Source organism: Dyella solisilvae (assembly GCF_003351225.1).
Lineage (GTDB): Bacteria > Pseudomonadota > Gammaproteobacteria > Xanthomonadales > Rhodanobacteraceae > Dyella > Dyella solisilvae.
Genome location: NZ_QQSY01000002.1, coordinates 976997 through 1034667 on the forward strand (window position 1 = coordinate 976997; position 57671 = coordinate 1034667).

The window sequence follows — 57671 nt, forward strand, 5'->3', positions numbered from 1 at the left end:
GGCTTTTTTCTTTTTGCTCGTCATCCCAGCGAAGGCTGGGATCTAGCGCCTTTGAAGCGTCCTACAAGAACGAAAGACACTGGATCCCTGCTTTCGCAGGGATGACGGCTTAAAGGCGACGCCCACTATCGCGAGGTCGCAGCCGACGCAGGCGCAGCGACCGGCGCCTTTGGCGCTTGGGGCACTCCGGCCCCTCTCACCTGATGCTGAAAGAAATACTCGATCAGGTGATAGGCGTGCGCGCGCTGCCCCGGCAGGTTGAGGCCATGCTTCGCGCCGGGGTAAGCCATGAACTGGAACTGCGTGCCCCGCTTCTGCAGATCGGACATCAGCTCGGTGGAGTGCACGAACAGCACGTTGTCATCCGCCATGCCGTGCACCAGATACAGCCGCGAGGTGAGTCCATCCAGCCAGGCCAGTGGCGAGCTGCGTGTGTAGCCGGCGTCGTTGTCCTGCGGACGGCCGAGGTACCGCTCGGTGTAGAAGGTGTCGTAGAGGCGCCAGTTGGTCACCGGCGCCACCGCCACGCCGCCCGCGAGTTGGTCGGAGGCCTTGGCCAGCATCATGGTGGTCAGGTATCCGCCGTAGCTCCAGCCGAACACGCCGATGTGCCGGCCATCCACCCACGGCTGTGATTTCAGCCATTGGATGCCCACCAGCTGGTCCTCCACCTCGACCGCGCCGAGCAGCTGGAAGATCGGCGTCTCGAAGGCCCGGCCGCGCCGCGCCATGCCGCGGTTGTCCAGGGTGAACACCACGAAGCCCTGGTTGGCCATGTACTGGTTGAAGTAGTCGCCCCAGGCGTTGGTCACCAACTGCGCGCTAGGACCGCCGTAGTACATGTTGAACACCGGGTACTTCTTCGTCGGGTCGAAGCCCGCCGGCTTGTACAGGCGGTAGTACAGGGTCTGCCCATCGGCGGCCTTGAGCGTGCCGAATTCCGGCGTGATCAGGCTGTCACGGTAGTGCCAGAACGGATGCTTCTCGTCGAGCTTGTTCGGCTCGATCCAGGTCAGCAGGCCGCCGTCCGGCTTGTGCACGCTCACCTGCGGCGGCGTATCCACGCTGGAGAAGTTGTCCACATAGAAGCTCGCGTCATGCGCGAACTCGGCCAGATGCGTGCCGGCGCCCTGGCTGATGCGCAGCGGCGCCTTCGCGTTGCTGCCATCGAGCTTCAACGCGTAGAGCTGGCGCTCGGGCACGGCGTCCTTGTTGGAGCTGACGAAGACCGTCCCGCTGTGCTCGTTCACCGCCAGCAAGCCATCGATCGGCCACTCGCCCTCGCTCACCGCATGCCTGAGCTTGCCGTCGAGCCCGTAGAGATACAGGTGGTGGTAGCCACTGCGCTCGCTGCCCCACAGGAAGGACTTGCCGTCCTTGAGGAAGGTGAGGTCGTTGTTGAGATTGATCCAGGTGTCGCTGTGCTCGGTCAGCAACGTGCGCTGCGCCAGCGTTTTGGCGTCGACCAGGCGCAGGTCCAGCTGCTGCTGGCTGCGCGGCATGCGCTGGTAGGCCAGGTGCTTGCCATCAGGCAGCCAGTTCACCCGGGTCAGGTAGATGTCGCTGTCCTTGCCGAGGTCGATCCAGCGCGGCTGGCCGCCGGTGGGCGACACCAGGCCGAGCTTCACCGCGACGTTTGGCGTACCGGCGGCGGGGTAGCGCTGGTCGATCACGTCGGTGTGGTCGGCGTACAGTTCGGTACGCTTGGTCACCTGCACGTGGCTCTCGTCATAGCGCTCGAAGGCGATGGCCGAATCGTCAGGCGCCCACCAGTAACCGCTGCTGCGATCCATCTCTTCCTGCGCGACGAACTCGGCCTCGCCGTTGTGCACGTTGCCGCCGCCGTCGTGGGTGAGCTGCCTGGCCTCGCCCGTGGTGAGGTCGATCACCCACAGGTTCTGCTCGCGCACGTAGGAGACGTAGCGTCCCTTGGGCGAGATCCGGGGATCGATCACGTTGTCGCCAGCGTCCAGCGGCTTCGGCGCCGCGTCGGGCGTGGCCAGCACATACACATAGAGCTTGCCGTTGATCGGAATCAGCAGCTGCTTGCCGTCCGGTGACCACTGGTAGCTCACGATGCCGCGCAGGCTTGCGGTGCGCTCGCGCTCGCGGCGCGCCTTCTCCGCATCCGACAGTTGCTCGCCGTTGGGCTCGAGCTTTTTCGAATCCACCAGCAGGCGTGTCTTGTTGTCCTTGAGCTGGTATTCCCACAGGTCCAGCTGGAACTGGTCGTCCGGCCTGGCGCGCAGGAAAGTGACACGCGTGCCGTCCGGCGAGATCCGCAAGCCACGCGGCTCGGCCCCGGCGAGGCTGCCGCCATCGAAGATACGTTCGATCGTGAGTTTTTCGGCCATGGTCGGCAAGGCCACCATCATCAGGGCGGCAAACAGGAGGGCGCGCATGGGTACTTCCTTGGGCGACGCATCGTGCGCAAGAACAAGCGGCGATTAGAACGCGTCGCGCCGGCGGAAACCAGCGGTTTTTTGCAGGAAAAGCGGGGAAATGGACTTTGTGAAGGTTGGCCGCTAGCGCATCGGCCAGGATGGATCGACGTGTGTGGCCAGCACCGTCATCCCCGCCAAGGCGGGGATGACGATCGAAAATTCGAACGGGCGTTACACCTTCGCCCCCTGCCCAAAGAGCACCTTGCGAGCCTCCTCGTCGGTGGTCAGGTCGAATCTGCCCTTGATCTCGTCGCCCAGCGCATAGGCCCGCTGCGTGGCCGGGCGCTCGCCAATCGCTTCAAACCAGGCCTTCAGATGCGGGAAATCCGCCAGATCCATGCCCTGGTTCTCATGCGGCACGATCCAGGGGTAGGCCGCCATGTCGGCGATCGTGTAGTCCTTGCCGGCGATGAAGGCGCGGCCATCGAGGCGCTTGTCGAGCACGCCATACAGACGGCGCGTCTCGTTGACGTAGCGGTCGATCGCATAGGGGATCTTTTCCGGCGCATAGCGGTTGAAGTGGTGGTTCTGGCCCAGCATCGGGCCCAGCCCGCCCACCTGCCAGTACAGCCACTGCAGCACCTCGTAGCGGCCGCGCAGGTCATGCGGCAGGAAAAGCCCGGTCTTCTCGGCCAGGTACTGCAGGATGGCGCCGGACTCGAACACGCTGACCGCCGCGCCGCCGTCTGCCGGCGCCTGGTCGACGATGGCGGGCATGCGGTTGTTCGGCGAAATGGCCAGGAAGTCGGGCGCGAACTGCTCGCCGCGCCCGATGTTCACCGGCTTGATGGCATAGGGGAGGCCGGCTTCCTCCAGCAACAGGGTGATCTTGTGGCCGTTGGGCGTGGGCCAGTAATAAAGGTCGATCATGGCAAATCCTCGGGGCGGTCGATGCGTTGATGGTCGGGTCGAGCGGCGGGGATTCAAGCCGGCGACCGGATGGGTCAACCGGCCGCTTCCGGCCTGCGTTCCCACTTTTGCGAACCCACCGGAGACAACGCATGACCCGCCTTCCCCGTATCGCCATGCTGGTGCTGGGCCTGGCCCTCGCCGGCAGCGCCCTGGCCCAGTCGCAGGGCAACACCCCGCCGCCACCCGAGGGCAACGCGGCCGGCCAGCCACCCCAGCGTGGCGGACGCATGCCCGATCCGCAGCAGCAGCTCGAACGGATGAGCAAGCAGCTGCAGCTGACCTCCGACCAGCAGGCCAAGCTCGCTCCGATCCTTCAGCAGCGCGCCCAGCAGATGCAGGCGCTGCGCGGCGACAACAGCCTGAGCCCGGCCGACCGCCGCGCCAAGATGATGGCGCTGATGCAGCAGAGCCAAAGCCAGATCGACGCCATCCTCACGCCGGCCCAGCGCGACCAGATGAAGGCGATGCGCGAGAAGGCGCAGGAACGCATGGAAGAACGCCGCAGCCAGCGCGCGCCGTCGTCAACCGGCGGCGGTTGAGCGTCCCGACCGGGTCACTCGTCACCGTCGTCCCCGCGTCGGCCGGGACGACGGTGAGATCCGCCATACCGACGGTTCGCCGCATCCCGTATCCTGCCCTGTCCCCGCAATGGCAGTGATGGAGCAGGCATGGCGCGCGTGGTCGTGGTTGGCAGCATCAACATGGACCTGGTGACGCTGGCGCCGCGTTTCGCCGAACCCGGCGAAACCATCCTTGGCGAGCGCTTCCTCACCGTGCACGGTGGAAAGGGCGCCAACCAGGCCGTCGCGGCGGCCAGGCTCGGCGCCGAGGTGGCCCTGGTCGGCGCGCTCGGCGCGGTCGCCTTCGGGGATCAGTTGCACGCTGGACTCGCGCGCGAAGGCATCGCGCTGGATCATGTCGCGCGCATCGCCGACTGTGGCAGCGGTACGGCCTCGATCACCGTGGCCGGCGGAGACAACCACATCATCGTGGTCCCTGGCGCCAACGCCCATGTGACGCCAGCTCAGATCGAGCGGGCGCAGTCGACGCTGGCAAGCGCCGACGCCATCCTGGTGCAGATGGAAATTCCGCTGGAGTCGGTGGAAGCGACGCTGCGCCTGGGCCACCGCCTGGGCAAGCCGGTGATCCTCAATCCCGCGCCGGCCCACCGACTCCCAACCGAATGCCTGCAACTGGCGCGCTACCTCACGCCGAACCAGCACGAGCTGGCCATTCTGCTCGGCGCCGATGCTGACGAAGACTTCCGCGCATTGATGCAACGCGCGCCGGCGCCCGTGGTGCTCACCCGCGGTGAAGACGGCGCGTGGTACCGCGATGGCGGTGAGCCGGTGCACCAGCCTGGATTCCAGGTCGCCGTCGTCGACACCACCGGCGCGGGCGACACCTTCAATGCAGCGCTCGCGGTGTTCCTCCATGAAGGGCTGCCGGTCGCGGTGCGCAAGGCCTGCGCGGCGGCGGCCTTGTCGGTGACGCGGTTGGGCGCCCAGGGCGGCATGCCGACCCGCGCCGAACTGGACGCCTTCCTCGCGAGCCGGGCAACCCGGTAGGACCGACGGGCGCGCTCAGTCCACCGGGCCCGGCGCGATCACTTCGCGCTGGCCATTGATGCCCATCGACGACACCAGTCCCGCCGCCTCCATCGCCTCGACCAGTCGCGCGGCGCGGTTGTAGCCGATGCGGAACTGACGCTGCACGAACGAGATCGAGGCGCGTCGCGACCGCAGCACGAAGGCGGCGGCTTCGTCGTACAACGGGTCGAGTTCGGCATCGGCGCCGTCCTCGTTGAACAGCTCGCCCGAGCCTTCGCTCGGCGGCCCGGCCAGGATCTCGTCCTTGTAATCCGGCTCGCCATACAACTTGAGATGCGCCACCACCCGATGCACTTCCTCGTCGGCGACGAAGGCGCCGTGGATGCGCTGCGGATAGCCCGTGCCCGGCGGCAGGAACAGCATGTCGCCCTGACCAAGAAGACTCTCGGCGCCCATCTGGTCGAGGATGGTGCGCGAGTCGATCTTGCTCGAAACCTGGAACGCCACGCGTGTGGGAATGTTCGCCTTGATCAGGCCGGTGATCACGTCCACCGACGGTCGCTGCGTGGCGAGGATCAGGTGGATGCCAGCCGCGCGCGCCTTTTGTGCGAGGCGCGCGATCAGTTCTTCGATCTTCTTGCCGGCCACCATCATCAGGTCGGCCAGCTCGTCGATCACCACCACGATCATCGGCAGCGTATCGAGCCTCTCCGGCACTTCCGGATGCGCCGGGAACGGATTGAGCAATGGACGTCCAGACGCCCGCGCCTCGCGCACCTTCTGGTTGTAACCGGCGAGGTTGCGCACGCGCAGATCCGACATCAGACGGTAGCGATTCTCCATCTCGCCCACGCACCAGGCCAGCGCGTTGGCGGCGAGCTTCATGTCGGTGACCACCGGCGCCAGCAGATGCGGGATGCCCTCGTACACCGAGAGCTCCAGCATCTTCGGGTCGATCATGATCATGCGCACGTCGTCGGGCGTGGCCTTGTACAGCATCGACAGGATCATCGCGTTGACCGCAACCGACTTGCCGGACCCGGTGGTGCCGGCCACCAGCATGTGCGGCGCCTTGGCCAGATCCGCCACCACCGGCTCGCCGGTAATGCCCTTGCCCATCGCCAGCGTGAGCAGCGACTCCGAACCGCGGTATTCCGCGGAATCGAGGATCTCCGACAGCGCGATCATCTGCCGCTGCTCATTCGGCAACTCCAGGCCCATGCAGGTCTTGCCGGGGATGGTCTCCACCACGCGGATCGAGCTGCGGCCAAGGCCGCGCGCCAGGTCCTTCATCAGCGCGACGATCTGGTTGCCGCGCACGCCGACCGCTGGCTCGACCTCGAAGCGCGTGATCACCGGCCCGGCCGAAGCGCCGACCACGGTGACCGGCACCTTGAACTCGCGCAGTCGTTGCTCGATCAGCTCGCTGGTTTCCGCCAGCTGGATCTCGTCGATCGCGGTGAACTCGAAGCGCGGAGCGCTGAGCAGCGACAACGGCGGCAATGCCACGGCCTGGCGCGACGGCGGCGTCGTGACCGGCGCGCGCGACGGCAAGTGGCTGACCGACGCCGCACTCAGTTCGTCGTCGTTGGCGGCGAACCGGCGTGCAGACGCGACTGGCGCGGCCTGCAGCAGCGGCGCGACCGAGGCCAGTTCTATCTCGGGCTCGCAGTCTGCCTCAACCACCTCCACCGGCGGCGCGGGCTCGGCCACTGGTATCGGCATCGGCGCGACCGGAGCCAGATTGCCCTGCATCGCTTCGAGTGGAGCAACCAGCGACGGCAGTGGAGCCGGCGCCACCGACGCCGGGGAGGGCATAGCCGGCGACGGCGCGCTCAGGGGCATAGACGCGGCGACCACCGTCGTGCTCACTGGCGCTGGCGCCGACGCCGCCATCGGCTGGCGCGCGTGCCTGGGCAGCAACCACGGCTCGCGTATGACCTTCTCGTTCCGCGCGGCTCGCCTTATGCCAGACAACGAGGCGGATGCAGCCGGTGGCTGGGGATGTGGCTCCGCTTGCTTTGCCGGCGTCGCCGCCTTGACCGGCGGCGCCGCGGTTACTGGAGTGCGCCGCTCGGCAGCAGGGGCGCCGCGCCGCGTGCGCGCACTTCGCTCGGTGCGGCGCACCGCGCCGCTCTGGCGTGAGCCCGGCAGGCGCTTGCCGCGCCACGCCGCCACCCATGCCAGCAGATGGTGCAGCACGAGTGCGAGACCATCGACAGCCAGCGACGCGCGGCGGAACAGCACGGGCCACGACAGACCCAGATACCACGGCAAGGCGACAGCGAGCACCGCCAGCATCAGCAGGCTGGTCAGCGAGGCGCCGAACAGGCCACCGAACGCATGCGCCAGTGCGCGACACACCGCGCCGCCCGCGTTCGGATCATCGGTGTAGTGGTCGACCACCAGGCCTTCCAGCGTGGCGCTGGCCAGCAACACCAGCACGGCGCCCAGCCAGAACCGAATCGTCCCTTGCCCCGCCTTGGCCGCCGTGCGGCGCGCCAACAGGCGCCGCGTCAGCTGCCGGAGCAGGGGAGCAAGCCAGAGAGTGGAGAGCCCGAAGCCGCCAAAAAGAATAGTGAGCATGCCTGAGAGATCGGTGCTGCCGCGTGCAAACTCAGCATGTTAGCGCCAAGCCGTCACACTCGTCAGCAGAGCATGGCGTAACGCCATGAAATTCAAGAAGACGGCTGGTTACTTGCCGATGCAGAACGAGCTGAAAATCGCCCCGAGCAGGTCATCGCTGGTGTAGGTCCCCGTGATCTCGCCCAGCGCCTGCTGGGCCTGGCGCAGTGCTTCGGCGGCCAGTTCGCCGGCCCGTGTGGCGCGCAGCACGTGATCCGCGTGATCGAGGTGCACGGCGACCTGCTCCAGCGCCAGCACGTGACGGCGACGGGCGCTGAAGGCGCCTTCGCCGCTGCCGGCGCCAGCCAGTTGCTTGAGGTGCTCGCGCAAGGCATCGAGTCCTTCGCCCGTCCTCGCGGACGCCCATACCCAGATCGCGTTGGCGCGTTCCTCGTAGCGCGCACCGGCCTGGTCGAGGTCGATCTTGTTGACCAGCACCAGGCGCTCGACGCTCGCAGGCAGATCGGCGAGCAGGGCGAGATCGTGTTCCGCATGCAGCGCGTCGGTAACCAGCAGCGCCACGTCGGCACGGACCAGTTCACCGTGGGCGCGACGCACACCTTCCTGTTCCACCGGGTCATCGGTCTCGCGCAGGCCAGCGGTATCGGCCAGTTCCAGCGAGATGCCATCCAGACTCACGTGCTCCCGCAGCACATCGCGCGTGGTGCCGGCGATGTCGGTGACGATGGCGCGGTCGCTGCCCGACAGCGCATTCAGCAGGCTGGATTTGCCGGCGTTTGGACGTCCAATGATCGCCACGCGCACGCCGTCGTTAAGACGCATGCCACGCTGTGCTTCGCGCAAGAGATCGGACAATTGCACGCCCAACGCGTCGAGCTGGTGCTGGATGAGCGGATCGGCGAGGAAGTCGATCTCCTCCTCGGGAAAATCGATGGCCGCCTCGATATGCACGCGCAGCGCGATCAACGCCTGCAGCAGCCCGTGCACCTTGCGCGAAAACACGCCCTCCATCGAACGCAAGGCCGCGCGCGCGCCAGCCTGCGAACGGGCGGCGATCAGGTCGGCCACCGCCTCCGCCTGCGCCAGATCGAGCTTGCCGTTGAGAAACGCGCGCTCGGTGAATTCGCCGGGACGCGCCAGCCGCGCCCCCATCGCGCAGACGCGGCGCAGCAGAGTGTCCAGCAGCACCGGGCTGCCATGCCCCTGCAGCTCCAGCACGTGCTCGCCGGTGTAGGACGCAGGCGCCGGGAAGTACAGCAGCAATCCACGATCAATCAGCTCGCCATCGCGCTCGCGGAAGGCGCTGAAGTGCGCACGACGCGGCTCGGGATCGCGACCCAGCAATTCGCAAGCGATGCCGGGCACGGCCGGACCCGATACGCGCAGCACGCCCACACCGGCGGCCCCGGGTGCGCTGGCGATGGCGGCGATGGTGTCGTTGCTGGTCATGGGCAAATTATGCCGGGTAGCCGAGGTTCTAAGGAGACAGGCGAGCTTGTCGCGAACACCGACCCTCATCACCGTGAAGGTGGCAATGCCACCGTAAAGATAGCAATGCCGCGGCCCTCTCCCGTGAGGGGAGAGGGATCAAAGCGTGGAGTGCGCGGCAGGTGATTTTAAGTCCTCAGTACGACGACGCCCCGCGGTGTAGCCGCTGTCCGTGAGGTAACACGCAACGAATTCGGCTTGCCGCAGTCATCAGCGCTTGTATGCCGCGCAGTGCTGCGCCCCCTCTCCGCTTCGGCGCGTTGCGGGGTAGCCGCTGTCCTTGAGGTAGCACGCAAACGTATCCGGCTGGCGCCAGTTCTCAGTGCTTGAATTCCACAAATCGCTACGAGGCCTTTAAGGCCATTTCTTTGGGTTACTTTTCTTTGGGCCAGCAAAGAAAAGTGACTCGAGCGCCGGCAGGCGATCGAAACGCCCGCCGCGTAGGCGGCACCCTGGCCCAATCGGCGACCACGGAGCGAAGAGCCAAAGTCACTGGATCCCAGCCTTCGCTGGGATGACGGGTAGGAAAGCGTGAGGGAACGATGCCGCAATCAGCGGCACCCTTAGTGCGCTCTACGCGCTTCATCCCGCCTTCGCAGGGATGTCGAGCAATGGCATGCGGTGTTGGAGAGAAGAAAAAAGGCCGCGTCAGCGGCCTTTTTTCCCGAAAAATGATGCAGCCACTCAGGCCGCCGTGGCCTTCTCATCCGCGCGATCCACGCTGCGCGTGATCAGCCACTGCTGGGCCAGGCTGATCAGGCCGTTGATGACCCAGTACAGCACCAGGCCCGCCGGGAAGAACAGGAACATGAAGCCGAACACCACCGGCATCACCTTCATCATCTTCTGCTGCGCCGGGTCCATGCCCGCGGCCGACGGCGACAGCCACTGGGTGGCCATCATCACCAGGATGTAGAGCACCGGCAGCACGAAGAGCGGATCGGGCGCGGACAGATCGTGGATCCAGCCGAAGAACGGCGCATGGCGCAGCTCGACGCTCTCCATCAGCACGCGGTACAGGCCGAAGAACACCGGCATGGTGACCAGCACCGGCAGGCAGCCCGACATCGGGTTGACCTTCTCCTTCTTGTACAGCTCCATCATGGCCTGCTGCATCTTCATCTTGTCGTCGCCGTAACGCTCCTTCAGAGCGTTCACGCGCGGCTGCAGCTTGCGCATCTTGGCGCCGGAGCGGAACTGCGCGGCAGTCAGCTTCCACAGCGCGCCCTTCAGCAGGATCACCAGCAGGATGATGGCCACGCCCCAGTTGCCGCTGATCGCGTGCAGCTGCGACAACAGCCAGTGCAGCGGCTGCGCCACCACGGTCAGCCAGCCGTAGTTGGAGGTCAGGTCCAGGCCAGGGGCGATGGTATCCAGCGTGCCCTGCGCCTTCGGGCCGATGTACAGGCGCGCGGCGGTCACCAGGCTCTGGCCCGGCGCCACGGTCAGCGACGGACCCATCGCGCGGATCAGGTACACGGGCTGAGCGGTGTCCGGATTGATCACGCCGGTACTGAAGGTGCTGGGTTCCTGCGCCTCCGGGATCCACGCCACGAAGAAGTAGTGCTGCAGCATGGAAGCCCAGCCGCCAGTGATGGTGTGGTTCAGCGGCTTCTTGGCGAAATCTGCGAACGGCAGAGTGGAGAGCTTGTCTTCCGGGCTGAACCAGGCGGCGCCATTGAAGCTGCGCGAGGACGGGTCGCTGAAGTTCTGCCACCAGGTCCTCTGCTGTACCGGCGCGACGCGCTGCAGCTGGCGATAGGCATTGCCCTGCCAGGCCGCGCTGCCGCCGTTCTCGATCTTCTGCTGGACGCCGACCACGTAGCTGCCGCGCTTGAGCGCGAAGGTCTTGGTGACCTTCAGGCCGGCTGCATCCTGCCAGGTGAGGTCGACCTTCAGCTCATCCTGGCCCTGGGCCAGCGCATAGGTGGTCTGCGCAGCCTGGAACACCGCGCGATGGTCCGGGGCTTCGCCCTGATTGCTGACCAGCCCGCTCTGCGCCACGAAGAACTGTGCACTGTCGTCATCGAGCAGGCGCACCGGCGGCGGTTCCGGTTGCTGCCGGGTGCGCGGCACGGACGAGAAGTCCAGCAATTCCGAACGCACCACGGAGCCGCCGCGGGTATCCACGGTCAGCCGCAGCACGTCAGTGGTGATGGTGACCAGTTGCGCGGACACTTCGCTGACCGCGCCGGGCTGCACGGCAGGCGCAGGGGCGGCGGCAGTGGCGCCCGGCACGCTGCCGTCGGCGGCAGCCGGGGTCGCTGCACCGGACGACGCGGCGACTACCGGCGGATGCCGGCCGTAATCCTTGTCCCAGGCGCTGAACAGCAGGTAGGCCACGGCCACCAGGGCGAAGAGGAGGAACGTACGCGTTTGATTCATCGCGGAGCAGATCCGGTGGATGCCGCGACGCCGGGCCGCGGAAGAGGGTGGATAAAGGTCAACGCACGATTGTGCCGGCCGCATCGCCGGGCTTCAATGTGGCGTCTGACCTCACGGAGCGCAGCTTCTTCCACAGCACGTCCAGTTCGGCGAGTAGCTCCGGGCCCGGCAAGCCGACCGCCTGCTCGCGCGCCATCACCATGAGGTCGACGGGCGGAAGCTCAAGGCGATGGCGCCGAAAGGATTCGCGCACCAGGCGCTTGATGCGGTTGCGATCCACCGCGCGCTTCGACACGCGCTTGGAAATGGCCAGCCCCATGCGGGGGTGATCCAGCCCGTTCGGACGATAGCGCACAGAAAAACAGCGGCCGCCGAAGCGGCCGCTGGCATGACGCAGAGCAGCGAAGTCACCGGCGCGACGAAGCCGCGCCTCGCGCGGCAGGCCGGCGGCACGCATGATGGGCGCGCCGCTTACGGGATGAGGCGCTTGCGGCCCTTCGCGCGACGGGCGTTCAGGATCTTGCGGCCATCGGCGGTCGCCATGCGGGCGCGGAAGCCGTGGGTACGGGCGCGCTTGAGCTTGCTGGGTTGGAAGGTACGCTTCGACATGGCTCTGTCCGAAGTTAAAGTGATAAAAAGGTTGGAAATTATGCCGGGCCTTTTCGGTCCCTGTCAAATGGGGGCTGATCTGGCTTGACAAAGGGCTGTTTACTTCCTGTGGATATCCATGTGGATATCCATGCCGACTGGAGGGGTTCGTGCTGTTAGACTTGCCGGTCCACCCCGCGCGAAAGCGCTCCTTCCAGTGGTTGAAGATTTCCCATGAGTGACCTGTGGCGGCGCTGTCTCGAGCGTCTCGAGGGCGAATTAAACGCCGAAGACCTGCACACCTGGCTGATGCCGTTGCAGGCACGCGACGACACCCATGGCCTGCAGTTGTTTGCGCCCAATCCGTACACCCTGGACACGGTGCGCGAGCGCTACCTGGCGCGCATCGAAACGGTGATCAGCCAGCTGACCGGCCATGACCTGACGGTGCGGCTGGAGGTGGGCTCCAGCTCCCCGCGCGCCACGCCGAGCGGCAAGCCGGCCGCGCCCGCCCCGGTAGCGGCGCCCAAGGCTGCGCCTGCGCCCGCCGAAGCGCCGGCGCCGGTGTATACCCACAACCTGGACCCGCACTACACCTTCGAGACCTTCGTCGAGGGCAAGTCGAACCAGTTGGGCAAGGCGGCCGCCATGCAAGTGGCGATGAACCCGGGCCGTGCCTACAACCCGCTGCTGCTGTATGGCGGCACCGGCCTGGGCAAAACCCACCTGATGCACGCCACCGGCAACCTGATGCGCGAGCGCAATCCGGACTTCAAGGTGCTGTACCTGCGTTCGGAGCAGTTCGTCGGCTCGATGATCGAGGCGCTGCGCACCAAGAGCATGGACGAGTTCAAGCGCCGCTTCCGCTCGGTGGACGCGCTGCTGATCGACGACATCCAGTTCTTCGCCGGCAAGGACACCACGCAGGAAGAGTTTTTCCACACCTTCAATGCGCTGTTCGAGTCCAAGCAGCAGATCATCCTGACCTGCGACCGCTACCCGAAGGAAGTGGACAAGCTCGAGCCGCGCCTGAAGTCGCGACTGGGCTGGGGCCTGTCGGTGGCGATCGAGCCGCCGGACTTCGAGACGCGCGCGGCGATCCTGTTGTCCAAGGCGCACGACAAGGGCGTGGCGGTGGGGGAGAACGTGGCGATGCTGCTGGCCAAGCGCATCCGCTCCAACGTGCGCGACCTGGAGGGCGCGCTGAATACGCTGGCGGCGCGCGCCAACTTCTACGGCAAGCCGATCACCATCGATTTCGCCGAGGAGACGCTGCGCGACCTGCTGGCCACGCACGCCCAGGCAGTGACCGTGCCGAACATCCAGAAGACGGTGGCCGACTACTACCAGGTGCGCCTGCAGGACCTGTTGTCCAAGCGCCGCGTGCGTTCGCTGGCGCGCCCGCGCCAGATCGCCATGGCGTTGTCCAAGGAGCTCACCGAGCACAGCCTGCCGGAAATCGGCGAGGCGTTCGGTGGTCGCGACCACACGACGGTGCTGCATGCCTGCCGCACCATCAAGAAGCTTTGCGAGACCGACACGCGGATGCGCCAGGATTGGGAACAGCTGATCCGCATCCTCACCGGTTAAACCAGTGTCGGCTGTGTACTAAGTGCTTGAAAAGTACTGTGGCAAGCTGTGGATAATAGGTGGACGAAATGGCCGGCAAAGTTATCCACATCTGGCCCACAGTCATCGAGCTCCTGGGGACACAAGCTGAAAATGGCCCAATCAATTGATTTTGAAGGTTATTTTCGGTTTTAAAAGTTATCCACGCCGCCTACCACCACCACAGAACTTCTTTTAAAAACAGAAAAGCAGGATTGGGGAAGCGCATATATGCAATTCAGCATTCAACGAGAAGCTCTGCTTAAGCCGCTTCAGCAGGTCGTCGGCGTGGTTGAACGACGCCAGACGCTGCCGGTGCTCGCCAACCTGCTGGTGAAGGTCGCCGACGGCAAAGTGTCCATGACCGGCACCGACTTGGAAGTCGAAATGGTCGCCACCACCGGCGCCGACAAGCTGGCGGACGGTGAAATCACCATTCCCGCCCGCAAGCTGTTCGACATCGTGCGTGCGCTGCCTGATGGCGCCCAGATCGAGCTGAAGCTCAACGGCGACCGCGTGGCGCTCAATGCCGGACGCAGCCGCTTCACGCTCGCCACGCTGCCGGCCACCGAGTTCCCGACCATCGATGAAATAGAGCTGGTTGAGCGGGTCACGCTGCCGGAAGAAGTGCTGCGCGACCTGATGGACCGCACCGCGTTCGCCATGGCCAACCAAGACGTGCGCTACTACTTGAACGGCATGCTGCTGGACCTGCAGGAGCACACGCTGCGTTGCGTGGCTACCGACGGCCATCGCCTGGCGCTCAAGGAAACCAAGCTGGACAGCAAGGTGGCCGCGCGCCGGCAGATCATCATTCCGCGCAAGGGCGTCAACGAGCTGGTTGGGTTGTTCGAGACCGGCGAAGGGCAGGTTGAGCTAGAATTCGGGCGCAATCACCTGCGAGTTCGCCGTGGCGACGTGGTGTTCACCTCCAAGTTGATCGACGGCCGCTTCCCGGATTACGAGGCGGTGATCCCGCTCGGCGCCGACAAGTCCGCCACGCTGGATCGCGAAGTGCTTCGTGGCGCCCTGCAGCGCGCTGCGATCCTGTCCAACGAGAAGTACCGCGGCGTGAAGCTGGAACTCTCGCCGGGCAAGCTGCGCATCGTGGCGCACAACCCGGAACAGGAAGAGGCCGTGGAAGAGCTGGAAGCCGAGACGGTGGTGTCGGATCTGGCCGTGGGCTTCAACGTGGGCTACCTGCTCGACGCGCTGGGCGCCCTGCGCGGCGAACGTGCCCGCCTCAACCTGCGGGATGCACAGTCCAGCTGTCTGGTGCAGGAAGACGACAGTGACCAGGCCCGCCACGTGATCATGCCGCTGCGCCTCTGATGTCTGACACGCGATTGCCGAAACCGGGCAAGCCGCCAAGAAACGCCGGGGTCGTCGCAAGACACCCCGGCGTTCTTGCGTTGGGAAGCCGCTGAGATGTGGCTGGAGAGTCTGCGCATTCGTGGCCTGCGGTGTCTGGCCGAGGTCGATGTGGCCCTGGAGCCGGGCGTGACGGTGTTTGCCGGGGCCAACGGCGCCGGCAAGACCAGCTTGCTGGAAGCCGCCTTCCTTTTGTCCCACGCCCGTTCCTTTCGCAGCGGGGCCAAGGAGGCCTTGCTCCAGCGAGGGGCTGACGGACTGTCGGTATTCGCCGAGCTACGACACGCGGATGGGCAAGCCCACCGCATTGGGCTGGGGCGTCAGGGAAGCCGTTGGGAAGCCAGGATCGACGGGGCGCCTGCTTCCTTGAGCGAACTTGTAGGGGAATGCGCCGTGGTGTGTTTCGAACCCGGCTCGCATGCCCTGATAGCCGGCGGGGCTGAAGAGCGGCGTCGTTATCTGGATTGGGGCGTGTTCCACGTGGAACATGGCTTCATGCTGGCATGGCGTCGGTATCAACGAGCGCTGAAACAGCGAAATAGCCTGTTGCGGGCGGCAACGCCAGCCCCTGACGCCCAGTTCCTGCCTTGGGAGGCTGAACTGGCCTCCGCTGCGGCCCTGATTGACCAACAGCGCGAACTTTATCTGGGAGCCTTGCGCCCCTATTTAGCTGGAAGCATGGCGGCGCTATTGCCGGAGCTGGGTTTGGTGGAGCTGCGTTACCGACGAGGCTGGGCTGATGGCGCTGAACTGGCTGAGGTGCTCGCCTTGCAACGGGGGAGGGACCTCGCCCGTGGGCACACCACCCAGGGTTCGCATCGGGCGGATTGGTCGATTGCCTTCGAGCACGCGCCGCTTCGTGAGCATCTGTCCCGCGGGCAAGAGAAGCTCACCGCGCTGGCCTGCGTGCTGGCCCAGGCGTCCCTTTACGCCGAGAGGCGGGGGGAGTGGCCGGTGGTCTGTCTGGACGACCTGGCTTCCGAGCTCGACAAGGCCCACCAGGCCGCAGTGGTCGCCCAACTGAGAGCGGTGGGGGCCCAGGTGCTGGTGACCGGGACGGAGGTGCCTGACGCCTTGCAGGGCGACTCCACGCAGGTGTTCCACGTGGAACAAGGTCGTCTCAACCCCCTGCTATAATCAACGAATTGTGTATTCCGCCCGGCCTTTCACGGCGCCAAACCGGGTGGAAATGGGCGCCCAGGAAACGGTCGACGAATGAACGCATCCTACGATTCGAGCAACATCAAGGTACTGAAGGGCCTGGAAGCGGTGCGCAAGCGCCCGGGCATGTACATCGGCGACACCGATGACGGCACCGGCCTTCACCACATGGTGTTCGAAGTCGTCGACAACTCCATCGACGAAGCCCTGGCCGGCTACTGTGACCATGTCACGGTCACCATCCTCGAGGATGGCTCGGTCAGCGTGTCAGACAACGGCCGTGGCATCCCGGTCGACATACATCCGGAAGAGGGCCGCTCCACCGCCGAGGTGGTGATGACCGTGCTCCATGCCGGCGGCAAGTTCGACGCCAATTCCTACAAGGTGTCAGGCGGCCTGCACGGCGTGGGCGTGTCGGTGGTGAATGCGCTCAGCTCGCACCTGTGGCTGACCATCTACCGCGAAGGCAAGGAATACCAGCAGGAATACTCGCTTGGCGAGCCGAAGTACCCGGTGAAGGAAGTCGGTCCGGCCAACAAGCGCGGCACTACCGTGCGCTTCCTGCCGAGCACGGACACCTTCTCCAACATCGAATTCCATTACGACATCCTGGCCAAGCGCCTGCGTGAGCTGGCGTTCCTCAACTCCGGCGTCACCATCGACCTGAAGGACGAACGCGGGGAAGGGCGCAGCGACCGCTTTGCCTACGAGGGCGGCATCAAGTCGTTCGTGCAGCACCTGGCGCAGCTCAAGACCGCGTTGCACCCCAACGTGATCAGCCTGAGCGCGATGCAGGACGGCATCTCGGTCGAGCTGGCGATGCAGTGGACGGACGCCTACCAGGAGACGATGTATTGCTTCACCAACAACATCCCGCAGCGTGACGGCGGCACCCATCTCACCGGCTTCCGCGCGGCGCTGACGCGCTCGCTGCAGGGTTACATCGAGAAGGAAGGCCTGGCCAAGAACGCCAAGGTGGCGCTGTCGGGCGACGACATGCGCGAAGGCTTGATCGCGGTGTTGTCGGTGAAGGTGCCCGATCCGAAGTTCTCCTCGCAGACCAAGGACAAGCTGGTTTCCTCCGAGGTGAAGACCGCGGTGGAGCAGGCCGTCAACGAGAAGCTGGGCGAGTTCCTGCTGGAGCACCCGAACGAAGCCAAGGCCATCGCCTCCAAGGTGGTGGACGCCGCGCGTGCCCGCGAGGCGGCCCGCAAGGCCCGCGAGATGACCCGCCGCAAGGGCGCGCTGGACATCGCCGGCCTGCCGGGCAAGCTGGCTGACTGCCAGGAGAAGGATCCGGCGCTGTGCGAACTGTTCCTGGTCGAGGGTGACTCCGCAGGCGGCTCGGCCAAGCAGGGCCGCAACCGCAAGACGCAGGCCGTGCTCCCGCTGAAGGGCAAGATCCTCAACGTGGAGAAGGCGCGCTTCGACAAGATGCTGTCCTCCGCCGAAGTCGGCACGCTGATCACGGCGCTGGGCACCGGCATCGGCAAGGAGGAATACAACCCGGACAAGCTGCGCTACCACCGCATCGTCATCATGACCGACGCGGACGTGGACGGCTCGCACATCCGCACCCTGCTGCTGACCTTCTTCTACCGCCAGATGCCCGAGCTGATCGAGCGCGGCCACGTCTACATCGGCCTGCCGCCGCTGTACAAGATCAAGCAGGGCAAGAACGAGATGTACCTGAAGGACGATGCGGCGCTGAACGCCTACCTCGTCTCGACCGCCGTGGACGGCGCCGGCCTCAGCTACAGCGGCGATGCGCCTGCCATCACCGGCGAGGCGCTGGAGAAGCTGCTGCGCGACTACCAGTCCGCCCTGGACCAGATCGAACGTCTGGGCCATCGCTTCGACGCCAGCGTGCTCACCGCGATGCTCGAGCACGCACCGCTGGAAGCCCCGTTGTGGAGCGACACCGCCGCCATGCAGACCTGGCTCGCCGGCGTGGAAAAGCGCCTGGCCGCCTCGGGCCTTGGCAAGCCCCGCTACCGCCTGGCGCTGCGCCCGGCGGTCGACGAGCAGCCCGCCGCGATCGAAGTGGTGAAGGACCAGCACGGCCTCAGCCATACCTGGCTGCTGCCGCAGCCGTTCTTCGCCGGCAGCGAGTTCCGTCCGATCCTGCAGGCCAGCCAACAGCTGGCCGGCCTGGTCCAGGCCGAAGCCGTGGTTCGCCGCGGCAACGGTTCGCGCGGCGTGCAGAGCTTCGCCGAGGCGCGCCACTGGCTGCTGGAAGAGGGCAAGAAGGGCCGCATGATCCAGCGCTTCAAGGGCCTGGGCGAAATGAATCCGGAGCAGCTGTGGGAGACCACGGTGAACCCGGAAACCCGCCGCATGCTCCAGGTGGGCATCGAGGACGCTTTCGCCGCGGACCAGATGTTCTCCATGCTGATGGGTGAGGCGGTCGAACCGCGCCGCGACTTCATCGAGGCAAACGCGCTGAAGGTGGCGAACCTGGACATCTGAACCAGTGCGCAGGGGTTGGCGGTCGTCCTGCGACGGCCGTCACACCCACCCCACTTTCGCTCGATCGTGCTAGCGTATTAGCACGTTAGTGCGCGACGACCACAACGGGAAACCTGCGTTTTCCAGGGCAAAAAGTCACGGGTGGCATGGCGCTGGCGCTTGTAAATCATGTCCAGTCGTCTGCGTATGGTTCAACTTATTGATTCTTAACAATCTTTGTTGTGGCACTGCGACTTGTTATCTGGCTCCTAGTCAGGTTACGCTCAGCGATCCCCCGCGTCATCGGCGCGTGAAACCCCTAAACCTGAGGACTGCCATGAAGCGTGTTCCCCTGATCAAGATGCTCGCTGGTACGGCGCTGGCCCTGGCCGTGGTGAGCACCCCGGTCATCGCGGGCGACAGCACTTCCAAAGATAAGAAGGAAGCGCTGTATCCGAATGCCACCCGCAAGGAACCGAAGCTGGACCTGACCAGCGACAAGGATCAGAAGGCCCTCAACGAAGGTCTTGATGCCGCCAATGCGCAGGAGAAGGACAAGGCGATCCAGCTCCTCCAGCCGATCGTGGACGGCAGCAAGAGCAAGTACGCCCAGGCGCTGGCTCTGCAGGCGCTGGCCAACCTGCACTACAACGACGGCGACGTGAAGGGCGCCATCGACCTGCTCAAGCGTTCGCTCGACATCGGCGTCATGCCGAACGACACCTACTTCCAGCTCCAATACATGCTGGCCCAGTTCTACCTGGCCGATGAGCAGTACCAGCTGGCGATCGACACGGTCGAGAAGTGGCGCGCCGAGGGCAAGAAGGAAACCGCTGCCTCGTACGCACTGGAAGGCAACGCCTACTACCGCCTCGAGAAGTACCCGGAAGCGATTGCCGCCATCAAGAAGGCGCAGTCGATGACCGACAAGCCGGAAGACAGCTGGAACCAGATCCTGATGGCCAGCTACTCGGAGTCGGGCCAGGGCGACCAGGCTGCCCAGGTGGCCCAGCAGCAGCTCGCCGCCAACCCGAACGATCCGAACGCGCTGAACAACGCGGTCGCCGTGCTGATGCAGGCCCAGAAGTATCCGGAAGCGATCGCGCTGATGGAGAAGGCTCGCGCCGCCGGCCAGCTCAAGACCGAGAAGGACTACGTCAACCTGACCAAGCTCTATCTGGTCAGCGGCCAGAACAGCGGTGACCAGAAGGGTCCGGCGACCAAGGCGGTTGCCGTGCTGCAGGAAGGCATCGACAAGGGCGTCGTGACGCCGACCGCTGAAAACTTCCAGCTGCTCGGCACCGCCAACTACATGTCCGACAATGTGGCGGGCGCGCTGGCGGCCTATAAGAAGGCGATCCCGCTGGCGAAGGACGGCGAAGCGAACATCCGCGCCGGTCAGCTGCTGATCCAGGACGGCAAGTTCAGCGAGGCCAAGGGCCTCATCCAACAGGGCATCGACAAGGGCGTGCAGCACAAGGGCACTGCTTACATGTTGCTGGCCGAAGCGAATCGTGGCCTGAAGGACAAGCCGGGCACGATTGCAGCCATGGAGAAGGCCGCGCAGGACCCCGAAACCTCCGCCAAGGCAAACGCTTGGCTGAAGGCTCAGGGAGCGAGCAAGTAAGGCGTTGCGTGTAACAACCGAGAGGCGGATAGACGTCCATATCGCCGCCTCACGGGTGCTATACAAATGCCATGTGCTGTTGTACCGTTGAAACCTTTCCGTGTTCGCGTCCAGTGGCAAATGTCATCCCGTTTATTGGATCGATATTGCCACCAGGTGCTGTGACCACGACTCACCGATTGATTAGCTCCAGATAGTGACAGATGGCCTCAAGTAACGAAGCAACCGGCCAAGGGCCGTTTAATTGGAGGCGTACCTGGGCGCTGGCTGTTGCCATCGCGCTGCATGCGTTCGCGTTCCTGTTGCTGGTGGCGCCAATGGCACCACCCAAGCAGGTGCAGAAGGAGAAGGAGCGCACCGTACAGGTGAACTTCATCGAACCGCCGCCGCCGCCGCCGCCACCGCCGCCGCCGCCGCCGGAACCCCCGAAGCAGCCGCCGCCGAAGATCATCCAGCAGGTCAAGCCGCCGCCGACACCGCCGCCGCCGGCTCCGCCCCCGGCTGTCGAGGAAGCGTCCACCAACGCTATCCCCGCGCCGCCGCCGGCTCCGCCTGCTCCTCCGGCAGCGCCTGCTGACATCACCGCCAGTCAGGACATCAGCTACAACAGCCGTATTCAGCCCAAGTATCCGCCGCAGGCGATTCGCCAGCGTCACGAGGGCACGGTCACGCTGATGATCCTGGTGGGTGTCGACGGAACGCCTAAGGACATCAAGGTGGAATCGTCCAGCGGTTTCCGCGAGCTGGACCAGGCCGCGATTGAAACGGCGCGCAAGTGGCGCTTCAATCCGAATATCCGGAATGGACAAAAGACGGAAGGTTATGTCCGCGTTCCGATCAACTTCAATCTCAATCAGCTGTAACTCCGGTTACGGTCAATTAGTTCACGCTTGACTTTCCAAGGGTAGCGTTATGTTCCTGCAAACTTCTCCGGCCCCCGCGGGCGGTACCACCAACGCCGAAGCCATGAAGTCGATGGGCTTCGACCACCTCATCCACAACTTCGATTTCCTTGGCTGGATCGTGTTCGTGGTGCTGGTGGTGATGTCCTTCTCCTCCTGGTACTTCATCGTCGCCAACGCGATCCGCAACTCCATGGTTCGCGGCCGCGCCGACAAGGTCATCAACGGTTTCTGGTCGAATGGCTCGACCCAGGACGCCATCCGTGAGCTGGAAGCTCAGCCCAAGGGCGAACCGTTCTCGAAGATCGCCCTCGACGCCGCTTCGGCCGTCGCTCACCACCAGCAGGCTTCGGCCGGCGGTGGTCGCCTCGCCGAGTCGCTCAGCCGCTCCGAGTTCATCGACCGCGCCCTGCGCCAGGCCGTCGCTCGCGAGAGCCTGCGTCTGGAAGGCGGCCTGACCCTGCTCGCCACGGTCGGTTCGTCGGCTCCGTTCATCGGTCTGCTTGGTACCGTGTGGGGCATCTACCACGCGCTGATCAAGATCTCCGCGTCGGGCAATGCTTCGATGGAAGCGGTGGCCGGTCCGGTGGGTGAAGCTCTGATCATGACCGCCTTCGGTCTGTTCACCGCTATCCCGGCCGTGCTTGCCTACAACTTCTTCAACCGTTCGAATCGCCTGACCTACGCTCAGTTCGACGAGTTCGCGCACGACCTGCACGACTTCTTCGCGACCGGCGCTCGCGTCGAAGGCAAGTGAGGGATTGACCCATGGCGATGAGCACTGGAGACAGTTCCGGCGGTCCGATGTCGGAAATCAACGTCACGCCGCTCGTCGACGTGATGCTGGTGCTGCTGATCATCTTCATGATTACCGCGCCGCTGATGTCCCATCGAATCACGGTGGTGCTGCCGACCGCTAACCCGAAGGTTGCGGACACGGAGCAGGTTGAGCCGATGGACTTGGCCGTGAAGCCGGATGGCACGATGTACCTCAATGACGTCGAAGTCACTGAGGGTGAGCTGAAGGCGCAGTTTGCGGTTGCGGCGTCCAAGACGCCGCAGCCGGAGCTGCAGATCCGCGCGGACAAGACCACGGAATACAAGGTCGTGAAGAAGATCCTGGCCAGCGCCAAGGAACAAGGCATGGTCCATGTCGGTTTCATTACGACCGGCAAGGAGTAAGAGTCATGGCATTCAGTTCTGGAAGTGGTAAGGGCCCGATGGCCGACATCAACGTCACGCCGCTCGTCGACGTGATGCTGGTGCTCCTGATCATCTTCATGATCACGGCCCCGATGCTTACCCACAAAGTGAAGATCGACCTGCCGCAGCCGAACCCGAACGTGGTCCAGCCGGAGAATCCGCCGGAACCAGTCCGCCTCAAGATCGACCAGTCCGGCGCGCTGTACTGGAACGATACCCCGGTGGACGAGCTGGGCCTGAAGGCACAGCTGGCGGTGATTGGTGGTCTGGGCGATCCGGCGAAGCAGCCGGAAGTGCAGATTGCCGCGGACGATGGCGTCGCTTACGAGCACGTCGCCCGTGTGCTGGCCGATGCGAAGAGCTTCGGTCTGACCAAGATCGGCTTCACTGAAGGTCAGTGATTCCGCGAGGAATCGCAGTAACACTACCCTTTGAACCCCCGCCTAGTGCGGGGGTTCTTTTTTGGGCGATCGGCATGACGGACGTCTGGACGTTTAGACGGCCAAACATATGCATTGGGCGAATGCCTTGACACGCTTGATTGCGCGTACGGTGCGCATCTACAAGCGCACGTTGACCACGCAGGAGCAGACCCTGTGCGCGACCATCACTTCATCGCAGCGCGATGAATGACGCTCAGCGCAGAATCTGCAGGTAACGGTGCACGGTCGTGGCCATCCCGTCGTACAGGGCCTCGCCGATCAGCGCGTGGCCGATCGATACCTCGGCCAAGCCAGGTATGGCCGCTTTGAACGTGCCGAGATTGGCCTGGCTGAGGTCGTGTCCCGCATTCACCGCGAGGCCGGCGTGCTGTGCGCGACGCGCGGTGTCCGCGCAGCGCTCCAGTTCCTCCTGCACGTTGCCTTCGGCGAAGGCATGCGCGTAGGGACCTGTATAGATCTCGATGCGCTGCACGCCGATGCCGACGGCGGCCTCAAGACCGGTGGCGCCGGCATCGACGAACAGGCTGACGCGGCAACCGATATCGCGCAACTGAGCAACGATCGGCCGCAACACGTCGATGTCGCGCTCGAGGTCGAAGCCGTGGTCGGACGTGATCTGGCCATCGCTGTCAGGCACCAGGGTGACCTGGGTCGGGCGCACCTCGCGGGCAAGCTCGATCAGGCCGGGATAACTGCCGCGCGCAGCAGCGAACGGGTTGCCTTCGATGTTGTATTCCACACGGCCACGCAGCGCCGCCGCCAACGCGCGCACGTCGTCCGGTCGCACGTGCCGCTGGTCGGGCCGCGGGTGCACGGTGATGCCACCGCAGCCGGCATCGATGCAGGTGTGCGCCGCGCGGATGATGTCTGGTTCGGCGCCGCCGCGCGAATTGCGCAGCACGGCGATCTTGTTGAGGTTGACGCTGAGCAGGGTCATGGAGGCGGCGTGTCTCGCGAACGGGGCGGCGCTGGCCGCGGCGGCGGGCTGCACACAGTGCGCCGATCACCTGCCGTCGGCAAGTGTCCACTGCCGGATGCGACGGGGCTCGCCGTGCCAGGCCAGCGAGCCGACATGGGCTTCGTCCAGCACGAGCCGGTGCAGTTGCCACTGGCTGGCCTGGTGCCCGTCCAGCCGGCCAAGCACCGGAAGGTCGCCTGAGCCGCTAATGCTCAGGCGATCGAGACCGAAGGCAATGCCGCGTCCCAGGGCCTTGAGCACGGCCTCCTTGGCGGTCCAGATCTCGAGGAAGGCGCGGTCGCGCTGTCCATCGGGCAGCTGCTCGAGCGCCTGCGTCTCGTCCGGGCTGAAATAGCGCCGGGCGATGGCAAGGGCTCGGGGGTGCGGACGAACCCGTTCCAGGTCGATGCCGGGAACCACGCCGCGGGCGATGGCGATCACCGCCTGGTCGCTGCTGTGCGACCAGTTGAACGCGAACGCCTCGCCATGTTCCGGGGCCAGCAAGGGACGGCCATGGGCGGCTTCCTCGAGCCGCACCGTGTGCACCGGCACGCCGAGGTAGATGGCCAGCATGGCCAGCAGCGGCGCCCGACCCTCGTGGTGGTCATAGCCGAGCCGCCACACGTGTATCTCGTCATCGCCCAGCCGCTCTGCTACTTTCCGTGGCGTCTGGCCGTCTGTCGTCATCATCCGTCCATGGTGCCGGGTGTGCGGCGTGAGTTACAAGCCGGGCGGACGCCTGCCCCTCTCGCGTCGCCTGGCCGCGGTCCATCGCAGGGACGCACTCGCCACGGAGTATCCGCTTGATCGCCGGTTGGCTGTTGCTGCTGGTTTCGCTGCTCTACGTAGGCCTGCTGTTCGTGGTCGCCTACGCTGGAGATCGGCGGCCGTTGTACCCGCGTCAGCCGCGCCTGCGCCCGTTGGTGTACAGCCTGGCGCTGGCCGTTTACTGCTCCTCGTGGACGTTCTACGGCGCCGTTGGCACCGCCGCGCGCGAAGGCCTTGCCTATCTGCCGATCTACCTAGGCCCGATCCTTCTGTTTGTATTCGGCTATGGCCTGATGCGCCGCCTGGTGCTAGTGGCGCGCCACCGCAACATCACGTCGATCGCCGACTTCATCGGGGCGCGCTTCGGCAAGTCGCACGGACTCGCCGCGCTGGTCGCCATCATCGCGGTGATTGCGGTGGTGCCTTACCTCGCGCTGCAGTTCAAGGCGGTGTCCATGTCGTATGCGGTGCTCGGCGGCTTTGGCGCGCCGGGTGCGGCGCAGTTCGGCGACAGCGCGTTGTGGTGCGCCATCCTGCTCGCGACCTTCGCGATCTTGTTTGGCACGCGCACCATCGACGCCACCGAGCACCACCACGGCATGATGCTGGCCATCGCCGTGGAATCCCTGATCAAGCTGATGGTGTTCGTGGGGCTGGCGGCGTACGCGCTATGGCGTGGCCCGGGCCTGCATGCCACCTTGCAGCTGCCCATGCAGCAGGCGACGCAAGGAGTGTCGCCGGGTTTCCTGGCGCAGACGTTGCTCGCCTTCTGCGCGATGTTCTGCCTGCCGCGGCAATTCCAGATCGGCGTGGTGGAGTGTGAGGATCCGCGGGATCTGCGTAGCGCCCGCTGGCTGTTTCCGGCCTACATGGCGATCGTCTGCGTGGTGGTGTTGCCGATCGTGGCGGCGGGACTTCACCTGCCGCAGGTACGCATGGGCAACCAGGACGCCTGGGTGCTGACGCTGCCGATGGCCTACGGCGACCGCGGGATGGCGTTGCTCGCCTTCCTTGGCGGCTTCTCCGCCGCCACCGGCATGGTGATCGTCGCGTCGGTGGCGTTGTCGACCATGATCAGCAACGACCTGGTCATGCCGATGCTGTTGCGCATCCACCGCTTCAAGCTCGAGCAGCGCACGGACCTCTCCCAGTTGGTGTTGCTGGTCCGTCGCATCGCCATCATCGCGCTGTCCGCGATGGCTTATGTCTATTATCGCGTGGTCGCCGACAACACCAACCTGGCGGCCACCGGCCTGCTGGCTTTCGCCGCGGTGGCGCAGTTCGCTCCGGGCATCGTGGCGGCGCTGTACTGGCGCAGCGCTAGTCGTCGCGGCGTGTCGGTGGGCTTGGCGGCAGGCTTCGCGGTGTGGGTGTACACCCTGCTCCTGCCTGCGATGTGGCGCTCGGCGCCGTGGCTGGACACCGGACCGGCAGGTCTCGGCTGGCTGCGTCCACAGGCGCTGTTCCTTCTCAGCGGTTGGGACCCGGTGATGCATGGCACCTTCTGGTCCCTGCTGTTCAACGTGGCCTGCCTGATCTTCGTATCGCTGCGTTTCCGGCCGAGCCTCGAGGAGCGCCTGCATGCCGCGATGTTCATTGACCCGTATGCCATCGACAACCGTGGCGCGGGTGACTGGCGTGGCCGCGTGGCCGTGGCCGACCTGCGCACGATCGCCGAGCGCATCGTTGGAGAGCGCACCAGCCAACGCGCGTTCGACGACTACGCTGAGCGTCGCGGCAAGCCGTTGCAGCCGGGTGAGGCCGCCGACCGCGCGCTGATCCAGTACACCGAACGCCTGCTCGCTTCCGCCGTGGGCGCAGCAAGCGCGCGGCGCATCCTGATGGGCGCCTTGTCCGGCTCGGGCCTGGATATCGCCGAGGCGATGGCGCTGATGGACGAAGCCTCGCAAGAGCTGCGCTTCAACCGCGAGCTGCTGTCCACGACGCTGGAAAACGTGTCGCAGGGCATCAGCGTGGTGGATGCGCACATGCGACTGGTGGCATGGAACCGCCGCTATCTGGAACTGTTCGACTATCCCGACGGCATGGTCTATGTCGGCGTGCCGGTGGCGGACCTGATCCGCTGGAATGCCGAGCACCGCGAATGCGGTCCGGGTGAAGTCGAGGCCCACGTGGCCAAGCGCATTGGCCACATGCGCGCGGGCTCGCCGCACCTGTTCCAGCGCATCCGCCCCGACGGCACCGTGATCGAGATGCGTGGACGCGCCCTGCCGGGCGGCGGTTACGTCACCACCTATACGGATGTCACCGCGTACAAGCACGCCGAGCAGGCGCTGATTGAGGCAAACGAGAACCTCGAGCAACGCGTCGACCAGCGCACGGCGGAGCTGAGTGAGGCGCTCAACGCCACCGCGCATGCGCGACGCGAAGCAGAGATGGCCAATGCTTCCAAGACGCGCTTCCTCGCTGCGGCCAGCCATGACCTGCTGCAACCCCTGAATGCCGCGCGCCTGTTCACGTCCGCGCTGCGCCAGCATCCCGGGCTGGATGCCGAGGCCAGCCAGCTGGCCGAACGCATCGATGCTTCGTTCCGCGCCGCGGAAGACTTGCTCGACGCATTGCTGGACACCTCGCGCCTCGATGCCGGCAGCTATCGAGCCGATATCAGCAATGTCGCGCTGGCCGACCTGTTCGATTCGCTCAAGGCACAGTTTGCCGTGGTTGCCGAACAGCGTGGACTGAACCTGCGCGTGGCGCCGACACGACTGGCCGTGCGCAGCGATCCGCAGCTATTGCGCCGCGTGCTGCAGAATTTCATCTCCAATGCACTGCGTTACACCCGCAGCGGTGCTGTCCTGCTTGGCGCACGGCGCCTGGGTCACGAAGTGCGCATCGAAGTATGGGATACCGGGCCTGGCATCCCGCCGGAACAGCGCGCGCGCATCTTCGGCGAATTCCAGCGTCTCGATCGGCCATCGCCATGGGGCGAGAAGGGACTGGGCCTGGGCCTGTCGATCTGTGAGCGCATCGCCGGCATCCTCGACCACCGCCTGGAACTGGAGTCGCGCGAAGGCCGGGGCAGCCGCTTCGCGGTGCGTGTGCCGCGCGCGGAGACGCCGGCGCCGCGCCGCCGCACCGTGGCGCACACGGTGTCGCACGAACGGTTGCCGCTCACCGTGCTTTGCCTGGACAACGATCCTTCGATCCTCGACGGCATGCGCGCCCTGCTGCAGCGTTGGGGCGTGGATTGCCGCACGGCGCTCGACGTGACGCAGGCCCAGCAGGAATTGTTGCGCGGACGCATCGACCTGATCCTCGCCGACTACCACCTCAACGACGACATGGACGGCCTACAGGCGCTGCAACAGCTGCGTGGTGTGGTGGACGAGCTGCCGCCGGTGGCGATGATTACCGCCGATGGAAGCAGCGAACTGAAGCAGCGTGCGCGCACCCTCGGATACCCGCTGCTGCACAAACCGGTGCGGCCGGCGGCGCTGCGCGCGCTGCTCAGCGCCTTGGTGCGAAGGCAGACCCCGGCGTGAGGCGATAAAAACACTCAAGAGGATTGAGCGGTGAGAGAAGGCCTCTCGCTTCTCACTCCTCTTCACTCACTCCTGTTCTTCAGCCTTCCTCGTCATCAGGCAACGACGGCATCGCTTCCTGGTCGATGGCCAGGTGGCTGGCGGCGAGCGCCACCTGGGTGCGGTTGTTCACACCCAGCTTGCGCATGATCGCGGTCATGTGCGCCTTCACCGTGGCTTCGGAGACGCCGAGGTCATAGGCGATCTGCTTGTTGAGCAGTCCCTCGGCGATCATGGTGAGCACGCGGAACTGCTGTGGAGTGAGCGTGGCGATGCGGTCGGCCACTGCGGCCTCGTCAGGCTTGAGCTCCATGCCGCCACCCACGAGCTGGTGCGGCAGCCACACGTCGCCGTCGAGCACCTTGCGGATCGCGGTGATGATCTCCTCACCGGGCGTGGATTTCGGGATATAGGCGGAAGCGCCGTGCGCGAGCGCGCGACGCGCCACGGCGACATTCTCGTGTCCCGACACCACGATCGTCGGCAGGCCGGGAAATTGGCCGCGAATATGCGCCAGCGCGGAATAGCCGCGTGCGCCGGGCATATGCAGGTCCAGCAGCAGCAGTTCGGCGTCGGGGTACTGCTCGATCAGGCTAAGCAGGCGGTCGACGTTTTCCGCGCAGTGCACGCTGGCGAAGGGCACGGCGGCCAGCACCGCGCGCTGCAACGCGTCGCGGAAAAGCGGATGGTCGTCGGCAATCAGTACGTCGGGCATGAGGGCAGAAAATAGTGAAGAGAAGTGAGTAGTGAGAGAAGAGCGTCAATCGAGCCGTCTCTGTTTTCTCACTCCTCTTCACTCACTCCTTGGTTATTTGATGAGTCGCTCGTCCACCAGGTTCTTCACCACGCCCGGGTCGGCCAGGGTGGAGATGTCGCCTAGCTGGTCAGGCTGGTTCTCGCCGATCTTGCGCAGGATGCGGCGCATGATCTTTCCCGAGCGCGTCTTCGGCAGCCCCGGCGCCCACTGCAGGAAATCCGGCGTGGCGATGGGGCCGATTTCCTTGCGCACCCAGGCCACCAGCTCCTTGCGCAGTTCGTCGCTGCCCTGTTCACCAGCGATCAGCGTGACGAAAGCATAGATGCCCTGGCCCTTGATCTCGTGCGGCGCGCCGACCACGGCCGCCTCGGCAACCTTCGGATGGGCCACCAGCGCGCTCTCCACTTCGGCGGTGCCGATGCGGTGGCCGCTGACGTTGATCACGTCGTCGACGCGGCCGGTGATCCAGTAGTAACCGTCTTCGTCGCGGCGCACGCCGTCGCCAGTGAAGTAGTTGCCCGGATAGGCGCTGAAATACGTGTCGATGAAGCGCTGGTGGTCGCCGTACACCGTGCGCATCTGGCCCGGCCACGAATCGGTGATCACCAGGTTGCCCTCGGTCGCGCCTTGCAGCACCGTGCCGCCGGCATCGACCACGGCCGGGATGATGCCGAAGAACGGCTTGGTGGCCGAGCCCGGCTTTTCGTCGATGGCGCCGGGCAATGGCGTGATCAGGATGCCGCCGGTCTCGGTTTGCCACCACGTGTCCACCACCGGGCAACGTTCGTCGCCGACCACGCGGTAGTACCACTCCCAGGCTTCCGGATTGATCGGCTCGCCCACCGAACCGAGCAGGCGCAGCGACGCGCGCGAAGCCTTCTTCACCGGGCCCTCGCCCTCGCGCATCAGCGCGCGGATGGCGGTCGGCGCCGTGTAGAACAGCGTGACCTGGTGCTTGTCGATCACGTTCCAGAAGCGGCTGGTGTCGGGGTAATTCGGCACGCCGTCGAACATCACCGTGGTGGCGCCGTTTGCGAGCGGGCCGTACACCACGTAGCTGTGGCCGGTGACCCAGCCCACGTCGGCGGTGCACCAATACACATCGTCTTCACGCAGGTCGAACACCAGCTCGTGCGTGTAGCTGGTGTACACCAGATAGCCGCCGGAGGTGTGCAGCACGCCCTTGGGCTTGCCGGTGGAACCGGAGGTGTAAAGGATGAAGAGCGGATGCTCGGCCTCAAGCGGGGTCGGCGGGCAATCGGCCGACTGGCCGTCCATCAGCGTGTGGTAGTAGCGGTCGCGCGGCGACTGCATCGGCACGGCGCTGCCGGTACGGCGCACCACGATCACGGTTTCTACGCTGTTGGTGCCGGGGCGCTCCAGGGCGGCGTCCACGTTGACCTTCAGCGGGATCTTCTTGCCGCCGCGCACGCCTTCGTCGGCCGTCACCACCACCTTGGCGGTGGAGTCGGCGATGCGGCCGGCCAGCGAGTCGGGCGAGAAGCCGCCGAACACCACCGAGTGGACCGCGCCGATGCGAGCGCAGGCCAGCATGGCCACCGCCGCCTCGGGGATCATCGGCAGGTAGATCGCCACGCGGTCGCCCTTGGCGACGCCAAGGTGCTTGAGCGTGTTGGCGAACTTGCACACCTCGGTGTGCAGTTCCTTATAAGTAATGTGTCGCGACTCGTTGGGGTCGTCGCCTTCAAAGATGATCGCAGTTTTGTCACCGCGCGTGGCCAGGTGACGGTCCAGGCAGTTGGCCGAGACATTCAGCTCGCCATCCTCGTACCAGCGGATGTGCAGGTTGTTCGGATCGTAGGAAACGTTCTTGATCCGGGTCGGCGACTTGGTCCAGTCCAGGCGCTCGCCCACCTTGCCCCAGAAGCCATCCGGGTCGCGCACCGATTCGGCGTACAGCCGCTCATAGTCGTCCTTGCTGATGCGGGCTTTGGCGGCGAACTCGGGCTTGACGGGGTAGAGCTTGGTCATCTGGGGCTCCTGCGGCCGGATCGCCGGCCTCCTCATGCATGGGGAATGCCGCGGGGCAGCGCTGCCTGCGGCGTTCACCGAGTGTAGCGGTTGGCCGGTGATCGGTACGTTTTACGTTGCTTTCGACTTTGGTCGAGGATCACGTTCGACTTTGGTCGAAGCTAGACCAATGGGTAATAGGCGCGGGCGTTGCAGCATGGACATGCTCGGTCTGTCATCGACCTGGGGAGGACGCCATGACACGACCGATCACCGCCCGCGGCAGCCGGTTACTAGCGCTCAGCATCGCCTGCGCGCTCGCCCTGCCCATGGGTGCACACGCGCAAAGCGCTCCCGCGAGCACGGCAAGGACCACCACGCGCGAACAGCAACTCGAAAAGCGGGTGAATCAGCTGGAGCAGGAACTGGCCGAACTGAAGGCCATGATCCAGGAACAGAAGGCGGCCACCAGCCAGGCCAGTCAGACGGCCCAGACGGCTCAGGCCACCGCCGAACAGGCCAATACCACCGCGCAGGCCGCGCAGACCAAGGTGGAAGCGGCGCCAAAGCCGCAGTTCACCACGGCGAAGGGCCTTACCGTGGCCTTGCATGGCTTTGTCAGCGCCACCGGCTTCGGCCAGGACAAGACCTTCGTCAACTATGGCAACGGCCAGAATGCCCTGGTGGTCGCGCCGCAAACGCCGGCCAACAAGGAGAATGGCTACAACGGCGCGCTCAGCGGTTTCGACGTGCGCAACACGCGCTTCTGGCTCGACTTCAGCGGCGCCAAGTTCAGCGAGAACTGGGGCGGTGGCGGCCGCATCGAGATGGACTTCTTCGGTGGCAACAACGGCACCGGCGCCTATGCACAGCAGCAGCCGATTCCGCGCCTGCGCCAGGCCTACATGGACCTTGTCAATCCGAACAGCGGCAGCACCGTCCGCCTCGGCCAGCAGTGGGACCTGATGTTCCCGCTGGACAACACCCCGACCTCGCTGACTCACATCGCATTCCCGCTGGGTTACGGCACTGGCTTCATCGGCTGGCGCTTCCCGGGCGCCGTGTGGATGCAGGATCTCAACCACGGTTCGGATGGGATCCAGTGGCGCCTGGATATGGGCGTGTTCACCGGCAACTGGAATGGTCCGCAAAACGCAGCCGGCACGGCCAACGTCAATTACCTCAATGCCGGCGCCGCCAACTTCCGGCCGCAGGTGGAGGCACGCATCCGCGCACAGGGCAGCGACTGGCTGGCCTACTTCGCGGCGCACTACTCGGAGATCAAGCTCGCCGGCGTGGGTGACATCAATCCCAAGCCGCTGGAGGACACGCTCGACAGTGTCGCCTACGAGCTGGGTGCGCAGTGGAAGCCCGGACCGTGGACCTTCAAGGGTCTGCTCTACGGCGGCAAGGCGATCGGCCAGATCTTTGGCGCGATGTCCCAGTTCGGCGATATCAACGAGTCGGGCGGCTTCGTGCAGGTGAGTTACAACTTCACCCCGAACTGGAGCGTCAACGGCTTCTTCTCCGGGATCCGGCCGAACAACGACGACGTGGTTCGCTGGACTACCACCAGCCCGACGGCCGGCCAGGCCCTGTTGCGCAGCAACCTTTCCGCCCTCAGCGTGCAGTACGCCTCGGGCAACTACGAGCTGGGTGTGGAGTACATGTACAACAAGGTGCGCTGGCAGCTCGGCTCGGAAGGCAACCGTCAGTTCACCAGCGGCAATCAGCTCAGCTTGAGCGGTCTGTATCGATTCTGAGCACGACGACGGCGGCGCAGGAAGCGCTGCCGCCACGGGGTAGTTCACTCCATCCAGGCTTTGGCGACATGGAGGGAGTGAACACACCCAACCGGTTGGCGTAAGGCCAAGGGAATTGCCTGGCTCCGGCAACACGGCAATAAGCAGGGCGGCCTGACCGCCCCGGTGGCCTGCACCCGATTTTCCTGACCCATCGTCCCGACCGGACTGCTCATCAACAAGGGGAACATCATGGCTACGACCGCAGTCGACACTCGCGGATCGATCGACACCAGCCACCGACGCGTCATCCTGGCATCCAGCCTGGGCACGGTGTTCGAGTGGTACGACTTCTATCTCTATGGCTCGCTCGCTGCGCTGATCGGCAAGCACTTCTTCAGCGGACTCAACGAGACAAGCCAGTTCATCTTCGCCCTCCTCGCGTTCGCCGCCGGCTTTGCGGTGCGCCCGTTCGGCGCCATCGTGTTCGGCCGCCTCGGTGACATGATCGGGCGCAAGTACACCTTCCTCATCACCATCGTGATCATGGGTTCGTCGACCTTCCTGGTCGGCGTATTGCCCGGGTACGCCAAAGTCGGCGTGATCGCCCCCGTGTTGTTGATCACCTTGCGTTTGCTGCAGGGCCTGGCGCTCGGCGGCGAGTATGGCGGCGCGGCCACCTACGTGGCCGAACACGCACCGCAAGGCAAGCGTGGCCTGTACACCAGCTTCATCCAGATCACGGCCACCTTCGGCTTGTTCCTGTCACTGCTGGTCATCCTTGGCACCCGCCTGGGTTTGGGCACCGAAAACTTCGAGTCCTGGGGCTGGCGTATTCCGTTCCTGGTCTCGCTGCTGCTGCTGATCGTGTCGGTGTACATCCGCATGCAGTTGTCCGAGTCCCCGGTGTTCCAGCAGATGAAGGCCGAGGGCAAGCACTCCAAGGCGCCGCTCACCGAGGCGTTCGGCCAGTGGAGCAACCTCAAGCTGGTGATCCTCGCCCTGCTCGGCGCCACCGCGGGCCAGGCTGTGGTGTGGTACACGGGCCAGTTCTACGCGCTGTACTTCCTCACCCAAAGCCTGAGGATCGACGGCACCACCGCCAACCTGCTGATCGCCGCCGCGCTGGTCATCGGCACGCCGTTCTTCGTGGTCTTCGGATGGTTGTCCGACCGGGTGGGCCGCAAGTCCATCGTGCTGGCCGGCTGCCTGCTCGCTGCACTCACCTACTTCCCGATCTTCAAGGGACTGACCCACTACGGCAATCCGGCCATCGAGCAGGCGGCGGCGACCTCGCCGGTGAGCGTGGTGGCTGACCCGCGGGCGTGCAGCTTCCAGTTCGATCCGGTGGGCAAGAGCCGCTTCACCAGCTCTTGCGACGTGGCCAAGAGTGCGTTGGCCAAGCGAGGCATTCCGTACTCCAATGTGGCCGCCGAGCGCGGCTCCGTCGCCGAAGTGCGGATCGGCGAAGTCACCATCGCGTCGTTCGAAGGCGGCTCGCTCGACAGCAAGGCGTTCGCCGAACAGAGCAAGGCGTTCGGCGCGCAACTGGGCGCGGCGCTGAAGAAGGCGGGTTATCCGGAGAAGGCCGATCCGGAGCAGACCAACAATGTGATGCTGGTGGTGCTGCTCGCGATCCTGGTGCTCTACGTCACCATGGTGTACGGCCCGATCGCGGCCTGGCTGGTGGAGATGTTCCCCACCCGCATCCGCTACACCTCGATGAGCCTGCCGTACCACATCGGCAATGGCTGGTTCGGTGGCTTCGTGCCGACGATCGGCTTCATGCTGGTGGCGTGGAAGGGCGACATCTACTACGGCCTGTGGTATCCGATCATCGTGGCGATCGGCACCTTCTTCATCGGCCTGTTGTTCCTGCGCGAAACCAAGGACGTCGACATCCGTCACTGATCGCGGAAAGGCATGATGCAATCGGAGGGTGCGGCGGGCGACCGTCGCACCCTTTCTCTTTCCTGCAGACGTGCAGGCAGCGCTCTTACATGTGCGACGCGGCGCACTAAGATAGTCGGGCACCTGCGATCCACGGGAACCGCATGCCGACCGGAGCACGGACCACCGCAAGGCAACGACGACATCTGCGACGACGCCTGCGCCGCATGATCGGGTGGACCGCGCTGGTGCTCGACCACCTGAAGCCCGTGCGTGTGTCGCTGCTCGTGCTGGCCATCGCAACAGTCGTGGTGGTGAGCGTGGACCAGGCGGCCGAGTTGTTCCTCATTGCGTTGTGGACCGATCCCAGCGCGGGGCGCTACCTGGGTCTGCTCGCCAGCGCCGCGCTGACCGGACTCGCGAGCTGGTATGCGGCGCGCAATGCCTACCGCCTGCGCTATCCGCGCTGGCCCGCGCTGCAGGACGCACGGGCCGCCCCGTTGCGTGACTGGATTCCCCGCGTACTGGGCGCCGCCGTGCCGCTGCTGGTTTGCATTGGCTACGTGGTGGCGCTGGCCAAGCTGCCGCATGGACCCTGCGGTGGCGACAACCCTTGCGTGCAGCGCAGTTGGCGCGCGTTCGGCCTGTTGCTCGAATCGATGGCGCTGATTGCGTTCTTCCTCATCCGAAGACGCGTGTGGCTCGCGATGTCACGCCGGATGCCGGCCTTGAGGGCGCCGGGCGCGCGTCCTTCGGATGAAAACCGCGTGTGGCGCGTGCGTGATCTGGGCCGGACGCCCTGCTCGATCTACGCGGGCGTGATTGCGCTCAACATCCTGCTCACCATCGTGATCGCCTGGCGCCCGGAGGCGCTCGACGGCATCGGGCCGTTGGCCATCGTGCTGATCTCGGCCGGCTTCCTTTGCATCAGCGGCAGCCTGTTGTGCATGGTGGGCGACCGGCGCGGCATGCCGTTGCTCAGCGCGATGCTGCTGCTCAGCGCGTCGTTGCACTGGCTGCACCTGAACGACAACCACCGGGTGCGGCAATACCCGTCGATGAGCACGCACCAGCAGCCGTCGCCGCCACCGCCTGATACGCGCGTCAGCTTCGATGCCTACCTGGACGGCTGGCTCGATGACCGTTGTGCTCATGCCTCGCCCTGTCCGGTCATCCTGGTCTCCGCGGAAGGCGGCGGTATACGCGGCGCGGCGTGGACCGCCCTGGTGCTGGCGCGACTGACGGCGGCCGTGGAGCCGGCCGGGCGCACGGGCGCCGAGCCACTGTTTGCGCGCTACCTGCTGGCGGGCAGCGGCGTGTCCGGCGGCAGCCTGGGACTGGCGACCTACGTGAGCCTGCTGGCGCAACCGCCGGCGACGGATGCCGGCACGCTGGAGGCGCGCGCGCAAACCCTGCTCGGCCACGATTTCCTTGCGCCCACGCTGGCCAATGCGTTCTTCGTGGACTTCACCCAGCGTTGGCTCCCGGGCGCCTGGCTGGATGATCGCTCCCGCGCCCTGACGCGCGCCTGGGAATCGGCGGCGCGCCAGCAAGGCTTGGACGCCTTCGCGCAACCGTTCGCGGCGCTTTATGCTCCGGCCACAAGTGGCGCCGCGCCCGTCGTACCTGCGCTGTTCTTCAACAGCACCACCGTTGTGGAAGGCAAGCGCTTCATCCAGCATCCGTTCCAGCCGATCGCCACGCCGCAACGCCAACCGTGGACGGCGGGGCTGGATGGCTCCAGTTGGCTCGACCCACGCGTACCGCTCAGTGAGGTGGTGCTCAACAGTGCGCGCTTCACCTACATCAGTCCGGCCGGCACGCTGGAAACGCGCGCCAGCAATCCGCCGGTACCCAACCGACTCCAGCTGGTCGATGGCGGCTACTTCGAGAATTCCGGCGCGACCACCCTGCTGGAAGTGATGCGCCTGGTGCGGACGCGGGCCAGGGCGCGCGGGCAGTCGTTGCGCTTCATCGTTATCCACATCAGCAACGACCCGCAGATGACCGACTTCGTGGACCGGCATGATCCCCGCCACCCGTTGCCGCTCTACACCACCAGTTGTCCGCCAGCGCCCGGTGGGGTGCGCGACCGCGTGGTCGGCGAGGCGATCGCGCCGGTGCAGGCTCTGCTCGAAACACGCAGTGCGCGTGGCGAATACGCCCGCGTCCAATTGCTGCGCGCGCTGCAGCCGGATGACGCCGACCCGGCGCGCGGGGACATGCTCTGGCATTTCCGCCTGTGTCCTGGCGACTACCCGATTCCGATGGGCTGGACCATTTCGGCCCCGGTGTTCACCGAACTCGACCGCCAGCTGCGCCAGCAATACCCGCTGGCGGTGATGGGGCAGGCGCTGCGGCAGCAGTTGACGCCGACCTCGCCGTAGGACGGATGTCGCGTCGGCTGAGACCTGCCCGGCGCACACTGCCGCCATGCCCGATGCCCCGTATCCCGTGCAGGCCCTGAAGGGCCGCGGCGCCGCTTCCAATCCCGAAGGGCGCTTCGAATCCATCCGCCATCATGCGGAGGACGACGGCTGGCAAAGCCTGCTGCTGGACGAGGCGGCGCCGCGACCGCGCACCGAGGTGACCGAGGAACGCGCGCGCAGCGTCATCACCCGCAACGATTCGCCGGACCTGCATTTCAACCAGGCGCTCAATCCCTACCGCGGCTGCGAGCACGGTTGCATCTACTGCTTCGCGCGGCCTTCGCACAGCTATCTCAACCTCTCGCCGGGCCTGGACTTCGAAACCAAGCTGCGCGCCAAGAGCAATCTGGCCGAAGTGTTGCGGCATGAGCTCGCGCGTCCCGGTTATGCAGTCAGTCCCATCAACATCGGCAGCAATACCGATCCCTACCAGCCGGTGGAGCGCCGCTGGAAGCTGACGCGCGCCGCGCTGGAGGTGCTGGCTGAATGCCATCACCCATGCACCATCGTCACCAAGAACGCGATGGTCGAGCGCGACCTGGACATCCTGGCGCCGATGGCGCGCGAAGGGCTGGTGCAGGTGTTCGTTTCGGTCGCTTCACTGGACAACCAACTGGCGGCGAAGCTCGAACCCCGCGCGAGCGCGCCGCACCGGCGCATCAAGGCGATCCGCATGTTGGCCGAGGCCGGCGTCCCGGTCGGCGTGCTGGTGGCGCCGATCATTCCCGCGCTCAACGATCGCGATCTGGAAGCGGTGCTGGAGCAGGCCGCCGATGCCGGAGCACGCTGCGCCGGTTACACCACCCTGCGTCTCCCGTATGAGCTGAAGGCGCTGTTCCGCGAATGGCTGGCGCTGCACGTGCCCCAACGCGCGGCGCACGTGATGAGCCTGGTGCAGCAGATGAACGGTGGTCGCGACTACGACAGCGACTTCGCCACACGCATGCGCGGGCAGGGCGTGTTCGCCGAATTGATCCGCCGCCGCTTCGATGTCGCCTGCCGCAAACACGGCTTCGGCCGCGCCCGCGAGCTGTGGCTCGATACGACGAAGTTCGTGCCGCCACGCAAGCCGTCGCCGCAGGGTCAACTGTTCTGAGCGGTTGGCTTCCCGTGGGCGACGTCGCGGCGTAGTCAGACGTTGGGCAAGAACGGGTGGGGACGTTGCCGCCAGGCCCGCCAGCCGCGTCGCGCCAGCCACAGCAACGTGGCATTCAGCACGATCCAGAACGCCAATAGCACCAGCATGTAAGGCATCGGTGGCGACCACGGCTGGCCGCTGACCACGCTGCCTGGCAGATAGGACATGCCGCCGATCAGCAGCGCCAGCACCGTTATCAGCACGGCGAGCGCCCAGCCGGGCAGCGGGCGGCCGCCGATGATGCAGAGCAGGAACGCCAACAGACTGAGCGCCCCGCCGAGTTGGGTCATCGCCACCAACAGCAACGCGATGCCGCTGGCGTGTGCGTGGATCACCATGGCCAGCAACACGGTCGCCAGCACTACCTGCATCAGCAGCGGACGCCGCAGGCCGACACGCAGCAGGTCACGCTTGGGCTGGGCGTGGTCGCCCAGGCCGGGCAGCAGGGCCAGCAGGGGCAGCTCGGCGTTGGTTTTGCGCCAGCGCTGGGTGAACAGCATCACCGTGCCGATCATCGCGCCCATGCCGCCGTACAGGCAGCCCCAGCCCACCACGATTACCGCCAGTGGCCAGCCGAATCCGCCGTCCTTCGCATGCGTGCGGGAGATCGTCAGCGCCACCACGGCGATGGGGACCAGGACCATCAGCAGGGTTGGCGCCAGGCCGCGCAGGTGGCCCATCAGCGTCCTGGGCAGGTACCAACCGCCCAACGCCACGCGCAAGGCGTTGCCCGGGTGTTGCGGTCCGGTGTGGCGCAGGTCCACCTGCGGCTGCATCCAGTCCGGCCGCTGTCGCACCTGTTGGGTGCTGTCCATGCCGAAGCCGTTCCACCGGTTGCCCCAGGCGCCGCGGCGGTACTGCAGCACCATGGCGTCGCTGAAGCCGTTGCTGTCGATCTTGTCCACGCGCATCAACCGATGCCAGCACAGGGCGCAGAGCACCGCCAGCGCAAACACCACGCCGGGGGCCCAGGACAGGAAGCCGGCCTCGTCGGGGCCGGGGATCTTCAAGGTGGAGGCCGTGGCGCTGTGCAGCGCCGGCAACAGGCCGATCAGCATCGCGCAGTAGCGCGGCAGCAGCGCAAAGCTCAGCGCCACCAGCACCACCAGGCTGAGCAGCAGGGCCACCGCCAGCATGTCGCCGCCAAACAGGCCGCTTAGCAGGGTGGCCGGCAGCACGCTGAGCACGGCGTAGAAGATCAGCGCGCCGACCACCGTGCGGTGCATGCCGGGCAGGCGCAGCTGCCGTGCATCGATCGCTAGCAGGGCCAAGCTGGACAGGTAGAACGCCCAGACATAGGCCAGGCCGCCGGCGTACAGCCCTATCGGCGCCCAGGTCCAGCCGGTCCTGGTACTGAAGATGGCGACGCCGATGCCAACGGCCGTACACATCAGCAGCAGGGTAAGGGTGAGCCAGCGCGTGGCGGCATGTGAGCATCGCCATGGGGCCAGCAACAGGGCGCGGAAGTTCATCCGGCGATCTCCACGAACAGGTCTTCCAGACCCAGCGCATCGACGCGCGCGCCGGGCAAGCCAGCGGCTTGTGGCCAGCGACCCTGCGCATCGCGTTCGATCACCAGGCTCAGGCTGCCGTCCGCATGGCGCCGGCTACCCAGGGTCTGCGTGGGCGCAGCGGCCGACATCGAAGCGGGCAGCCACAGACGTGCGAAACGTTCCTTGGTCTCATCCACGCCACAGTGCAGCAGCACCTTGCCATCGTGCAGGAAGGCGATGTCCGAGGCCGCGCGTTCCAGGTCGGACACGATGTGGGTGGAGAACAACACCGTGGCGCCCGCTTCGCCAGCGCGTAGCGCGATCTCGCGCAGCAGGTCGCGGCGGGCTACCGGATCCAGCGCGGCGGCTGGTTCGTCCAGCACCAGCAGTTCCGGCTGGGAGGCGAGGGCGCGGATCAGGTCCACGCGCTGGCGCTCGCCGGGCGAGAGCTTGCCCAGCAGCTTGTTCGGCGCGATGTCCCACTTGCGCAGCATGTCGCGTGCAAACGTGGCCTGCCATTGCGGGTAGAAACGGCCTACGTAGTCCAGCATCTGCTGCGCGGTGAGCCAGGCCAGTGCCTCGGGCTGCTGCGGCACGTAAGCCAGGCGTGTCTTGGTGCGGTCGCTGAGTCCGAGCGATGGCTCGCCGAACACCTGGCAGTCGCCCTCCGCCGGTTGCAACAGGCCGAGCATGGCGCGGATCAGGGTGGACTTGCCGGCGCCATTGCGGCCGATCAGTCCCAGCACGCTGCCAGGTTGCAGGGTCAGGTCAATTTGGGACAGCACCGACTGGCCTTCGTACCGATGGCTGAGACCACGGACCTGCAGCGGCGCGTCGAACGGCTCGACGGCGTTTTGAAGCACGGCATTCATCGACTACTCCTTCAATCGAACGAACAACTCGGGATCAGTGGAAAGGTCGGACGCGGGGTCTTATGGCTCACCCATCAGCCGGCGCAGGCGGCGCAGCACCAGCTCGGGCGCCAGTTCCAGCTCGCCGGCCTGTCGCGCCACTTCAGCCAGCTGCGGTTCCAGCAGGGCCAGACGCTGTGCAGGCGACGAAGTGGCCCTGGCCTGCGGTGCAACCGCCATGCCCTTGCCGCGCAGCCGTTCCAGCAGGCCTTCGGATTCGGCCATGCCGTACGCGCGCGACACGGTCATCGGGTTCACCGCATGGAAGCCGGCTACCTCGCGTACCGAGGGCAGCAACTCGCCCGGCGAAAGCTGGCCGCTGGCGATCAGCCGGCGCAACTGCTCGACGATCTGCCGATAGATCGGCTCGGCGGCCGAGGGCTGTATGGCGAAGATGGATGCATCCATGTGTATTAATACAACAATACAGATGGATGGCGGTCAATAGCCCAAGGGTCATGGGCAATGAAAAGGCCGCTGGCGCCACACCGGTGGCCTGGATGGGAAGGTGCAGACCGGCCAAAGCGTCACGATGGCGATCGGGAAGCGGTGCGGGAGCGGGCCATCGCCGCAGGGCCAGCCTTTCCAGCCGTGGGCTGGAAGTCGCTCCATACGGCCTTTACACATAGATCGATTGCGCCAGAATGGGGTCGGCCGAGACTGTCCGGTGTCGCCTTTGCGACCTACCGGAGACTACCCATGAAGACTCAAGCTTTGCTCATCATTTTGGCTGGCGCCTGCAGCGCCACGGGGCTGGCCGTCGCTGCGCCGGCCATGCACGACATGGCTGCGATGGCGCCTTCCTCGGCGGCTGCGGCTACCGTGGCCGCGCCAAAACTCCAGGCGGCTTTGCGCGCGCTGTGGCACGGCCATGTGTTGGCCACGCGTGACTACGCGCTGGCCGTGCACGCCCACGACAGCGCCAAGGCCAAGTCCGCCGAGGATGCGGTGGTGGCCAACGCCAGGCAGATCGCCGACGCCGTGGCGGGCTTCTACGGCAAGCCGGCGGGCGAACAGACCTTGCAGTTGCTCGCAGGCCACTGGGGCGGCGTGAAGGCGTTGACCGATGCGAGCGAGGCCAAGGACAACGCCGCCGAGCAGAAGGCGATGGCTGATCTCAACACCAACGTCACTGCCATCGCCAAGTTCTTCGCCGGCGCCAATCCCAATTTGCCGGAGAACGCGGTGCAGGGCCTGTTCGCCACCCATGTGGCGCATCACGCCAGCCAGATCCAGCAGATCATGAGTGGCGACAGCAAGGATGAAGCGTCCACCTGGAGCGCGATGCAGGCGCACATGAACACCATCGCCGATGCGCTGGCTGCGGGCATCGCAAAGCAGTTTCCGGACAAGGCGAGCTAAGCGATGTCGGCGCTCAGGCAACTTGGCCCCACCCAGCAGCGGCTGCTGCGACAGCTACTGATGGCCGGCGAGGGTGGCACGGTGGAGTCGCTGTGCGCGCAGCTGGGGATCAGCCACAACGCCGTGCGCCAGCATCTGAGCGCCCTGATCGCGCGTCATTACGTCGAAAGGTCGAAGTCGCGCCCCAGCGGTGGCCGTCCGCTGGCGTGCTACCGCCTGACCGCTGCCGGGCGCGCGCTGTTCCCGCGCAACTACGGGATCATCGCCACCGCGCTGTTGACGCAGTTGCAATCGCGCTTTGGCGACGCCGAGGTGGAGCACTGGCTGCGCGAGCTGGGCCATCAGCTCGGCGCCAGCGAAGTGGCGTCCGATGCGGAAACGCCGAATGCGGAGGTGGTGCAGCAACTGGCCCAGCGACTCGATGCGTTGGGCTACGAGGCGATTGCCGCGCGGCACGGCGAGGAGTGGCAGGTGGAGGCGTTCAACTGCGTGTTCCACGCGTTGGCCCGGCAACACCCGCAGGTGTGCAAGTTCGACCTGGCCTACATGGAGGCGGCCACCGGGCGGCGCATCCATCACATGGAGTGCATCGTGCGTGGCGGCCAACTCTGCCGCTTTCGGGTGGGCTTGCCGCTGGCCCCGGAGGAGTCGTCAGCCGACTCCTCCGCGCCAGACAAACCGGAAAGAGGCGAGCGCTAGCTCAGCCCTTGGCCGGCAGGTACTTCTCGAACCACATCAGCGCGCGCTGCAGCACGTCGCGCTGGTGGTCGGGGTCGACGAAGTGGTGGCCTTCATTCGGGTAGACCACCAGCGAGGTCGGCACGCCCTGGGCGCGCAACGCGTGCCAGTACTCGAACGACTGCGGCGCCGGGCATTCGGCGTCGCGATCGCCGACCACCACAAGCGTGGGCGCCTTCACCTGCTTGATGTAGTTGATCGCCGAGCTCTTGGCGTAAACGTCCGGGTCGTCGTACACCGATGCGCCGAAGAACGGCAGCATCCACTGGTCGATCAGGTTCTGGCCGTAATAGCTCTGCCAGTTCGCGATGCCTGCGCCCGCGACCACCGCGCGGAAGCGCTGGGTCTGGGTCGGGATGAACATGCTCATGAAGCCGCCATAGCTCCAGCCGGTGAGGCCGAGGCGCTTGTCGTCGACCGGCAGCTTCTTCTCGATGGTGTCGATGCCGGCGAGGATGTCGCGCAGGTCACCGTGGCCGAAATCCTTGCGGTTGGCCTGCACGTAGGCTTCGCCCTGGCCGTAGCTGCCGCGCGGGTTGGGCATGAACACGAAATAGCCCAGCGTCGAGAACGGCACGCCGCCAAAGCCCACGCTGGGCCAGCGCGGCAGCACCGCGCTGGACGGGCCGCCATGCACGGTGACGATCATCGGGTACGACTTCTTCGCGTCGTAGTTGGCCGGGTACAGCAGCCAGCCCTGCACGTGACGGCCCTCGTTGTCCCACTCCACCGACTCGGCCTTGCCCCAGCCGGGCTTGAGCGAGGCATTGAGCGAAGTGACCGCGGCCGGCGCGTTCTCGCCGAGCGCGCCGGCGTGCACTTCCGGCGCGGCGGCGTAGGAGCTCTGCACGAAGGCGACCGAGCGATGGTCGGCCGACAGCGACAGCGCCATCTCGGCGCTGCCGTCGCCGATGTTGGCGGGCAGGGTGAATAGCGTGCGCGTGGCGCTGGCTTTGTCGCCGCTGACGCCGTACTCGGCGACCTGGCTCTGGCCGTTGCTGACCTGCGCCACCAGCAGCTGCTGCGGGCCGGTCCAGGCAAACCAGGCTGGCGTGACCTTGAGGCCCGGGGTGAGGTTGGCCGGCTCGCCGCCGTTGGATGACACCGTGTACAGATCACCGCCGGTGGCGCCCTGGTCGCTCATCAGACCGCCGATGAAGGCGATGCGCTGGCCGTCCGGCGACCAGCGCGGCAGGGCGATCTGCAGGCCGTGCAGTGAACCCTTGCTGGCGCTTGGGTCGAGCACCTGGATGGCCTTGGCGCCGACCTGCGCGTTCTGCACGTAGAGCTTGGCCAACCACCAGTTGTTGTCGCCCGGGGGCGGCGCCCCGACGTAGGCGATGCGCTTGCCATCCGGCGACCAGCTGAATTCGTAAGCGTAGGTCTGGCCGTCGGTGAGCAGGTGCACGGCGCCGCCCGTCGCGTCGACCGTCGCCACGCGCTGCACTTCCAGTCCATCCACGCCGATCTCGCCCGCCGCCGGCTTGGCCGCGTACACCGCGCTGGCGCGGCGCGTGCCGTTGGGCACGTAGAGGAAGCCGAGCGACTTGCCATCGGGCGACCAGGCCAGGCCGTCAGCCATGCCGGGCAGTTCGGCCAGCCGCTTGGGGGCTGTCTTGGCCGGCACGTCGGCAACGACCAGGTCCTTCTGCTTGCCGCCGCTGGCGCAGTCGGAGACGAAGGCCAGGTGGTGGGAATCGGGCGCCCAGGCGATGTCGCTGGAGCTGCAGCTGCCCGGCTTGTTATCGCCCAGGCGGCGCACGTCGCTGCCGTCGGCCTTGGCCACTTCGACGCCGTCCTTGCCCTCCGTGCGCACCACCCACGCCAGCTGCGAGCCATCCGGCGATAGCTGCACGGCGTCGATCTGGCGCACCTTGCCGAGCTCGGCAAGCAGTTGCTCGATGCGGGGGTCGACCGACGCGGGCGCGGCGAAGGCAGCGGGAGCAAGCGCGGCGAGCAGCGCCGGGAGCAGGAGACGGGCGGGATGGGGCATGGGCAGCGCCTGGCTGGGTTCGAAAGCGTAAACGCTAACAGGCTGGCCGGGCGCTGTGTATGGGCAAGAACGCACGCCTGGCGCTCAGGCTCGCCAGACCGGCGTGGCGGAAACGCCTTTTCCATCTTCCTGACCCGCTGCCGCCAGCGCACGCCGCCCGGCGGTCGTGTGAAGGGTCGGGGTTAGTGCGCCGCGACCACCGGCTGCTGGCGGGCGGCCTGCACGGCGGCGAGCTTGGCCTTGATGGCGGGCATCGCGGCCAGCGCGGCGCGTTCGCCTTCCAGGATGGCCTGGTTCTTCTGCTCGAAGTCGGCGGCGCCGATCTGGCTGACCTTGGGACGGATCACGATGTCCGCGCGGGCCAGCTCCTGCTCGCCCAGCTTCTGGCCCATGATGCTGATCGACTGGCCCACGATGTTGAGCATGCCCTGCGGATTGGTTCCGTTGGCCTTGCTGGAGATGTCCACCGCGATCACCACGTCAGCGCCGAGCTGACGCGCCGCATCCACCGGCACCGGGCTGACCACGCCGCCGTCGATGTAATGCTTGCCGTTGATCTCAACCGGCTCGAACACGCCCGGGATGCTGCTCGAGGCGCGCACCGCCTGGCCGGTATTGCCGCGCACGAACACGGTGCGCTGGCCGGTCTCCAGCTGGGTGGCGACCGCCGCGAACGGCACGCTGAGCTTGTCCATCGGCCGGTTCTTGATCAGCTGGTTCACGTAGTCCTGCAGCTTCTGGCCCTGCACCACGCCGCCGGAGAACAGGTGCACGTCGCGCAGGCTGCTCTGGTCCAGCGAGAAGGCGGTCTCCTGCAGCTGGAACGGATCCATGCCGCTGGCGTAGAGCGCGCCCACCACGCTGCCGGCGCTGGTGCCGGCCACCACGTCTGGATGGATGCCGTTGGCCTCCAGCATCTTGATCACGCCGATGTGCGCGAAGCCCTTGGCGGCGCCGCCGCCCAGGGCCAGGCCGATGCGCAGCTTGGCCGGCGGCTGGACCACCACGGGCGCCACGGGCGGCGGCGTGGGCTTGTCAGCGCCGAAACAGGCGCACAACACCAGGCTGGCAAGCAGGGGCAGGAGCGGGCGAAGGCGGCGGGTGGCGGACATGTCGGGGCGCGTTGGGAAAGGGCGTCACCTCACGAGGGTGACTGGCGCGCGAGTGTAAGGCCGCCGAAGGGCGCCGTGCTGACGGCTTGGGGCGGCTGTTGGGCGCGGGTCAGCTGGCTATCCCCCTCACGATCGTCATCCCGGCGTACGCCGGGATGACCAGTGCGGCGGTCACACCGCCGCGTCGGCCTCGACGTGGTAGTGCGTGGCCACTTCTACTTCCTTCTTCGAGCCTAGGAAGACCGGCACGCGCTGGTGCAGGCCGCTGGGCTGGATGCCCATGATGCGCTCGCGGCCCGTGGTGGCGGCGCCGCCGGCCTGTTCGATGATCATGGCCATCGGGTTGGCTTCGTACATCAGGCGCAGCTTGCCGCCCTTGGACTTGATCTTGGCGTCCAGCGGATAGAAGAACACGCCGCCGCGGGTGATGATGCGGTGCACGTCGGCCACCATCGAGGCGACCCAGCGCATGTTGAAGTCCCTGCCGCGCGGACCGTCCTTGCCTGCCAGCAGCTCGCCGATATAGCGCTGCATCGGCGCTTCCCAGTGACGCTGGTTGGACATGTTGATGGCGAACTCGCCGGTCTCTTCCGGGATGCGGATGTCGCGGCGGCTGAGGATGAAGCTGCCCACTTCGCGATCGAGGGTGAACTCGTGGGTGCCGTGGCCGAAGGTCAGCACCAGCACGGTGGCCGGGCCGTACACCACGTAGCCGGCGCCGAGCTGGGTGGTTCCCGGCTGCAGGAAGTGCTCGGCCTTGGGCTCGGTGACGCCGTCGGGGCAACGCAGGATCGAGAAGATCGTGCCCACCGAGATGTTCACGTCGATGTTGGAGCTGCCGTCCAGCGGATCGAACAGCAGCAGGTGGTTGCCCTTCGGGTACATGTCGGGGATCGGCTGCGGGTCTTCCATTTCCTCCGAGGCGCAGGCGGCGAGCTGGCCGCCCCAGGCGTTTGCTTCGAGCAGGATCTCGTTGGAGATCACGTCCAGCTTCTTCTGCGCCTCGCCCTGGATGTTGCCGGTGCCGGCCTCGCCCAGCACGCCGCCGAGGGCGCCCTTGTTGGTGGCCACCGCGATGCGCTTGCAGGCGCGCGCGACAACTTCGATCAGCAGGGAAAGCTCGGCGTTGATGCGGCCGGCGCGGCGTTCCTCGATCAGGAACTGGATCAGCGAGATGGACTTCATGGCGAACCCGCAAGCATAGGGATCCCTATTGTCCCGGGTGACCCGGGCGTTTGTCAGCTCAATGTGTGACCAGTCGATTCATCTACGCGATGTGAAACTCTTTTTGGACAAGCCACCCTGCAGGACGACCGAAGGGGTTCTGGCCCATCCAGTGACCTGCTGACAACACGTTGGCAGCAGGGGGTCGCCACACTTCCTACCCTCACAAGGAGGGAGTCTTATGCGCGACACGGTGTATTTCCTGGCGTTCGACGGCTTCGTGGACTGGCACGCGGCGCAGGCCCTGTGCGAGATCCGCCGGCCGGGCGACTGGCGCCTGCAGACGGTGGGCTTCTCGTTGCAGCCGGTGCTGTCCATGGGCGGACTGCGGGTGCTGCCCGAACTGACCCTGGATCAGCTGGATCTGGACCGCGCGGCGCTGCTGATCCTGCCCGGCGGCCATCTGTGGGAACACGGTTACGGCGAGGAGGCGGTGGACGCCGCGCGACGTGTGCATGCAGTTGGCGCGCCCGTCGCTGCGGTGGACAGCGGCGTGCTGGCGCTGGCGCGGGCGGGACTGCTCGACCATTGCCGTCATACCGGCAACTGGCCCGGCCAGATCGACAGCCAGGTGTCCACTTATGCCGGTGCCGACCAGTACGACCCGCAGGTGCTGGCGGTCAGCGATGGCGGCGTGATTACCGCCAGCCAGCTGGGCAGCGTGGAATTCGCCCGCGAGGTGATCCGCACGCTGGATCTCTACAACGCCAGCGATCGCGAGCACTGGTACCGCCTGTACAAGCACGCCGTGCCGCCGCCGTGGTGCGTCGGCGCAACCACAACCGCCACCGCCGTGGCGGCGTGAGGAGGGTGACATGGCATTTCCGATCGGAAAGATCCTGATGGCCTATCGGCCGCTGTACCTGCGAGGCCTGCTGATGGACGGGCAATACCGCCTGCCGGCCGCCTCTCCTGTACCCACGCCAGAGACGGGCAAGCGGGCTGCGCCCAGCAAGGAAGTCGTGGCCGAGCGCGCGCCCGGGATGACCAAGCCGCTGCGCGGAGCGTTGACATGAGCCTCTGCGCTATCGCCACCTCAATCGCGAGATCGTCGGCATGACCAATGAACGCGTCACCTTCTATCACGCGCCCAACAGCCGCTCCGGCGGCGCGCGTGCGCTGCTGGAGGAACTGGGCGTGGACTACGAGCTGAAAGTGCTCAACCTGCGCAAGCAGGAGCAGCGCCAGTCGCCCTACGTAGGCGTCAACCCGATGGGCAAGGTGCCAGCGATCTGGCATCGCGGCCAGCTGGTGACCGAGCAGCCGGCGGTTTACATCTATCTGGCCGATCTGTACGCGGAGAAGGGACTCGCGCCGGGCCTGGATGATCCGTTGCGTGGCGTCTACCTGCGCTGGATGGTGTTCTACGGTTCGTGCTTCGAACCGGCGTTGGTGGACCGCTCGATGCAACGCGAGCCGGCGGCGCCGTCCACCTGCCCCTACGGTGACTGGGACACCATGTTCAGCACCCTGGTGGCGCAGCTGGAGCGCGGGCCCTACATGCTTGGTGAGCGCTTCAGCGCGCTCGACGTGCTGTGGGGCAGTGCGTTGCGCTGGACCACGATGTTCAAGCTCGTACCCGAGCTGCCGGTGATCACTGCCTATGTCGAGCGCATCGCCGCGCGACCGGCGATGCAGCGCGCCGCGGCGCTGGACGCCGAGCTGGCGGCGGCGCAGGCGGCGTAACGCGCCCATGTCGTGCGAACTTGTCCGGCCTTCATCCTCGCGACAGCGGGGGTCCCGCGGCCTTTGTTCTCGCAGGGAACATCCAGGTCGCCGGGCCGCCGCTTTCGCGGGGATGACGACAACCGTGAAGGTGGCGGTACCGAGCCGAGTGATTTGCCACGTTCGTGACTCCCGCCGCTGGTCGTCCTCCGTCGGGTCGGCCATCATGCGCCGATGCGTCGCGCCGACCGGCTCTTCCTCATCATCCATGCCCTGCGCGGCCGTCGCACCGCGCTGCAGGCGCGCCAGCTCGCGGGCACGTTGGGCGTGTCATTGCGCACGGTCTATCGCGATGTGGCGGACCTGCAGCTTTCCGGCGTCCCGATCGAGGGTGAGGCCGGCGTCGGTTACCTGCTGCGCAAGGGCTCGGATATCCCGCCGCTGATGTTCACTGCCGACGAACTGGAGTCGCTGGTGGTGGGCACGCGTTTCGTGCGCGCCTTCGCCGGACAGAAGCTCGCCGAGAGCGCCCAGGCCGCGCTGCTCAAGATCGAGGCGGTGCTGCCGCCGGAGTTGCGCGAGCGCGCCACGCGCACGCGCATCTACGCACCGATCTGGCGCGACCAGAGCAAGACTGAGTTCGCCGCGCGGATCGACCGACTCAACGCCGCCATCACCGACAGCCAGGTGCTGCGCCTGGACTACAGCGACGAAGCGGGCCGCACCAGCACGCGTGAGGTCGAGCCGCTGTGCCTGGCCTTCTGGGGCGGCGCCTGGACGCTGGGCGCCTGGTGTCGCCTGCGCGTGGGCTTCCGCAACTTCCGTCCCGACCGCATCACCGGCATGACCATCACCGGCGAGCGTTTCGACAACGTCGACGGCCGCAACCTCGAGGCTTACCTCCAGGCCATGCGTGGCTACTACGAAGGCATCGAAAGCTGACCTGATCGCGCACGCTCCGGCGTGAAGGGCACAGCGCAGGTCGCGATGGGCTACCCTCGTCCCAGCCGCCCTGAGCCGGAGGGACCGATGTCACCGACCGAGAGCCCCGCCACCGCGCCCGCGTGGCACATGGACCTGATCGCCGGCCTCTCCATCGCCGGATTGCTGATCCCGGAAGCGGTGGCCTATTCCGGCATCGCCGGGCTGCCGCCCCAGGCGGGTGTGATCGCCCTGTTCGTTGGCCTGGCCTCCTATGGCGTGCTGGGACGAAGTCGCTTCGCGATCGTCTCGGCCACATCCTCATCGGCCGCCGTGCTGGCTGCCGGCACGATCGCCCTGGCCGGCAATGACCCGGGCGCCCGTGCAGCGATGGCGGCCACCCTGGTGCTGCTTGGCGGCGCATGTTTCCTGATCGCCGGCGCCGCGCGCCTGGGTGGACTGTCGCAACTGATCGCGCGGCCGGTGCTGCGCGGCTACACCTTTGGCCTGGCCTTCGTGATCGCGCTCAAGCAATTGCCCCACCTGCTGGGTGTGGCCGGCCTGCACGGCGATTTCGTGCCGAAGCTGCTGGTGGAGCTGCTGAAGCTGGCGCCACAGGTGCAGCCAGCCGCCTTGCTGTGCGGCGCGCTGGCGCTGGCGCTGCTGTTTGCCGGCGAGCGAATGCGGCGGGTGCCGGGCAGCCTGCTGGTGATCGCCCTGGGCGTGGGCGCCTCCAGCTGGCTGAAGGCGCGGGGCGTGGAGCTCACCGGCGCCATCACCTTCGACGCAGCACTCGGCTGGCCCAGCTGGCCCAGCGCAGGGCAGTGGCTGCCCAGCGTGGAGCTGGCCGCGGCCCTGTTGCTGATCCTGTATGCCGAGTCCTATAGCGCCATCCGTGGCTTCGCGCTGAAGCACGGCGACCCGGTGGAGCCCAACCGCGACCTGCTGGTGCTGGGCGTGGCCAATGTGCTTTCCGGCCTGCTGCACGGCATGCCGGTGGGCGCCGGCTACTCGGGCACGTCGGCCAACGAGGCGGCCGGGGCGCGTTCGCGCTGGTCCGGCGTGATCGCGGCCATCAGCGTGCTGGTGCTCGTGCTGCTCGCGCTGCGCTGGATCGAGCGCATCCCGCAGCCGGTGCTGGCGGCCATCGTGATCCACGCCGTGAGCAAATCGTTGCGGCTGTCGGTCTTCACGCCCTATCTGCGCTGGCAGCGCGATCGCCTGCTGATCTTCGCCGCGGTGCTGGCGGTGCTGTCCCTGGGCATCCTCAATGGCCTGCTGTTCGCCATCGCCTTCAGCCTCGTCCTGCTGCTGCGCCAGCTGGCCGCGCCGCGGTTGAGCGTGCTCGGCCGGCTGGGCGACGGGCACGACTTCGTCGCCATCGCCGGGCATCCGGAGGCCACGCCGGTGCCGGGCATGCTGATCGTGCGGCCGGAAGAGCCCCTGTTCTTCGTCAATGCCGAGGCGATGATGGTGCAGGCCCGGAACCGGGTGGAGTCCTGCCAGGGCGTGCATCGGGTGGTCTTGAGCCTGGAGGAATCTCCCGACCTCGACGGCACCGCGCTGGAGTCGATCGCCGATTTCGCTGTCTGGCTGGAGGCTCGTGGCGTCGAGCTGCGCGTGGCACGATTGAAGGACGCCGCGTGCGAGGCGCTCTCGCGCATGGCGCTACCCCAGCTTCCGCCACAGGCGCTGAAAGACTGGAGCGTGGACGATGCCGTGACGGCGGCCGCGTCCGCTCCGAACACCTCCAAGGGATCCATGCAGTGAACAAAGCACCACGCCTCACCTGGCTCGCCATGGCGGCCTTCGCATTGACCGCCCCGGCCTGGGCCGAGCAGAACGCTGATGCCCGCTTCAAGCAGATCTACGAACAGGAATGGGCGTGGCGCAACGGCCAGTCCGGCATCGCCACCTCTGGCGAGGCGCAGCCGAACGGTTCGCCCCTGGACAACGTCGATGCGGCCAGCCAGCAGAAGCGGCAGGAATACTGGCAGAAGGTCATGGCCGGCCTGGACGGGATCAATCCCAAGCAGCTCTCGCCCGAGGAGCAGGTCAACTACGCGGTGTACCGCGCGCAGATCCAGAACCTGCTGGCTGCGCAGCAGTTCAAGCAGTGGCAGATGCCGTTCAACAGCGACTCGGCGTTCTGGAGTGACCTGAGCTACGTGCTGGAGACGGACAACCTGCGCACCGCGCAGGACTACCACCGCTACCTCGAGCGTCTCCACCAGGTGCCGGCGTACTTCCAGCAGCAGATCGACAACATGCGCGACGGCCTGGCCCGTGGCTTCAGCGTGCCGCGCGAGGTGCTCACGGGCCGCGATGTTTCCATCGCCTCCGTGGCGGAATTGAAGGACCCGACCAAGAGCAGCCTGTACGCGCCATTCGAAAAGCTGCCCGCCAGCATCCCTTCCGCCGATGCGGAAAAGATGCGCGCGGAGGCGAAGCAGGTGATCGGTGAGAAGGTGATCCCGGCCTACGCCAGCCTGCTCACCTTTTTCCGCAACGAATACGTGCCCAAGGCGCGCACCACGCTGGCGGCCGAAGCGATGCCTGACGGCAAGGCCTGGTACCGCCAGCAGATCGTCGAATACACCACGCTGGACCTCGACCCCGACACCATCCACAAGGTGGGCATGGAGCAGGTGGCCAAGATCCACGCCGAGATGGTCAAGACCATGCAGGAGACCGGGTTCAAGGGCGACTTCGCTCAGTTCCTGCATTTCCTGCGCACCGACCCGCAGTTCTATGCCAAGACGCCCGACGAACTGCTGATGCGCACCGCATGGGTGGCCAAGCAGGTTGATGCGCAGCTGGGCAGGGAATTCGGCCGCCTGCCGCGCCAGCGCTTCGCCATCGTGCCGGTGCCGGCGGACATCGCGCCGTACTACACCTCGGGCCGCGGTGGCGCCAACAGCTACCTGGTCAACACCTATGACCTGCCGTCGCGCCCGCTCTACAACATGCCGGCGCTGACCCTGCACGAGTCGGCGCCCGGTCATTCGCTGCAGCTGGCGTTGGCGGCGGAGCAGCACGGCCAGCCGGCGTTCCGCCGCGAGGGCTACATATCCGCCTACGGCGAAGGCTGGGGCCTGTACTCCGAATACCTCGGCAACGAGATGGGCATCTACAAGACGCCCTACGAGCGCTTCGGTTACCTCACCTACCAGATGTGGCGTGCGAGCCGCCTGGTGGTCGACACGGGCATCCATCACCTGGGCTGGACCCGTCAGCAGGCGATCGACTTCCTGACGCAGAACACCGCGTTGTCCGACCGCGAAATCGCCAACGAGGTGGACCGCTACATCAGCTGGCCGGGCCAGGCGCTGTCCTACGAGCTGGGCTATCTGAAGATCCTGGAGCTGCGCCGCAAGGCCGAGGAAGCGCTCGGGCCGAAGTTCGACGTGCGCCATTTCCACGACACCGTGCTGCAGATCGGCTCGGTGCCGCTGCCGGTGCTGGAGCAACGCATCGACCGCTTCATCGCCGAAGGCGGCCCGGAGCCGGACTTCGGCTGCGACTGCACGAAAGGCAACAAAGCCCCGTAAGCTTGCCCGCCAGCAGTTCCATCGTTTCGACAGGGGGTCGAGGGCATGACGGACACGGCAGGCGTATTGGGGCAGGACTGGCAGCGGGATATCCGCTATCCCGTGGTCTACAAGGTGACCACGGGGTGGCGCATCACCATGGTGGTGTTGGCGTTGTTCTTTGCCGGTTGCGGCGCGCTGATCGGCGCCACGACCCTGCAGAACCGCCCCGATCCCTCCGGGATCTTCGTGCTGGCGCTGTTCTCGTTGATCCCGTTCTCGTTGGCGTTTTACTGCGTCTACTACGCATGGACGGCGAGCCTCACGCTGGAGCGCGATGCGATCGCCGTCCGCAGGCCATTCGTGTCGCGCCGGCTTTCACGTGCGCAGATTCGCGGGCGGCGCGTGGTGCAGGGGCGCAACGCGAGCTACAAGCAGATCGTGCCGGTCAGCGGACGCCCGCTGACCATCGATGGTTCCTCGCTCGGCCTGGACGACCGCTTCCATGCCTGGTTCAACGCCTTGCCGGATCTTGATGGCGAGGAGCGCGCGGCGACCCTGGCCGAAGTGCGGAACGATCCGTCGCTGGGCGCCAACGCGCAGGAGCGGCTGGCGAATCTGGCCAAGGCGCAGAAGCTGGCCAAGGGCATCGCGTTCCTGCCGACGGTGCTGTTGTTCTGGGTCGTGGCGTTCCCCAGGCCCTACGAGCTGGCCATCGCGAGCGCCGCCCTTGCGCCGTGGGTGGGCGTGGCGCTGGTGTGGCTGAAGCCCGGCCTGTTCAAGTTCGATGGCCGGGCCGGCGACGTGCGGCCGAACGTCGCCGCGCTCCTGTTGATGCCGCCGCTGGCCCTGGCCATGCGGGCGCTGCACGACGTGAGTCTGGTCGACCTCAGTCCCCTGTGGGGCGGAGCGCTGGCGCTCAGTGTCCCGTTGGTGGTCGCCGTGCTGGCCGCGCCCAGCGCGTCGCCCGACCAGGGCGGGAAGCGCTGGCGAGGCGCGCTGATCCTGTTGCCGTTCTGCGTGATCTGGGGCGGCAGCCTGCTGGCCCTCACCGACGCGATGTGGGACAAGGCCCAGCCGCAGGTGTTCCAGACCACGGTGACCGGCAAGGACGTGAGCCGTGGCAAGAGCACCACCTACTACGTCCATCTGGCCCGCTGGAACCCGACCATCGACGAGCAGCGCATCGCGGTGCCCCGCGCCTACTACGACACGGTGGATCGTGGTGACGTGGTGTGCGTGCGCCTGCATCCGGGGCGCTTTGGCTTGCGCTGGCTGCAACTCGCCGGCTGCGGTTAGCGGCCACGATCGGCCCGCCGGCGTCAGGGTTTGGCGGGCGCCGCGGCGCCGGTCTCCGCATAGCGCTGCAATCGCTGCAGCTGTTCCATCAGCACCTCATTGACGGGCTGCGCGACCTTGTCCAGTCCGCTGCCACTGGATCCGTTGACGCGATACTCGAACTGCAAGCTGGCGCCTTCGGGCGCCGGCTTGAGGGTGAAAGTCATCACGCCCTGCACGGCCATGCCTTGCAGCGGCCCGAGCGCGGTATCGAGCCGCAAGACATGCCCGGGCGCCGCCCAGATCACGCGGCCGTGGGCCACGCTCTGGTTGCCCCAGCGCTCGCAGAAGCAGCCATCGGCCTCGGCCTTGAGGCTCAGGTGCGAGGCGTCGCCGGAGTAGGTGTGCTCACCGTTCCACCAGTGGCCGATGTCCACCAGCGCGGCGTAAAGCTTTTCGGGCGACGCATGGATGGTGCGTGTGTCCTGGATCAACAGCTGGTCGGGCGCTGCTTTCGTCACCGCCGCGTGCGTCCCGGCGGCCAACAGGGACAACAGGACCGCAGCGGCAAACGTTTGGATACGCATGGCATCTCCTCCCGGCGAGCGCGCGGAGTATGCGGCGGCGGGGCAGCCGGCTGTATTGGCCGAACGGACGAGGGGGTCACTGGCGAGAAATGTACCAGTGGAGTAAAGTCATCTATAACTTCACTGGGAGAGTCACGCCATGGCTGCTCATCTCCAGCCTGAAAGCATCCCCGACGCCGACCTGGGCGGTCCCGCGCTGCGCGCCTTCTTCAATCTGGCCGAGCACTGGAACCTGCGCATCGCCGACCAGCGCCGCCTGCTGGGCGATCCGCCGGAATCGACCTTCTACAAGTGGAAGCGCCTGCAGTCGGGCACGCTCGGCCGCGACACGCTCGAGCGCATCAGCTACCTGCTGGGCATCTTCAAGGACCTGCAAATTCTGTTTCCCGATCCGCAGCAGGCGGACGGCTGGATCCACCGTCCCAATCAGGCGGCGCTGTTCGGTGGGCAATCGGCGCTGGAGCGCATGCTCTCGGGCAACGTCGCTGACCTGTATGTGGTGCGCCAGTATCTGGACGCCCAGCGCGGTTGGGGCTGATCGACTCCTGTAGCAGCGCACCGGGTGCGCGATCAGGGCACCCCCGAGCTCGTGGCCCTGACACGGTCATCCACTTCCGGCCCCGGCCACGGCCACGCTGCGGCGCAGGTCGCAGCGGGCGATACACCTACCCGTGATACTTCGATCCTCTGGCAGACCGCGTGAGTTGCACTCGTCATGGCAGACATTCCACCGCTCAAACGCATCCGCTGGAGCCAGGCGTATCGCATCGTGCCCAGCCGCTTTCCGCCGGTCGGCGTATTCGACCGCATTGCGGAGCCGGGCGATCTGGACGCGCTTTATGCGATCGAGGCGCTGACCAATCCGCGCCTGCGCCAGGAGATGGGCCAGTTGCAGCTGGTGCCCAAGGAAAGGCGCATCAGCGGGCCCGGCACGACGCCGGTGATGGCGGCGTTCACCCACCTCAATCCCGAAGGGAGTCGTTTTTCCGACGGCAGCTGGGGCGTGTTCTATGCCGGTCACAGCGTCGCCACGGCGGTGGAGGAAACCGTGTATCACCGCGAGCGCTTTCTCGCGGCCACCGCGGAGCCGGCGTGCGACATCGAAATGCGCTGCTATCGCACCAGCATCCACGCGAAGCTGCATGACCTGCGCGGCGGCTGGAAGGCGGTGCACGACCCGGACAACTACGCCGCCGGTGTCGCGCTGGCGCGGCGACTGCGCAATGAAGGTTCCGATGGCCTGGTCTACGACAGCGTGCGCCATCGCGGCGGCGAGTGCGTCGCCATCTTCTATCCCGATCGCGTGGCGCCGTGCACGCAGGCGCAGCATCTGATGTATCGCTGGGATGGCCGGCGCATCGCCCAGGTGCTGACGGTCGACGAGTGGAAGCGCGGCTGAGCCGAGCGCGCCTCGCGTCAGCCAAAAAAAAACGGGCCTCCCATGACAGGAGGCCCGTGCTCCGGCGTCCATGCCGGACTTCCTTGATCAGAAGCGATAGCCGAGGCTGACGCCGTAGACCAGCGGGTCGATCTTGGCGGTGCCGACCTTGGCGCCGTTGACCTTCACGTCACTCTCGATGTCGACCCAGCGCAGGTCGGCGGTGAAGATCCACTTGGGGCTGAGCTTGACGTCGAGGCCGGCGTGGGCGGCCACACCCCAGCTGTTCGCGATGCTGACGCTGGCGCCGTTGAGCGCGCCGGCGCCCTTGGTGTCGAAGAAGTTGGTGTAGTTCAGGCCGACGCCGATGAACGGCGACACCGCGCTGTCCGGCAGGAAGTGATAGTTGAGGCCGACCGTCGGCGGCAGCTGCTTGGTCTGGGCGACCTTGCCCAGGCCCGAGAGCTTCACGTCGTGCTGGAACGGCCAGGCAGCGAGCACATCCACGCCGAGGTTCGGGGTGAACATGTATTCGAGGCTGGCGGACGGACGCACGCTGGTGGTGATGCTGGCGCGGGCGCCGGCCAGCGTGCCGTTGTCACTCTTCGGATCGACGGCGTGGACGCCGAAGCGCACCACCCAATTGTCATTGGTATCGGCATGGGCGGCAGGCGCGGCGACGGCGCCGAGGGCGGCGGCGATCACGAGGGGGAGCAGGACTTTCATCGGTTTCATCCCTGTAGTTGTCAACGTGGGGTGAAGTGATGTTCGTGAGGATTTCGTTGTTCACTCTTGACCTGGGTCATGTCGCACTAGGGCATACGGACGCAGGCGGTGACGCGCGCAAAACAAAAGGCCCGCCAGTGGCGGGCCTTCGAAGGTGTTGCGGGCGCGTGTGCTCAGGTATCGGCGTTGGTCGCCCAGCCTTCGCGGTTGCCGCGCGTGAACACGCGATCAGAGTCGAGCACGTCGCCGGCTGCGTGCGCCGGTTGCTCGCCCAGCGCCGCGTAGATCGGCGTGAAGTCCGGGCGGGTCGCCTCGAACAGCTGCTCGAAGCTGTCGATCACGAAATAGGTCTGCTGGTAGGTGTCGATGCGGTAGCGCGTACTCATGACGCGTTCCAGGCCGAAGCCGATGCGGTTCGGCGACGGCGAATCCAGCGAGTAAATCGACTCGCCCTTGGAGCTGACGATGCCCGCGCCGTAGATGCGCATGCCTTCCTTCGTGTTGATCAGCCCGAACTCAACCGTGTACCAGTACAGGCGCGTGAGGTTCATCAGCGCCTCGGGGCCGATTGCGAACGCCTTCATGCCACCGCGGCCGTAGGCCTGCATGTAGTCGGCGAACACCGGGTTGAGCAGCAGCGGCACGTGGCCGAACAGGTCGTGGAACAGGTCCGGCTCGCTCAGGTAGTCCAACTGCTCGGGCTTGCGGATCCACCAGCTGACCGGAAAGCGGCGGTGGGCCAGGTGGTCGAAGAACACCTCGTCGGGCAGCAGCCCTTCCACCGCCACCAGCTCCCAGCCGGTGGTGGTGCCGAGCACCTTGTTCAGGTCGGCGAACTTGGG

The 57671-nt window shown here is 66.2% G+C and carries 47 protein-coding genes (1 of these 47 cut by a window edge); 27 read left to right on the forward strand and 20 right to left on the reverse strand.

What is annotated here, in order from left to right:
• Positions 1-125: 125 nt before the first annotated feature.
• Together DVT68_RS11435 and DVT68_RS11440 are read right to left on the reverse strand one after the other, a co-directional pair.
• Entirely contained in the window at positions 126-2402 is a 2277-nt protein-coding gene (locus DVT68_RS11435) for a S9 family peptidase (protein ID WP_114825173.1), read from the reverse strand.
• 213 nt (positions 2403-2615) lie between these two features.
• The gene (locus DVT68_RS11440) at positions 2616-3314 is read right to left on the reverse strand and encodes a glutathione binding-like protein (protein WP_114825174.1); all 699 of its coding nucleotides are present in this window, start codon (positions 3312-3314) and stop codon (positions 2616-2618) included.
• Positions 3315-3445: 131 nt separating this feature from the next.
• Here DVT68_RS11440 and DVT68_RS11445 point away from each other — a divergent pair, with 131 nt between their 5' ends.
• Positions 3446-3895, forward strand: coding sequence for a hypothetical protein (locus DVT68_RS11445; RefSeq protein WP_114825175.1), 450 nt, complete (start codon positions 3446-3448; stop codon positions 3893-3895).
• A 129-nt stretch (positions 3896-4024) separates the two neighbouring features.
• Positions 4025-4924, forward strand: coding sequence for a ribokinase (gene rbsK, locus DVT68_RS11450; RefSeq protein WP_114825176.1), 900 nt, complete (start codon positions 4025-4027; stop codon positions 4922-4924).
• A 15-nt stretch (positions 4925-4939) separates the two neighbouring features.
• Here the strand turns inward: rbsK and DVT68_RS11455 are convergent, their stop codons facing one another.
• The 5 genes from DVT68_RS11455 to rpmH all read right to left on the reverse strand — a co-directional run bounded on the left by DVT68_RS11455 (position 4940) and on the right by rpmH (position 11974).
• Entirely contained in the window at positions 4940-7492 is a 2553-nt protein-coding gene (locus tag DVT68_RS11455) for a DNA translocase FtsK 4TM domain-containing protein (RefSeq protein WP_114825177.1), read from the reverse strand.
• Between the two features lie 108 nt (positions 7493-7600).
• Complete coding sequence (mnmE, locus tag DVT68_RS11460; protein ID WP_114825178.1) at positions 7601-8941, reverse strand: tRNA uridine-5-carboxymethylaminomethyl(34) synthesis GTPase MnmE; 1341 nt, start codon at positions 8939-8941, stop codon at positions 7601-7603.
• A gap of 723 nt (positions 8942-9664) precedes the next feature.
• The gene (yidC, locus tag DVT68_RS11465; protein ID WP_114825179.1) at positions 9665-11365 is read right to left on the reverse strand and encodes a membrane protein insertase YidC; all 1701 of its coding nucleotides are present in this window, start codon (positions 11363-11365) and stop codon (positions 9665-9667) included.
• 58 nt (positions 11366-11423) lie between these two features.
• Entirely contained in the window at positions 11424-11822 is a 399-nt protein-coding gene (gene rnpA, locus DVT68_RS11470) for a ribonuclease P protein component (RefSeq protein ID WP_114825180.1), read from the reverse strand.
• 14 nt (positions 11823-11836) lie between these two features.
• Entirely contained in the window at positions 11837-11974 is a 138-nt protein-coding gene (gene rpmH, locus DVT68_RS11475) for a 50S ribosomal protein L34 (RefSeq protein WP_019464789.1), read from the reverse strand.
• Positions 11975-12187: 213 nt separating this feature from the next.
• On the opposite strand from rpmH, the gene dnaA reads away from it, so the two are divergent.
• The 9 genes from dnaA to DVT68_RS11520 all read left to right on the forward strand — a co-directional run bounded on the left by dnaA (position 12188) and on the right by DVT68_RS11520 (position 22674).
• Complete coding sequence (dnaA, locus tag DVT68_RS11480) at positions 12188-13543, forward strand: chromosomal replication initiator protein DnaA (protein ID WP_114825181.1); 1356 nt, start codon at positions 12188-12190, stop codon at positions 13541-13543.
• Between the two features lie 249 nt (positions 13544-13792).
• The gene (dnaN, locus tag DVT68_RS11485; protein WP_114825182.1) at positions 13793-14893 is read left to right on the forward strand and encodes a DNA polymerase III subunit beta; all 1101 of its coding nucleotides are present in this window, start codon (positions 13793-13795) and stop codon (positions 14891-14893) included.
• A gap of 96 nt (positions 14894-14989) precedes the next feature.
• Complete coding sequence (gene recF, locus DVT68_RS11490) at positions 14990-16069, forward strand: DNA replication/repair protein RecF (protein ID WP_114825183.1); 1080 nt, start codon at positions 14990-14992, stop codon at positions 16067-16069.
• Positions 16070-16147: 78 nt separating this feature from the next.
• A complete protein-coding gene (gyrB, locus tag DVT68_RS11495; protein WP_114825184.1) occupies positions 16148-18562 on the forward strand; it encodes a DNA topoisomerase (ATP-hydrolyzing) subunit B in 2415 nt (804 codons plus the stop codon).
• A gap of 316 nt (positions 18563-18878) precedes the next feature.
• Complete coding sequence (locus tag DVT68_RS11500; protein WP_199536028.1) at positions 18879-20168, forward strand: tetratricopeptide repeat protein; 1290 nt, start codon at positions 18879-18881, stop codon at positions 20166-20168.
• A 203-nt stretch (positions 20169-20371) separates the two neighbouring features.
• On the forward strand, positions 20372-21031 hold the full coding sequence (locus tag DVT68_RS11505) for an energy transducer TonB (protein ID WP_114825185.1): 660 nt from the start codon (positions 20372-20374) through the stop codon (positions 21029-21031).
• 49 nt (positions 21032-21080) lie between these two features.
• Positions 21081-21827: a MotA/TolQ/ExbB proton channel family protein gene (locus DVT68_RS11510; RefSeq protein WP_074549498.1), complete on the forward strand. Its 747-nt coding sequence runs from the start codon at positions 21081-21083 to the stop codon at positions 21825-21827.
• An 11-nt stretch (positions 21828-21838) separates the two neighbouring features.
• Positions 21839-22252 (forward strand): ExbD/TolR family protein, encoded by a 414-nt coding sequence (locus tag DVT68_RS11515; RefSeq protein WP_114825186.1) that lies wholly within the window; start codon positions 21839-21841, stop codon positions 22250-22252.
• A 5-nt stretch (positions 22253-22257) separates the two neighbouring features.
• Complete coding sequence (locus tag DVT68_RS11520) at positions 22258-22674, forward strand: ExbD/TolR family protein (protein ID WP_114825187.1); 417 nt, start codon at positions 22258-22260, stop codon at positions 22672-22674.
• 235 nt (positions 22675-22909) lie between these two features.
• Here DVT68_RS11520 and DVT68_RS11525 read toward each other — a convergent pair whose 3' ends face one another.
• Both DVT68_RS11525 and DVT68_RS11530 read right to left on the reverse strand, forming a co-directional pair.
• Complete coding sequence (locus DVT68_RS11525; protein ID WP_114825188.1) at positions 22910-23653, reverse strand: pyridoxine 5'-phosphate synthase; 744 nt, start codon at positions 23651-23653, stop codon at positions 22910-22912.
• Between the two features lie 66 nt (positions 23654-23719).
• On the reverse strand, positions 23720-24364 hold the full coding sequence (locus DVT68_RS11530) for a 4'-phosphopantetheinyl transferase family protein (protein WP_114825189.1): 645 nt from the start codon (positions 24362-24364) through the stop codon (positions 23720-23722).
• 113 nt (positions 24365-24477) lie between these two features.
• Between DVT68_RS11530 and DVT68_RS11535 the strand changes: the two genes are divergently transcribed.
• Complete coding sequence (locus DVT68_RS11535; RefSeq protein ID WP_199536029.1) at positions 24478-27945, forward strand: hybrid sensor histidine kinase/response regulator; 3468 nt, start codon at positions 24478-24480, stop codon at positions 27943-27945.
• 79 nt (positions 27946-28024) lie between these two features.
• Here DVT68_RS11535 and DVT68_RS11540 read toward each other — a convergent pair whose 3' ends face one another.
• Positions 28025-28699: a response regulator transcription factor gene (locus DVT68_RS11540; RefSeq protein WP_114825190.1), complete on the reverse strand. Its 675-nt coding sequence runs from the start codon at positions 28697-28699 to the stop codon at positions 28025-28027.
• A 93-nt stretch (positions 28700-28792) separates the two neighbouring features.
• Positions 28793-30733 (reverse strand): acetate--CoA ligase, encoded by a 1941-nt coding sequence (gene acs, locus DVT68_RS11545; RefSeq protein WP_114825191.1) that lies wholly within the window; start codon positions 30731-30733, stop codon positions 28793-28795.
• A 236-nt stretch (positions 30734-30969) separates the two neighbouring features.
• On the opposite strand from acs, the gene DVT68_RS11550 reads away from it, so the two are divergent.
• The 4 genes from DVT68_RS11550 to DVT68_RS11565 all read left to right on the forward strand — a co-directional run bounded on the left by DVT68_RS11550 (position 30970) and on the right by DVT68_RS11565 (position 37869).
• Positions 30970-32475: a carbohydrate porin gene (locus DVT68_RS11550; RefSeq protein ID WP_114825192.1), complete on the forward strand. Its 1506-nt coding sequence runs from the start codon at positions 30970-30972 to the stop codon at positions 32473-32475.
• 231 nt (positions 32476-32706) lie between these two features.
• Positions 32707-34365: an MFS transporter gene (locus DVT68_RS11555; protein ID WP_114825193.1), complete on the forward strand. Its 1659-nt coding sequence runs from the start codon at positions 32707-32709 to the stop codon at positions 34363-34365.
• Positions 34366-34571: 206 nt separating this feature from the next.
• Complete coding sequence (locus DVT68_RS11560; RefSeq protein WP_114825194.1) at positions 34572-36731, forward strand: hypothetical protein; 2160 nt, start codon at positions 34572-34574, stop codon at positions 36729-36731.
• Positions 36732-36777: 46 nt separating this feature from the next.
• A complete protein-coding gene (locus tag DVT68_RS11565) occupies positions 36778-37869 on the forward strand; it encodes a PA0069 family radical SAM protein (protein ID WP_114825195.1) in 1092 nt (363 codons plus the stop codon).
• Between the two features lie 35 nt (positions 37870-37904).
• Here DVT68_RS11565 and DVT68_RS11570 read toward each other — a convergent pair whose 3' ends face one another.
• From DVT68_RS11570 to DVT68_RS11580, 3 genes are read right to left on the reverse strand one after another with little or no spacing between them, the layout of a single operon-like run.
• Positions 37905-39383, reverse strand: coding sequence for a hypothetical protein (locus DVT68_RS11570; RefSeq protein ID WP_114825196.1), 1479 nt, complete (start codon positions 39381-39383; stop codon positions 37905-37907).
• Positions 39380-40276, reverse strand: coding sequence for an ABC transporter ATP-binding protein (locus DVT68_RS11575; RefSeq protein WP_114825197.1), 897 nt, complete (start codon positions 40274-40276; stop codon positions 39380-39382). Before DVT68_RS11575 ends, DVT68_RS11570 begins: the two co-directional genes overlap by 4 nt.
• A 60-nt stretch (positions 40277-40336) precedes the next feature.
• The gene (locus DVT68_RS11580; RefSeq protein WP_114825198.1) at positions 40337-40723 is read right to left on the reverse strand and encodes a GntR family transcriptional regulator; all 387 of its coding nucleotides are present in this window, start codon (positions 40721-40723) and stop codon (positions 40337-40339) included.
• Positions 40724-41014: 291 nt separating this feature from the next.
• Between DVT68_RS11580 and DVT68_RS11585 the strand changes: the two genes are divergently transcribed.
• Both DVT68_RS11585 and DVT68_RS11590 read left to right on the forward strand, forming a co-directional pair.
• Positions 41015-41677: a hypothetical protein gene (locus DVT68_RS11585; RefSeq protein ID WP_114825199.1), complete on the forward strand. Its 663-nt coding sequence runs from the start codon at positions 41015-41017 to the stop codon at positions 41675-41677.
• Positions 41678-41680: 3 nt separating this feature from the next.
• The gene (locus DVT68_RS11590; RefSeq protein ID WP_114825200.1) at positions 41681-42376 is read left to right on the forward strand and encodes a helix-turn-helix transcriptional regulator; all 696 of its coding nucleotides are present in this window, start codon (positions 41681-41683) and stop codon (positions 42374-42376) included.
• A gap of 1 nt (position 42377) precedes the next feature.
• On the opposite strand, the gene DVT68_RS11595 is transcribed toward DVT68_RS11590, so the two are convergent.
• From DVT68_RS11595 to DVT68_RS11605, 3 genes are all read right to left on the reverse strand, one after another.
• Entirely contained in the window at positions 42378-44408 is a 2031-nt protein-coding gene (locus tag DVT68_RS11595) for an alpha/beta hydrolase family protein (RefSeq protein WP_114825201.1), read from the reverse strand.
• A 182-nt stretch (positions 44409-44590) separates the two neighbouring features.
• Positions 44591-45520, reverse strand: a complete 930-nt coding sequence (locus DVT68_RS11600; RefSeq protein ID WP_114825202.1) for a patatin-like phospholipase family protein — start codon at positions 45518-45520, stop codon at positions 44591-44593.
• 171 nt (positions 45521-45691) lie between these two features.
• Positions 45692-46705, reverse strand: coding sequence for a class 1 fructose-bisphosphatase (locus tag DVT68_RS11605; protein WP_114825203.1), 1014 nt, complete (start codon positions 46703-46705; stop codon positions 45692-45694).
• A 220-nt stretch (positions 46706-46925) separates the two neighbouring features.
• Between DVT68_RS11605 and DVT68_RS11610 the strand changes: the two genes are divergently transcribed.
• From DVT68_RS11610 to DVT68_RS11640, 7 genes are all read left to right on the forward strand, one after another.
• Positions 46926-47549, forward strand: coding sequence for a DJ-1/PfpI family protein (locus DVT68_RS11610; RefSeq protein ID WP_114825204.1), 624 nt, complete (start codon positions 46926-46928; stop codon positions 47547-47549).
• A 10-nt stretch (positions 47550-47559) separates the two neighbouring features.
• Entirely contained in the window at positions 47560-47760 is a 201-nt protein-coding gene (locus tag DVT68_RS11615; RefSeq protein WP_114825205.1) for a hypothetical protein, read from the forward strand.
• A 40-nt stretch (positions 47761-47800) separates the two neighbouring features.
• Positions 47801-48430, forward strand: coding sequence for a glutathione S-transferase family protein (locus DVT68_RS11620; protein ID WP_114825206.1), 630 nt, complete (start codon positions 47801-47803; stop codon positions 48428-48430).
• A 213-nt stretch (positions 48431-48643) separates the two neighbouring features.
• Positions 48644-49351: a helix-turn-helix transcriptional regulator gene (locus DVT68_RS11625; RefSeq protein WP_114825207.1), complete on the forward strand. Its 708-nt coding sequence runs from the start codon at positions 48644-48646 to the stop codon at positions 49349-49351.
• A gap of 87 nt (positions 49352-49438) precedes the next feature.
• Positions 49439-51100, forward strand: coding sequence for a SulP family inorganic anion transporter (locus tag DVT68_RS11630; protein ID WP_114825208.1), 1662 nt, complete (start codon positions 49439-49441; stop codon positions 51098-51100).
• Positions 51101-51129: 29 nt separating this feature from the next.
• On the forward strand, positions 51130-52881 hold the full coding sequence (locus tag DVT68_RS11635) for a DUF885 domain-containing protein (RefSeq protein WP_114825360.1): 1752 nt from the start codon (positions 51130-51132) through the stop codon (positions 52879-52881).
• Positions 52882-52926: 45 nt separating this feature from the next.
• Positions 52927-54159 (forward strand): hypothetical protein, encoded by a 1233-nt coding sequence (locus DVT68_RS11640; RefSeq protein WP_114825209.1) that lies wholly within the window; start codon positions 52927-52929, stop codon positions 54157-54159.
• A gap of 23 nt (positions 54160-54182) precedes the next feature.
• On the opposite strand, the gene DVT68_RS11645 is transcribed toward DVT68_RS11640, so the two are convergent.
• Positions 54183-54725: an SRPBCC family protein gene (locus DVT68_RS11645; RefSeq protein WP_114825210.1), complete on the reverse strand. Its 543-nt coding sequence runs from the start codon at positions 54723-54725 to the stop codon at positions 54183-54185.
• Between the two features lie 139 nt (positions 54726-54864).
• Here DVT68_RS11645 and DVT68_RS11650 point away from each other — a divergent pair, with 139 nt between their 5' ends.
• On the forward strand, positions 54865-55263 hold the full coding sequence (locus DVT68_RS11650; RefSeq protein WP_114825211.1) for an MbcA/ParS/Xre antitoxin family protein: 399 nt from the start codon (positions 54865-54867) through the stop codon (positions 55261-55263).
• A 177-nt stretch (positions 55264-55440) separates the two neighbouring features.
• On the forward strand, positions 55441-56124 hold the full coding sequence (locus DVT68_RS11655) for an RES family NAD+ phosphorylase (protein ID WP_114825212.1): 684 nt from the start codon (positions 55441-55443) through the stop codon (positions 56122-56124).
• Between the two features lie 87 nt (positions 56125-56211).
• On the opposite strand, the gene DVT68_RS11660 is transcribed toward DVT68_RS11655, so the two are convergent.
• Both DVT68_RS11660 and phhA read right to left on the reverse strand, forming a co-directional pair.
• Positions 56212-56829, reverse strand: coding sequence for an OmpW/AlkL family protein (locus DVT68_RS11660; RefSeq protein WP_114825213.1), 618 nt, complete (start codon positions 56827-56829; stop codon positions 56212-56214).
• 173 nt (positions 56830-57002) lie between these two features.
• Positions 57003-57671, reverse strand: the 3' portion of a protein-coding gene (gene phhA, locus DVT68_RS11665) for a phenylalanine 4-monooxygenase (protein ID WP_114825361.1). Its footprint extends 225 nt past the window's final position; 669 of the gene's 894 nt are visible here — the last part of the coding sequence; its start codon lies off the right edge, out of view; the stop codon is at positions 57003-57005.

Coding starts and splice junctions, on each gene's coding strand:
- DVT68_RS11435 (WP_114825173.1), bottom strand. CDS start 2,402: ATGCGCGCCCTCCTGTTTGCCGCCCTGATGATGGTGGCCTTGCCGACC.
- DVT68_RS11440 (WP_114825174.1), bottom strand. CDS start 3,314: ATGATCGACCTTTATTACTGGCCCACGCCCAACGGCCACAAGATCACC.
- DVT68_RS11445 (WP_114825175.1), top strand. CDS start 3,446: ATGACCCGCCTTCCCCGTATCGCCATGCTGGTGCTGGGCCTGGCCCTC.
- rbsK (WP_114825176.1), top strand. CDS start 4,025: ATGGCGCGCGTGGTCGTGGTTGGCAGCATCAACATGGACCTGGTGACG.
- DVT68_RS11455 (WP_114825177.1), bottom strand. CDS start 7,492: ATGCTCACTATTCTTTTTGGCGGCTTCGGGCTCTCCACTCTCTGGCTT.
- mnmE (WP_114825178.1), bottom strand. CDS start 8,941: ATGACCAGCAACGACACCATCGCCGCCATCGCCAGCGCACCCGGGGCC.
- yidC (WP_114825179.1), bottom strand. CDS start 11,365: ATGAATCAAACGCGTACGTTCCTCCTCTTCGCCCTGGTGGCCGTGGCC.
- rnpA (WP_114825180.1), bottom strand. CDS start 11,822: ATGCGTGCCGCCGGCCTGCCGCGCGAGGCGCGGCTTCGTCGCGCCGGT.
- rpmH (WP_019464789.1), bottom strand. CDS start 11,974: ATGTCGAAGCGTACCTTCCAACCCAGCAAGCTCAAGCGCGCCCGTACC.
- dnaA (WP_114825181.1), top strand. CDS start 12,188: ATGAGTGACCTGTGGCGGCGCTGTCTCGAGCGTCTCGAGGGCGAATTA.
- dnaN (WP_114825182.1), top strand. CDS start 13,793: ATGCAATTCAGCATTCAACGAGAAGCTCTGCTTAAGCCGCTTCAGCAG.
- recF (WP_114825183.1), top strand. CDS start 14,990: ATGTGGCTGGAGAGTCTGCGCATTCGTGGCCTGCGGTGTCTGGCCGAG.
- gyrB (WP_114825184.1), top strand. CDS start 16,148: ATGAACGCATCCTACGATTCGAGCAACATCAAGGTACTGAAGGGCCTG.
- DVT68_RS11500 (WP_199536028.1), top strand. CDS start 18,879: ATGAAGCGTGTTCCCCTGATCAAGATGCTCGCTGGTACGGCGCTGGCC.
- DVT68_RS11505 (WP_114825185.1), top strand. CDS start 20,372: ATGGCCTCAAGTAACGAAGCAACCGGCCAAGGGCCGTTTAATTGGAGG.
- DVT68_RS11510 (WP_074549498.1), top strand. CDS start 21,081: ATGTTCCTGCAAACTTCTCCGGCCCCCGCGGGCGGTACCACCAACGCC.
- DVT68_RS11515 (WP_114825186.1), top strand. CDS start 21,839: ATGGCGATGAGCACTGGAGACAGTTCCGGCGGTCCGATGTCGGAAATC.
- DVT68_RS11520 (WP_114825187.1), top strand. CDS start 22,258: ATGGCATTCAGTTCTGGAAGTGGTAAGGGCCCGATGGCCGACATCAAC.
- DVT68_RS11525 (WP_114825188.1), bottom strand. CDS start 23,653: ATGACCCTGCTCAGCGTCAACCTCAACAAGATCGCCGTGCTGCGCAAT.
- DVT68_RS11530 (WP_114825189.1), bottom strand. CDS start 24,364: ATGATGACGACAGACGGCCAGACGCCACGGAAAGTAGCAGAGCGGCTG.
- DVT68_RS11540 (WP_114825190.1), bottom strand. CDS start 28,699: ATGCCCGACGTACTGATTGCCGACGACCATCCGCTTTTCCGCGACGCG.
- acs (WP_114825191.1), bottom strand. CDS start 30,733: ATGACCAAGCTCTACCCCGTCAAGCCCGAGTTCGCCGCCAAAGCCCGC.
- DVT68_RS11550 (WP_114825192.1), top strand. CDS start 30,970: ATGACACGACCGATCACCGCCCGCGGCAGCCGGTTACTAGCGCTCAGC.
- DVT68_RS11555 (WP_114825193.1), top strand. CDS start 32,707: ATGGCTACGACCGCAGTCGACACTCGCGGATCGATCGACACCAGCCAC.
- DVT68_RS11560 (WP_114825194.1), top strand. CDS start 34,572: ATGATCGGGTGGACCGCGCTGGTGCTCGACCACCTGAAGCCCGTGCGT.
- DVT68_RS11565 (WP_114825195.1), top strand. CDS start 36,778: ATGCCCGATGCCCCGTATCCCGTGCAGGCCCTGAAGGGCCGCGGCGCC.
- DVT68_RS11570 (WP_114825196.1), bottom strand. CDS start 39,383: ATGAACTTCCGCGCCCTGTTGCTGGCCCCATGGCGATGCTCACATGCC.
- DVT68_RS11575 (WP_114825197.1), bottom strand. CDS start 40,276: ATGAATGCCGTGCTTCAAAACGCCGTCGAGCCGTTCGACGCGCCGCTG.
- DVT68_RS11580 (WP_114825198.1), bottom strand. CDS start 40,723: ATGGATGCATCCATCTTCGCCATACAGCCCTCGGCCGCCGAGCCGATC.
- DVT68_RS11585 (WP_114825199.1), top strand. CDS start 41,015: ATGAAGACTCAAGCTTTGCTCATCATTTTGGCTGGCGCCTGCAGCGCC.
- DVT68_RS11590 (WP_114825200.1), top strand. CDS start 41,681: ATGTCGGCGCTCAGGCAACTTGGCCCCACCCAGCAGCGGCTGCTGCGA.
- DVT68_RS11595 (WP_114825201.1), bottom strand. CDS start 44,408: ATGCCCCATCCCGCCCGTCTCCTGCTCCCGGCGCTGCTCGCCGCGCTT.
- DVT68_RS11600 (WP_114825202.1), bottom strand. CDS start 45,520: ATGTCCGCCACCCGCCGCCTTCGCCCGCTCCTGCCCCTGCTTGCCAGC.
- DVT68_RS11605 (WP_114825203.1), bottom strand. CDS start 46,705: ATGAAGTCCATCTCGCTGATCCAGTTCCTGATCGAGGAACGCCGCGCC.
- DVT68_RS11610 (WP_114825204.1), top strand. CDS start 46,926: ATGCGCGACACGGTGTATTTCCTGGCGTTCGACGGCTTCGTGGACTGG.
- DVT68_RS11615 (WP_114825205.1), top strand. CDS start 47,560: ATGGCATTTCCGATCGGAAAGATCCTGATGGCCTATCGGCCGCTGTAC.
- DVT68_RS11620 (WP_114825206.1), top strand. CDS start 47,801: ATGACCAATGAACGCGTCACCTTCTATCACGCGCCCAACAGCCGCTCC.
- DVT68_RS11625 (WP_114825207.1), top strand. CDS start 48,644: ATGCGTCGCGCCGACCGGCTCTTCCTCATCATCCATGCCCTGCGCGGC.
- DVT68_RS11630 (WP_114825208.1), top strand. CDS start 49,439: ATGTCACCGACCGAGAGCCCCGCCACCGCGCCCGCGTGGCACATGGAC.
- DVT68_RS11635 (WP_114825360.1), top strand. CDS start 51,130: ATGGCGGCCTTCGCATTGACCGCCCCGGCCTGGGCCGAGCAGAACGCT.
- DVT68_RS11640 (WP_114825209.1), top strand. CDS start 52,927: ATGACGGACACGGCAGGCGTATTGGGGCAGGACTGGCAGCGGGATATC.
- DVT68_RS11645 (WP_114825210.1), bottom strand. CDS start 54,725: ATGCGTATCCAAACGTTTGCCGCTGCGGTCCTGTTGTCCCTGTTGGCC.
- DVT68_RS11650 (WP_114825211.1), top strand. CDS start 54,865: ATGGCTGCTCATCTCCAGCCTGAAAGCATCCCCGACGCCGACCTGGGC.
- DVT68_RS11655 (WP_114825212.1), top strand. CDS start 55,441: ATGGCAGACATTCCACCGCTCAAACGCATCCGCTGGAGCCAGGCGTAT.
- DVT68_RS11660 (WP_114825213.1), bottom strand. CDS start 56,829: ATGAAAGTCCTGCTCCCCCTCGTGATCGCCGCCGCCCTCGGCGCCGTC.